This is a genomic window from Pseudomonas sp. KCJK9058 (assembly GCF_046230975.1).
In the GTDB taxonomy this organism is placed as follows: domain Bacteria; phylum Pseudomonadota; class Gammaproteobacteria; order Pseudomonadales; family Pseudomonadaceae; genus Aquipseudomonas; species Aquipseudomonas alloputida.
Genome location: NZ_JBJJLR010000001.1, coordinates 1 through 55717, shown reverse-complemented (window position 1 = coordinate 55717; position 55717 = coordinate 1). Strand labels below are relative to the sequence as shown.

Annotated in this window: 51 protein-coding genes (1 of these 51 cut by a window edge); 39 read left to right on the top strand and 12 right to left on the bottom strand. The window is 62.5% G+C overall.

Annotation, left to right across the window (positions count from 1 at the left end; all coding sequences use genetic code 11):
* The 6 genes from ACK59Z_RS00255 to ACK59Z_RS00230 form a co-directional block, all read left to right on the top strand.
* Positions 1-667, top strand: the 3' end of a protein-coding gene (locus tag ACK59Z_RS00255; RefSeq protein WP_019437291.1) for an aspartate aminotransferase family protein. The gene continues 695 nt to the left of window position 1, outside the view; only the last 667 of its 1362 coding nucleotides appear in the window; its start codon lies beyond the left edge, outside the window; the stop codon is at positions 665-667.
* A gap of 168 nt (positions 668-835) precedes the next feature.
* A complete protein-coding gene (locus tag ACK59Z_RS00250; protein ID WP_409292048.1) occupies positions 836-1933 on the top strand; it encodes a polyamine ABC transporter substrate-binding protein in 1098 nt (365 codons plus the stop codon).
* Positions 1934-2089: 156 nt separating this feature from the next.
* Positions 2090-3184 carry a polyamine ABC transporter substrate-binding protein gene (locus ACK59Z_RS00245; protein WP_010955707.1) on the top strand — a complete coding sequence of 365 codons (1095 nt, stop codon included), beginning with the start codon at positions 2090-2092 and terminating at the stop codon, positions 3182-3184.
* 70 nt (positions 3185-3254) lie between these two features.
* Positions 3255-4397, top strand: coding sequence for a polyamine ABC transporter ATP-binding protein (gene potA, locus ACK59Z_RS00240; RefSeq protein ID WP_003253733.1), 1143 nt, complete (start codon positions 3255-3257; stop codon positions 4395-4397).
* Positions 4394-5314, top strand: a complete 921-nt coding sequence (locus ACK59Z_RS00235) for an ABC transporter permease subunit (protein ID WP_003253736.1) — start codon at positions 4394-4396, stop codon at positions 5312-5314. Before potA ends, ACK59Z_RS00235 begins: the two co-directional genes overlap by 4 nt.
* Positions 5311-6204 (top strand): ABC transporter permease subunit, encoded by an 894-nt coding sequence (locus ACK59Z_RS00230; protein WP_016712586.1) that lies wholly within the window; start codon positions 5311-5313, stop codon positions 6202-6204. Before ACK59Z_RS00235 ends, ACK59Z_RS00230 begins: the two co-directional genes overlap by 4 nt.
* Positions 6205-6652: 448 nt before the next feature.
* Here ACK59Z_RS00230 and ACK59Z_RS00225 read toward each other — a convergent pair whose 3' ends face one another.
* Positions 6653-7108, bottom strand: coding sequence for an REP-associated tyrosine transposase (locus tag ACK59Z_RS00225; RefSeq protein WP_108191120.1), 456 nt, complete (start codon positions 7106-7108; stop codon positions 6653-6655).
* 315 nt (positions 7109-7423) lie between these two features.
* Here ACK59Z_RS00225 and ACK59Z_RS00220 point away from each other — a divergent pair, with 315 nt between their 5' ends.
* The 11 genes from ACK59Z_RS00220 (at position 7424) to ACK59Z_RS00170 (ending at position 19628) form a co-directional block, all read left to right on the top strand.
* Positions 7424-8512, top strand: coding sequence for an efflux RND transporter periplasmic adaptor subunit (locus tag ACK59Z_RS00220; protein ID WP_012054040.1), 1089 nt, complete (start codon positions 7424-7426; stop codon positions 8510-8512).
* Positions 8509-9576 (top strand): efflux RND transporter periplasmic adaptor subunit, encoded by a 1068-nt coding sequence (locus ACK59Z_RS00215; RefSeq protein WP_003248943.1) that lies wholly within the window; start codon positions 8509-8511, stop codon positions 9574-9576. The genes ACK59Z_RS00220 and ACK59Z_RS00215 overlap by 4 nt, the downstream gene beginning before the upstream one ends.
* Positions 9573-12626: an efflux RND transporter permease subunit gene (locus ACK59Z_RS00210; RefSeq protein ID WP_003248945.1), complete on the top strand. Its 3054-nt coding sequence runs from the start codon at positions 9573-9575 to the stop codon at positions 12624-12626. Before ACK59Z_RS00215 ends, ACK59Z_RS00210 begins: the two co-directional genes overlap by 4 nt.
* A 233-nt stretch (positions 12627-12859) precedes the next feature.
* Positions 12860-13042, top strand: coding sequence for a sulfur starvation response protein OscA (oscA, locus tag ACK59Z_RS00205; protein ID WP_003248957.1), 183 nt, complete (start codon positions 12860-12862; stop codon positions 13040-13042).
* A gap of 50 nt (positions 13043-13092) precedes the next feature.
* Positions 13093-14100: a sulfate ABC transporter substrate-binding protein gene (locus ACK59Z_RS00200; protein ID WP_003248959.1), complete on the top strand. Its 1008-nt coding sequence runs from the start codon at positions 13093-13095 to the stop codon at positions 14098-14100.
* 185 nt (positions 14101-14285) lie between these two features.
* Entirely contained in the window at positions 14286-15104 is an 819-nt protein-coding gene (cysT, locus tag ACK59Z_RS00195; protein ID WP_108191121.1) for a sulfate ABC transporter permease subunit CysT, read from the top strand.
* Positions 15105-15115: 11 nt separating this feature from the next.
* Positions 15116-15988 (top strand): sulfate ABC transporter permease subunit CysW, encoded by an 873-nt coding sequence (cysW, locus tag ACK59Z_RS00190; RefSeq protein WP_012054036.1) that lies wholly within the window; start codon positions 15116-15118, stop codon positions 15986-15988.
* 3 nt (positions 15989-15991) lie between these two features.
* Positions 15992-16981 carry a sulfate/molybdate ABC transporter ATP-binding protein gene (locus tag ACK59Z_RS00185; protein ID WP_003248965.1) on the top strand — a complete coding sequence of 330 codons (990 nt, stop codon included), beginning with the start codon at positions 15992-15994 and terminating at the stop codon, positions 16979-16981.
* 210 nt (positions 16982-17191) lie between these two features.
* Positions 17192-17773 carry an alpha/beta hydrolase gene (locus tag ACK59Z_RS00180; protein WP_010955697.1) on the top strand — a complete coding sequence of 194 codons (582 nt, stop codon included), beginning with the start codon at positions 17192-17194 and terminating at the stop codon, positions 17771-17773.
* 64 nt (positions 17774-17837) lie between these two features.
* Positions 17838-18668: a sigma 54-interacting transcriptional regulator gene (locus ACK59Z_RS00175; RefSeq protein ID WP_004575844.1), complete on the top strand. Its 831-nt coding sequence runs from the start codon at positions 17838-17840 to the stop codon at positions 18666-18668.
* Between the two features lie 174 nt (positions 18669-18842).
* The gene (locus tag ACK59Z_RS00170) at positions 18843-19628 is read left to right on the top strand and encodes a MetQ/NlpA family ABC transporter substrate-binding protein (RefSeq protein WP_016502129.1); all 786 of its coding nucleotides are present in this window, start codon (positions 18843-18845) and stop codon (positions 19626-19628) included.
* Positions 19629-19837: 209 nt separating this feature from the next.
* On the opposite strand, the gene ACK59Z_RS00165 is transcribed toward ACK59Z_RS00170, so the two are convergent.
* Complete coding sequence (locus ACK59Z_RS00165; RefSeq protein WP_108191122.1) at positions 19838-22204, bottom strand: penicillin acylase family protein; 2367 nt, start codon at positions 22202-22204, stop codon at positions 19838-19840.
* A gap of 86 nt (positions 22205-22290) precedes the next feature.
* On the opposite strand from ACK59Z_RS00165, the gene ACK59Z_RS00160 reads away from it, so the two are divergent.
* The gene (locus tag ACK59Z_RS00160; protein WP_004575846.1) at positions 22291-22857 is read left to right on the top strand and encodes a sugar O-acetyltransferase; all 567 of its coding nucleotides are present in this window, start codon (positions 22291-22293) and stop codon (positions 22855-22857) included.
* Here ACK59Z_RS00160 and ACK59Z_RS00155 read toward each other — a convergent pair.
* Entirely contained in the window at positions 22836-23405 is a 570-nt protein-coding gene (locus tag ACK59Z_RS00155) for a DUF6436 domain-containing protein (protein WP_108191123.1), read from the bottom strand. The genes ACK59Z_RS00160 and ACK59Z_RS00155 overlap by 22 nt on opposite strands.
* A 280-nt stretch (positions 23406-23685) precedes the next feature.
* Between ACK59Z_RS00155 and ACK59Z_RS00150 the strand changes: the two genes are divergently transcribed.
* Positions 23686-24612: an alpha/beta hydrolase gene (locus ACK59Z_RS00150; protein ID WP_003248982.1), complete on the top strand. Its 927-nt coding sequence runs from the start codon at positions 23686-23688 to the stop codon at positions 24610-24612.
* Here ACK59Z_RS00150 and ACK59Z_RS00145 read toward each other — a convergent pair whose 3' ends face one another.
* The gene (locus ACK59Z_RS00145; RefSeq protein WP_047603666.1) at positions 24613-25365 is read right to left on the bottom strand and encodes a DUF2059 domain-containing protein; all 753 of its coding nucleotides are present in this window, start codon (positions 25363-25365) and stop codon (positions 24613-24615) included.
* A gap of 113 nt (positions 25366-25478) precedes the next feature.
* Here ACK59Z_RS00145 and ACK59Z_RS00140 point away from each other — a divergent pair, with 113 nt between their 5' ends.
* Positions 25479-26111: a 2OG-Fe(II) oxygenase gene (locus tag ACK59Z_RS00140; RefSeq protein WP_014861370.1), complete on the top strand. Its 633-nt coding sequence runs from the start codon at positions 25479-25481 to the stop codon at positions 26109-26111.
* Entirely contained in the window at positions 26098-26601 is a 504-nt protein-coding gene (locus tag ACK59Z_RS00135) for a DUF523 domain-containing protein (protein WP_267825386.1), read from the top strand. The genes ACK59Z_RS00140 and ACK59Z_RS00135 overlap by 14 nt, the downstream gene beginning before the upstream one ends.
* Before the next feature lie 190 nt (positions 26602-26791).
* Here ACK59Z_RS00135 and ACK59Z_RS00130 read toward each other — a convergent pair whose 3' ends face one another.
* Positions 26792-27280: an ABC transporter substrate-binding protein gene (locus ACK59Z_RS00130; RefSeq protein ID WP_003248991.1), complete on the bottom strand. Its 489-nt coding sequence runs from the start codon at positions 27278-27280 to the stop codon at positions 26792-26794.
* 223 nt (positions 27281-27503) lie between these two features.
* On the opposite strand from ACK59Z_RS00130, the gene ACK59Z_RS00125 reads away from it, so the two are divergent.
* The gene (locus ACK59Z_RS00125; RefSeq protein ID WP_014861373.1) at positions 27504-27980 is read left to right on the top strand and encodes a DUF4399 domain-containing protein; all 477 of its coding nucleotides are present in this window, start codon (positions 27504-27506) and stop codon (positions 27978-27980) included.
* Positions 27981-28026: 46 nt separating this feature from the next.
* On the opposite strand, the gene serA is transcribed toward ACK59Z_RS00125, so the two are convergent.
* Positions 28027-29256 carry a phosphoglycerate dehydrogenase gene (gene serA / locus ACK59Z_RS00120; protein WP_003248995.1) on the bottom strand — a complete coding sequence of 410 codons (1230 nt, stop codon included), beginning with the start codon at positions 29254-29256 and terminating at the stop codon, positions 28027-28029.
* Positions 29257-29427: 171 nt separating this feature from the next.
* Here serA and ACK59Z_RS00115 point away from each other — a divergent pair, with 171 nt between their 5' ends.
* From ACK59Z_RS00115 to ACK59Z_RS00100, 4 genes are all read left to right on the top strand, one after another.
* The gene (locus ACK59Z_RS00115; protein ID WP_003248997.1) at positions 29428-30825 is read left to right on the top strand and encodes an FAD-binding oxidoreductase; all 1398 of its coding nucleotides are present in this window, start codon (positions 29428-29430) and stop codon (positions 30823-30825) included.
* Between the two features lie 26 nt (positions 30826-30851).
* A complete protein-coding gene (locus tag ACK59Z_RS00110; protein WP_003248999.1) occupies positions 30852-31517 on the top strand; it encodes a fumarylacetoacetate hydrolase family protein in 666 nt (221 codons plus the stop codon).
* Positions 31518-31698: 181 nt separating this feature from the next.
* Positions 31699-32619: an SdiA-regulated domain-containing protein gene (locus ACK59Z_RS00105; RefSeq protein ID WP_108191126.1), complete on the top strand. Its 921-nt coding sequence runs from the start codon at positions 31699-31701 to the stop codon at positions 32617-32619.
* Between the two features lie 90 nt (positions 32620-32709).
* On the top strand, positions 32710-33612 hold the full coding sequence (locus ACK59Z_RS00100) for an SdiA-regulated domain-containing protein (RefSeq protein ID WP_014754759.1): 903 nt from the start codon (positions 32710-32712) through the stop codon (positions 33610-33612).
* A 104-nt stretch (positions 33613-33716) separates the two neighbouring features.
* Here ACK59Z_RS00100 and rpiA read toward each other — a convergent pair whose 3' ends face one another.
* Positions 33717-34391: a ribose-5-phosphate isomerase RpiA gene (gene rpiA, locus ACK59Z_RS00095; RefSeq protein WP_003249004.1), complete on the bottom strand. Its 675-nt coding sequence runs from the start codon at positions 34389-34391 to the stop codon at positions 33717-33719.
* 133 nt (positions 34392-34524) lie between these two features.
* On the opposite strand from rpiA, the gene ilvA reads away from it, so the two are divergent.
* Positions 34525-36039 (top strand): threonine ammonia-lyase, biosynthetic, encoded by a 1515-nt coding sequence (ilvA, locus tag ACK59Z_RS00090; RefSeq protein WP_003249006.1) that lies wholly within the window; start codon positions 34525-34527, stop codon positions 36037-36039.
* Between the two features lie 69 nt (positions 36040-36108).
* Entirely contained in the window at positions 36109-36534 is a 426-nt protein-coding gene (locus ACK59Z_RS00085) for a DUF2269 domain-containing protein (RefSeq protein ID WP_003249008.1), read from the top strand.
* Between the two features lie 130 nt (positions 36535-36664).
* Here ACK59Z_RS00085 and ACK59Z_RS00080 read toward each other — a convergent pair whose 3' ends face one another.
* The gene (locus tag ACK59Z_RS00080; RefSeq protein WP_012054017.1) at positions 36665-37321 is read right to left on the bottom strand and encodes an HAD family phosphatase; all 657 of its coding nucleotides are present in this window, start codon (positions 37319-37321) and stop codon (positions 36665-36667) included.
* Between the two features lie 141 nt (positions 37322-37462).
* Here ACK59Z_RS00080 and ACK59Z_RS00075 point away from each other — a divergent pair, with 141 nt between their 5' ends.
* Both ACK59Z_RS00075 and ptsP read left to right on the top strand, forming a co-directional pair.
* On the top strand, positions 37463-37942 hold the full coding sequence (locus ACK59Z_RS00075) for an RNA pyrophosphohydrolase (protein WP_003249017.1): 480 nt from the start codon (positions 37463-37465) through the stop codon (positions 37940-37942).
* A gap of 22 nt (positions 37943-37964) precedes the next feature.
* A complete protein-coding gene (gene ptsP, locus ACK59Z_RS00070; RefSeq protein WP_003249020.1) occupies positions 37965-40244 on the top strand; it encodes a phosphoenolpyruvate--protein phosphotransferase in 2280 nt (759 codons plus the stop codon).
* Between the two features lie 281 nt (positions 40245-40525).
* Here ptsP and ACK59Z_RS00065 read toward each other — a convergent pair whose 3' ends face one another.
* Complete coding sequence (locus tag ACK59Z_RS00065; protein ID WP_108191127.1) at positions 40526-41272, bottom strand: NRDE family protein; 747 nt, start codon at positions 41270-41272, stop codon at positions 40526-40528.
* Positions 41273-41402: 130 nt separating this feature from the next.
* On the opposite strand from ACK59Z_RS00065, the gene ACK59Z_RS00060 reads away from it, so the two are divergent.
* Genes ACK59Z_RS00060 through ACK59Z_RS00050 form a run of 3 tightly spaced genes read left to right on the top strand, consistent with a single transcriptional unit; the run spans position 41403 to position 44031 of the window.
* Entirely contained in the window at positions 41403-42185 is a 783-nt protein-coding gene (locus ACK59Z_RS00060) for a sulfite exporter TauE/SafE family protein (RefSeq protein ID WP_003249024.1), read from the top strand.
* A gap of 16 nt (positions 42186-42201) precedes the next feature.
* Positions 42202-43008, top strand: a complete 807-nt coding sequence (gene lgt, locus ACK59Z_RS00055) for a prolipoprotein diacylglyceryl transferase (protein WP_003249027.1) — start codon at positions 42202-42204, stop codon at positions 43006-43008.
* A gap of 51 nt (positions 43009-43059) precedes the next feature.
* Positions 43060-44031, top strand: a complete 972-nt coding sequence (locus ACK59Z_RS00050) for a thymidylate synthase (RefSeq protein ID WP_003249029.1) — start codon at positions 43060-43062, stop codon at positions 44029-44031.
* Positions 44032-44149: 118 nt separating this feature from the next.
* Here the strand turns inward: ACK59Z_RS00050 and cadR are convergent, their stop codons facing one another.
* Positions 44150-44593 (bottom strand): cadmium resistance transcriptional regulator CadR, encoded by a 444-nt coding sequence (gene cadR, locus ACK59Z_RS00045; RefSeq protein ID WP_003249034.1) that lies wholly within the window; start codon positions 44591-44593, stop codon positions 44150-44152.
* 83 nt (positions 44594-44676) lie between these two features.
* Between cadR and ACK59Z_RS00040 the strand changes: the two genes are divergently transcribed.
* The 5 genes from ACK59Z_RS00040 to ACK59Z_RS00020 all read left to right on the top strand — a co-directional run bounded on the left by ACK59Z_RS00040 (position 44677) and on the right by ACK59Z_RS00020 (position 51868).
* A complete protein-coding gene (locus ACK59Z_RS00040; protein ID WP_409292041.1) occupies positions 44677-46929 on the top strand; it encodes a heavy metal translocating P-type ATPase in 2253 nt (750 codons plus the stop codon).
* A gap of 9 nt (positions 46930-46938) precedes the next feature.
* The gene (locus ACK59Z_RS00035; RefSeq protein WP_003249038.1) at positions 46939-47808 is read left to right on the top strand and encodes a LysR family transcriptional regulator; all 870 of its coding nucleotides are present in this window, start codon (positions 46939-46941) and stop codon (positions 47806-47808) included.
* A 231-nt stretch (positions 47809-48039) separates the two neighbouring features.
* Complete coding sequence (locus ACK59Z_RS00030; RefSeq protein WP_108191129.1) at positions 48040-49098, top strand: putative 2-aminoethylphosphonate ABC transporter ATP-binding protein; 1059 nt, start codon at positions 48040-48042, stop codon at positions 49096-49098.
* 1 nt (position 49099) lies between these two features.
* Entirely contained in the window at positions 49100-50824 is a 1725-nt protein-coding gene (locus ACK59Z_RS00025; RefSeq protein WP_409292039.1) for a putative 2-aminoethylphosphonate ABC transporter permease subunit, read from the top strand.
* Positions 50825-50842: 18 nt separating this feature from the next.
* Positions 50843-51868: a putative 2-aminoethylphosphonate ABC transporter substrate-binding protein gene (locus ACK59Z_RS00020; protein ID WP_108191131.1), complete on the top strand. Its 1026-nt coding sequence runs from the start codon at positions 50843-50845 to the stop codon at positions 51866-51868.
* A gap of 275 nt (positions 51869-52143) precedes the next feature.
* On the opposite strand, the gene ACK59Z_RS00015 is transcribed toward ACK59Z_RS00020, so the two are convergent.
* Together ACK59Z_RS00015 and ACK59Z_RS00010 are read right to left on the bottom strand one after the other, a co-directional pair.
* Entirely contained in the window at positions 52144-53508 is a 1365-nt protein-coding gene (locus ACK59Z_RS00015; RefSeq protein WP_409292036.1) for a GTPase/DUF3482 domain-containing protein, read from the bottom strand.
* Entirely contained in the window at positions 53501-54892 is a 1392-nt protein-coding gene (locus ACK59Z_RS00010) for a DUF2868 domain-containing protein (RefSeq protein ID WP_409292034.1), read from the bottom strand. Before ACK59Z_RS00010 ends, ACK59Z_RS00015 begins: the two co-directional genes overlap by 8 nt.
* A 54-nt stretch (positions 54893-54946) precedes the next feature.
* On the opposite strand from ACK59Z_RS00010, the gene ACK59Z_RS00005 reads away from it, so the two are divergent.
* Positions 54947-55462, top strand: a complete 516-nt coding sequence (locus ACK59Z_RS00005) for a dihydrofolate reductase (RefSeq protein ID WP_003249048.1) — start codon at positions 54947-54949, stop codon at positions 55460-55462.
* Positions 55463-55717: the final 255 nt, after the last annotated feature.

Below are 55717 nucleotides of genomic sequence, written 5' to 3'. Positions count from 1 at the left end.
TGGCGGCGTGATCATCCCGCCGGAAACCTACTGGCCGAAGGTGAAGGAGATCCTCGCCAGGTACGACATCCTGTTCGTCGCCGACGAGGTGATCTGCGGCTTCGGCCGTACCGGCGAGTGGTTCGGCTCGGACTACTACGACCTCAAGCCCGACCTGATGACCATCGCGAAAGGCCTGACCTCCGGTTACATCCCCATGGGCGGTGTGATTGTGCGTGACACCGTGGCCAAGGTGATCAGCGAAGGCGGCGACTTCAACCACGGTTTCACCTACTCCGGTCACCCGGTGGCGGCTGCGGTGGGCCTGGAAAACCTGCGCATCCTGCGTGACGAGAAAATTGTCGAGAAGGCGCGCACGGAAGCGGCACCGTATTTGCAAAAGCGTTTGCGTGAGCTGCAGGACCATCCACTGGTGGGTGAAGTGCGCGGCCTGGGCATGCTGGGTGCGATCGAGCTGGTTAAGGACAAGGCCACCCGCAGCCGTTACGAGGGCAAGGGCGTGGGCATGATCTGCCGCACCTTCTGCTTTGAGAACGGGCTCATCATGCGTGCGGTGGGTGACACCATGATCATCGCGCCGCCGCTGGTAATCAGCCATGCGGAGATCGACGAACTGGTGGAAAAGGCGCGCAAGTGCCTGGACCTGACCCTTGAGGCGATTCGATAAGCGTTTGCTAGGCTAGCGTTGTGACATTAAGTCGTTACATGGCCCTGCTTTCCTTGATACAGGGCCTTGTAACTTGCCAGACTAGCGACTGTTTCAGTCGCCGCGCGCTCTGCACCGTGGGTTCTGGCTGCTGGACAGTTGCTAAATAAAAATTCTGGAGCATTACGCATGAATAAAATGGGCAAGACGTTGCTGGCCGCCGCCCTGATGGGTGCCATGGCCTCCGCTGTTCAGGCTGAAGACAAAGTGTTGAACGTCTATAACTGGTCGGACTACATCGCTCCGGACACCATCGCCAAGTTCGAGAAGCAGACGGGGATCAAGGTCAAGTACGACGTCTTCGACAGCAACGAAACCCTGGAAGCCAAGCTGCTGGCAGGCAAGTCGGGCTACGACATCGTCGTGCCTTCGAACAATTTCCTGGCCAAGCAGATCAAGGCGGGCGTGTACGAGGAGCTGGACCGGTCCAAGCTGCCGAACTGGAAGAACCTCGACCCCGACCTGCTCAAGGCCGTTGGCGATGCCAGCGACAAGGACAACAAGCATGCCTTCCCTTACATGTGGGGCTCGATCGGCATTGGCTACAACCCGGAAAAGGTCAAGGCTGTGCTGGGCGTGGACAAGATCGATTCGTGGGACGTGGTGTTCAAGCCTGAGAACATCGCCAAGCTCAAGAGCTGCGGCGTGAGCTTCCTCGACGCCCCGACCGAAATGCTCCCGGCTGCGCTGCACTACCTCGGCAAGCCGACCGACAGCACCAAGAAAGAAGACCTGAAGGCCGCCGAGGACCTGTTCCTCAAGATCCGTCCTTCGATCACCTATTTCCACTCGTCCAAGTACATCGGCGACATGGCCAACGGCAACATCTGTGTAGCCGTCGGTTACTCGGGTGACCTGGAGCAGTCCAAGGCCCGTGCCCATGAAGCGGGCGACAAGGTCAAAGTGGACTACGTCATTCCGAAGGAAGGTGCCGGTACTTTCTACGACATGGTCGCCATCCCGAAAGATGCCGAGCATAAAGACGCGGCCTACGAGTTCATGAACTTCCTGATGCAGCCGGAAATCATGGCTGAAATCACCAACGCCGTACGCTTCCCGAACGGTAACGCTGCTGCCACCCCGTTCGTGGACAAAGACATCACCAGCGACCCAAGCATCTACCCGCCTGCCGAAGTGAAGAAGCAGCTGTACGCGATCGCTGCGCCTGACGCTTCTGTGCAGCGAGTGATCACCCGCAGCTGGACGAAGATCAAGTCGGGCAAGTAAGCCCGATGCGACAGCTCTGGGCCGGGTTTTTCGGCCCAGAGCCATTGAAAGGTAATTGATGATTGCGGCATCGAAGCTGCGAAGTTAAGTTGCGCGCCGGTTTTGCGTGTGCGGCAGCATTGTCGCTACCCAGGCACTGATTGTGAGGACCCCCACTTGTCTATTTCTGTATTCCGCAAGGCCTTGATGGCTGGCGCGGGCCTGACGCTGGCATGCAGCGTCCAAGCGGCGCCGACGGTGCACTTCTATAACTGGTCCGACTACATCGGCCCGACCACACTCGCGGACTTCGAGAAAGCCACGGGCATCAAGCCTGTGCAAGACGTGTTCGACTCCAACGAAACCCTGGAAGGCAAGCTGCTGGCCGGTAACACCGGCTATGACGTGGTGGTGCCGTCCAACCATTTCCTCGGCAAGCAGATCAAGGCGGGCGCCTTCCAGAAGCTCGACAAGAACCTGCTGCCCAACTATTCCAATCTCGACCCGGCGTTGATGAAGCGCCTGGAAAAGAACGACCCGGGCAACCAATACGCGGTGCCTTACCTGTGGGGTACCAACGGCATCGGTTACAACGTCGACAAGGTCAAGGCCGCGCTGGGCGTGGACACCATCGACTCCTGGGCCGTGCTGTTCGAACCCGAAAACATGAAGAAGCTCTCCAAGTGCGGTGTGGCCTTCCTCGACTCGGCGGACGAAATGCTGCCAGCGGTGCTCAACTACATGGGCCTCAACCCGAACAGCACCGACCCCAAGGATTACGCCAAGGCCGAGCAGAAGCTGCTGGCGGTGCGCCCGTACGTGACCTACTTCCACTCGTCCAAGTACATCACCGACCTGGCCAACGGCGACATCTGCGTCGCGGCAGGTTTTTCGGGTGATGTGTTCCAGGCCAAGGCCCGTGCTGAAGAAGCGAAGAAGGGCGTGAACCTGGCCTACGCCATTCCCAAGGAAGGCGGCAACCTCTGGTTCGACGTGCTGGCGATCCCCAAGGACGCCAAGAACGTCAAAGAGGCGCATGCCTTCATCAACTATTTGCTGAAACCTGAGGTTATCGCCCAGGTCAGTGATTACGTCGGTTACGCCAACCCGAACCCCAAGGCTGGCGCCCTGATGGACCAGGCCGTAAGGACTGACGCCGCGGTTTACCCACCGCAGGAAGTGCTGGACAAGATGTTCGTGAACTCAGAGTTGCCCCCCAAGGTGCAACGGCTGATGACCCGCAGCTGGACCAAGGTCAAGTCGGGCAAGTAAAAATCCAGACCCGCGACGGCACCGTAGAACAGGCCACGCGGGCACAAAAATCTTGTTGGGAGTTTCACTCATGGCAGTTGCCTCCGGTGCCTATAAAAAAGCCCTCGAGGGTGGCCAGCAACCCAAGCAGGTGCTGGTCAAGATCGACCGGGTCACGAAAAAGTTCGACGAAACGGTAGCCGTGGACGATGTGTCCCTGGAAATCCGCAAGGGCGAGATCTTCGCCCTGCTGGGCGGCTCCGGTTCCGGCAAGTCCACCTTGCTGCGTATGCTGGCCGGCTTCGAGCGCCCGTCCGAAGGGCGGATCTTCCTCGATGGCGTCGACATCACCGACATGCCGCCGTACGAGCGGCCGATCAACATGATGTTCCAGTCCTACGCGCTGTTCCCGCACATGACCGTGGCGCAGAACATCGCCTTCGGCCTGCAGCAGGACAAGATGCCCAAGGCCGAGATCGATGCCCGCGTAGCCGAGATGCTCAAGCTGGTGCACATGACTCAGTACGCCAAGCGCAAGCCGCACCAGTTGTCGGGCGGCCAGCGTCAGCGTGTGGCGTTGGCCCGCTCGCTGGCCAAGCGCCCCAAACTGCTGCTGCTCGACGAGCCGATGGGTGCACTGGACAAGAAACTGCGTTCGCAGATGCAGCTGGAACTGGTCGAGATCATCGAGCGCGTGGGTGTAACCTGCGTGATGGTGACCCACGATCAGGAAGAGGCCATGACCATGGCCCAGCGCATCGCCATCATGCACCTGGGCTGGATCGCCCAGATCGGCTCGCCAGTGGACATCTACGAGACACCTACCAGCCGACTGGTGTGCGAGTTCATCGGTAACGTCAACCTGTTCGAAGGTGACGTGGTCGACGACGCCGAAGGTTACGCGATCATTGCCAGCCCGGAGCTGGAGCGCAAGATCTACGTGGGCCACGGCATCACCACCTCGGTGGAAGACAAGCACATCACCTACGCCCTGCGCCCGGAAAAGATGCTGGTCACCACCCAGCAGCCAACCTGCGAGCACAACTGGTCGCGCGGCAAGATCCACGACATCGCCTACCTGGGCGGCCACTCGGTGTTCTATGTGGAGCTGCCGAGCGGCAAGATCGTCCAGTCGTTCGTTGCCAACGCCGAGCGCCAAGGTACCCGTCCTACCTGGGGCGATGAAGTGTACGTATGGTGGGAAGACGACAGCGGCGTGGTACTGCGGTCATGAAACTGCGCAAGCTCAAGCGAGCCTTCCAGCGTCTGGTCCCGGAGGGGCGGCACTTGGTGATCGGCGTGCCGTTCATCTGGCTGTTCCTGTTCTTCATGCTGCCGTTCTTCATCGTCCTGAAGATCAGTTTTGCCGAAGCTGATGTGGCAATCCCGCCGTATACCGAGATCTACACCTACGTCGAAGACAAGATCCAGCTGGTCCTCAACCTGGCCAACTACGGGCTGTTGACCGAGGATGAGCTGTACCTCTCGGCCTACCTGGGTTCGTTGAAGATGGCGTTCTTCAGCACCCTGCTGTGCCTGCTGATCGGCTTCCCGATGGCCTACGCCATTGCCAACGCCAAGAAGGAGACCCAGACGGTCCTGCTGTTGCTGATCATGATGCCAACCTGGACCGCGATCCTGATCCGCGTCTATGCCTGGATGGGTATCCTCAGCAACAACGGCCTGCTCAACGGTTTCCTCCTGTGGACCGGGTTGATCGACCAGCCGTTGCAGATCCTCAACACCAACCTGGCGGTCTACATCGGCGTGGTCTATTCGTACCTGCCGTTCATGATCCTGCCGCTGTTCGCCAACCTGGTGAAGCATGATCCGAGCCTGCTCGAAGCTGCCTCCGACCTGGGTTCGAGCACCTTCAACAGCTTCTGGAAGATCACGGTACCGCTGTCGAAAAACGGCATCATCGCCGGCTGCATGCTGGTGTTCATCCCGGTGGTGGGCGAGTTCGTGATCCCGGAACTGCTCGGCGGCCCGGAAACCCTGATGATCGGTAAAGTGCTGTGGCAGGAGTTCTTCAACAACCGTGACTGGCCGGTGGCATCCGCCCTGGCAGTGGTGATGCTGGCGATCCTGATCGTGCCGATCCTGCTGTTCAACCGTAGCCAGGCCAAAGAGATGGAGGGCCGCGCATGAAACGCTTCAGTTTCTCCAAGCTGATGCTGGTGCTCGGCTTGCTGTTCATCTACCTGCCGATGCTGATCCTGGTGATCTACTCGTTCAACGCCTCCAAGCTGGTGACGGTGTGGGGCGGCTGGTCGATCAAATGGTACGTCGGCCTGCTCGACAACACCCAGCTGATGGGTTCGGTGATGCGCTCGCTGGAAATCGCCTGCTACACGGCGGTGGCGGCAGTGGCGCTGGGTACCCTGGCGGCCTTCGTGCTGACCCGCGTCACCCGCTTCAAGGGCCGCACGCTGTTCGGTGGCCTGGTCACTGCGCCGCTGGTAATGCCCGAAGTGATCACCGGTCTGTCGCTGTTGCTGCTGTTCGTGGCCATGGCGCAGATGATCGGCTGGCCGCAGGAGCGGGGTATCGTCACCATCTGGATCGCCCACACAACGTTCTGTGCGGCGTATGTGGCGGTGGTGGTGTCGGCTCGCCTGCGTGAGCTGGACCTGTCGATCGAGGAAGCGGCGATGGACCTGGGTGCCAAGCCGTGGAAGGTGTTCTTCCTGATCACCATCCCGATGATCGCGCCATCGCTGGCGGCGGGCGGCATGATGTCGTTCGCCCTGTCGCTGGACGACCTGGTACTGGCCAGCTTCGTCTCCGGGCCTGGCTCGACCACCTTGCCGATGGAAGTGTTCTCGGCGGTGCGTCTGGGTGTGAAACCGGAGATCAACGCCGTGGCCAGCCTGATCTTGCTGTCGGTATCGCTGGTGACCTTCTTCGTCTGGTACTTCAGCCGCCAGGCCGAAGAGCGTCGTCGCAAGGCGATTCAGCAGGCGATCGAAGAGGGTGCTGCAGCCAACGCTTCGCAGCCGCAGGTCAAGCGCCCGGCGCAGGTGGCTGCGTCGGCCTGACATGGCCCTTTCGCGGGCACGCCCGCTCCCACAGGGACCTCACAGCCTTCAGGGTTGTGGTGAGCCCTGTGGGGCAGGGGTATCACAGCCTTCAGGGTTGTGGTGAGCCCTTTGGGGCAGGGGTATCACAGCCTTCAGGGTTGTGCTGAGCCCTGTGGGGCAGGGGTATCACAGCCTTCAGGGTTGTGATGAGCCCTGTGGGGCAGGGGTATCACAGCCTTCAGGGTTGTGGTGAGCCCTTTGGGGCAGGGGTATCACAGCCTTCAGGGTTGTGGTGAGCCCTTTGGGGCAGGGGTATCACAGCCTTCAGGGTTGTGCTGAGCCCTGGGGCAGGGGCATCACGATCTTCAGGGTTGTGGTGAGCCCTGTGGGGTAGGGGTGTCATAGCTTTCAGGGTTGTGGTGAGCTCTGTGGGAGCGGGCATGCCCGCGAAGGCTCCAGCACCGATTCAAAGCCATACCGCATCCCAATGTGGATAGTCCCTGATACTTCTGACCAATCCAGCCCTCAAGGGATTGGCAACAATGTACCGGGCTACATGAACCACACACTCTTCCCGCCGCAGCGCATGGTTCTGGTAACCCGATTGCCATATCGGCTTGTGCCCGACACCGGCCTTGCGCAAGGCAATCGCTGTGCGTGATTTGAACTTGCGCATCAGCGTTCCCAATGTCACTTCTTTCAGCTCAATTAGCCAATGCAGATGGTCCGGCATCACTACCCAGGCCAACGATTGGCAGTCCTGAATGTCATCTGAGACCCGAAGGTGTTTGACCACCAGACGGGCATGGTGGAAGTCGCGGAACAGTGGTTTGCGTTGATGCGTGATGGTGGTCAGCATGTAGAGCCTGCCAGGCTCGGAGAAGCGCCCGCGGCGCAGTCGGTGGGATTCGGCTAACGGCATTTTGATCTTCCTTGAATGTGAACCTCCCTGTGAAAGGTAGCGGTTGGAGCGGGGATGGCAGAAGACCGATGGTTTCTGGATATGGCAGATACTGATACCTGGCTGTGGAGGCCTCTTCGCGGGCTCGCCCGCTCCCACAGGTACCGCGCAGGTCTCGAATAGTGCGCTCTCTCTGTGGGAGCGGGCGTGCCCGCGAAGAGGCCCCCACAGGCACCAAAAATGCCAGCATGGCCCCCGCCAGTGATGTTTATCGAACCCTGAACTACGCTCACAGTCGCATCCCACAAATCATTTGTGCGCAAGCAAGGAGCCAGCATGGCGTTGATGCGTCCGCTGTCGGTCATCTGTCTGGGGTTGTTGTACATGCTCACCGGCTGTAGCAAGGAAGAGGTCCCCAAGACGCTGCCTCGGGTGGGGGTGCAGCAGGTACAACCCACCGATTTCGCTGCCAGGGTCACCCTGACCGGCGACGTACAGGCAAGGGTGCAGACCGATTTGTCATTCCGCGTCGGCGGCAAGATCATTTCGCGTAGCGTCGACGTAGGCGATCACGTCAAGGCCAACCAGGTGCTGGCCCGGCTTGACCCGAAAGACCTGCAGAACAATGTCGACTCGGCCAAGGCCGAAGTATTCGCCGCGCAGGCGCGCGTTACCCAGACCAGTGCGGCCTTCGTGCGCCAGCAAAAACTGCTGCCCAAGGGCTACACCAGCCAGAGCGAATACGATGCTGCCGAAGCCGCGCTGCGCAGCAATCAGAGCGCACTCAAGGCCGCCCAGGCGCAACTGGCCAATGCCAACGAGCAACTCAGCTACACCGCACTGGTCTCCGAGGCCGCCGGGGTCATCACCGAGCGTCAGGCCGAGGTCGGCCAGGTGGTGCAGGCGACCATGCCGATCTTCAGCCTGGCCGTCGATGGCGACCGCGATGCGGTGTTCAACGTCTACGAGTCGCTGCTGGTGGCACCGCCCAGCGATGCCGGGGTAGTCGTGAGCCTGCTGGACGATCCCAAGGTCCAGGCCCGTGGCTTCGTGCGCGAAATAACCCCCACCGTGTCGGCGCAAAGCGGCACCGTGCAGGTCAAGGTGGGGCTCAAGGACGTGCCGCCCGGGATGCAATTGGGGGCACCGGTTACTGCCACCACCAATGCCCAGGGCCGGCCCAGCATCGAGCTGCCGTGGTCGGCGCTGACCAAGGCCTTGCATGAGCCTGCCGTGTGGGTGGTGGGCGAGGGCGACAAGGTGGAACTGCGCAAAGTCAAAATCCGCCGTTACCTCACCGGCAAGATCGTGGTCGCCAGCGGCCTGAAAGCCGGCGAGACCGTAGTGGTCAATGGCGGCCAGTTGCTGCACCCCGGCATGCAGGTACAGAAGGTCGACGCCAAGGGCCCAGGGGGTGAGCTATGAAGCGTCTGCTGCTGATGCTGTCGGCCGGGGTGCTGCTGGTCGGTTGCAGTAGCGAAGAAGAGGCACCAGAGGCGATCCGGCCAGTGCTGTCGGTCAAGGTCGAACCCCAGGTGCAGTCGCAGCTGGGCCGCTTCGCCGGCAGTATCCAGGCGCGCTTCGAAAGCACCTTGGGCTTCCGGGTTTCCGGGCGCATTGCCCGGCGCTGGCTGGACGTGGGCGCCCAGGTGAAACCGGGCGACACCTTGGCCACCCTGGACCCCACCGACCAGCAGAACCAGCTGCGCGCCGCCGAAGGCGATCTGGCCAAGGTGCAGGCACAGTGGATCAACGCCCAGGCCGATGCCCGTCGCCAGCAGCAGTTGTATGACCGTGGGGTAGGCGCCCAGGCACAGCTGGATATTGCCCAGACCAACCTGAAAACCACCAGCGCGGCGTTGGAGCAGGCGCGCTCCGCCGTCAGCCAGGCCCGCGACCAGCTCGACTACAGCACCCTGCGTACCGACCACGCTGCCGTGATTACCGCGTGGCAGGCCGAAGCCGGGCAAACCGTTACCGCCGGGCAAGCCGTGGTGACCCTGGCCCGGCCGGACGTGAAGGAAGCGGTAATCGACCTGCCGATCGATCTGGCCGAGCAGTTGAGCAAAGGCCTGACCTTCACCGTTGCTTCGCAACTGGACCCGACCATCAACACCACGGCCAGCCTGCGCGAACTGGAGCCCCAGGCCGATGCCACCACCCGGACCCGCCGTGCTCGCCTGACCCTGGCCAGCACACCGGCGGCCTTTCACCTTGGCACCGCCATCAGTGTGACCCTTAGCTCGGAAGTGTCCCCGCGCAGCGAACTGCCCTTGAGTGCCTTGCTCGAGCGCGACGGCAAGACCCAGGTGTGGGTGATCGATACGCAGCACAAGACCGTGGCCACCCGTGACGTGGCGCTGATCGACCGCACCGATGACAGCATCGTACTGAGCGCCGGCGTGCAGCCCGGTGAGCGCGTGGTCACTGCCGGCGTCAACAGTCTCAAGCCTGGCCAGAAGGTCACCTTCGACGAGGATGCGCAATGAAAGGAAGCTTCAACCTGTCCGACTGGGCGCTCAAGCATCAATCGTTCGTCTGGTACCTGATGTTCGTTGGCCTGTTGATGGGGATTTTCTCCTACTTCAACCTGGGCCGTGAGGAAGACCCGTCGTTCACCATCAAAACCATGGTCATCCAGACCCGCTGGCCCGGTGCGACCCAGGACGAAACCCTCTACCAGGTCACCGACCGTATCGAGAAAAAGCTCGAGGAACTCGATTCACTCGACTACACCAAAAGCTACACCCGCCCCGGCGAATCCACGGTCTACGTGTACCTTCGCGACACCACCAAGGCCAAGGACATCCCGGAAATCTGGTACCAGGTGCGCAAGAAGATCCAGGACATTCGTGGCGAATTTCCCGCCGGTATCCAGGGGCCGGGCTTCAACGACGAATTCGGTGATGTATTCGGTTCGATCTATGCCTTTACCGCCGACGGCCTGACCCTGCGCCAACTGCGGGACTACGTGGAACAGGCAAGGGCCGAGGTCCGCGATGTACCCAACATCGGCAAGATCGAGCTGGTCGGCACCCAGGACGAAGTGCTGTACCTGAACTTCTCCACCCGCAAGCTGGCTGCCCTGGGCATTGACCAGCGCCAGGTAATGCAGGCACTTCAAGCGCAGAATGCGGTGACGCCGGCCGGCATGATCGAGGCCGGCCCGGAGCGCATCTCGGTGCGCACGTCCGGGCAGTTTGCCTCGGAGAAAGACCTGCAATCCGTCAACTTGAGGATCAACGACCGCTTCTTCCGCCTGGCTGATATCGCCGACATCGAGCGCGGCTATGTCGACCCGCCCTCGCCAATGTTCCGTTACAACGGCCAGACAGCCCTTGGCCTGGCCATCGGCATGAAGGCCGGCGGCAACATCCAGGTGTTCGGTGCGGCGTTGAAAAAGCGCATGGACCAGGTGGTCCAGGACCTGCCGGTGGGTGTCGGTGTACACACCGTTTCTGACCAGGCCGTGGTGGTCAAGCAGGCGGTCGGCGGTTTCACCAGCGCGCTGTTCGAGGCGGTGGTGATCGTGCTGGCCGTGAGCTTTGTCAGTCTTGGCGTGCGCGCCGGGCTGGTGGTGGCCTGCTCGATCCCGCTGGTGCTGGCCATGGTGTTCGTGTTCATGGAGTACAGCGGCATCACCATGCAGCGGATTTCGCTGGGGGCGCTGATCATTGCGCTTGGCCTGCTGGTGGACGATGCGATGATTACCGTGGAGGTGATGGTCACGCGGCTGGAAATGGGTGAAAGCAAGGAGCAGGCGGCGACGTTCGCCTACACCTCCACAGCCTTCCCCATGCTTACCGGCACCTTGGTGACCGTGGCCGGGTTCGTGCCTATCGGCCTCAACGCCAGCTCTGCGGGTGAATACACCTTCACCCTGTTCGCGGTGATTGCCGTGGCCCTGATCGTGTCGTGGGTGGTGGCTGTGTTCTTCGCGCCGGTGCTTGGCGTGCATATTCTCAAAGGCGACAAGCTCAAGGCTCACGAGGCTGAGCCTGGCCGGGTCGGGCGGGCATTTGAAGGCGGGTTGCTGTGGTGCATGCGCAACCGCTGGTTGACCATCATCGGCACCGTGGTGCTGTTTGCCCTGGCGATCTTCTGCATGCGTTTTGTGCAGAACCAGTTTTTCCCGTCCTCGGACCGCCCGGAAATTCTCGTCGACCTCAACCTGCCGCAGAACGCCTCGATCGAGGAGACGCGCAAGGTGGTCGACCGCTTCGAGGCACGGATCAAGGACGACCCGGACCTGGTGCACTGGAGTACCTACATCGGCCAGGGCGCGATCCGCTTCTACCTGCCCCTCGATCAGCAGTTGCAGAACCCTTACTACGCGCAGCTGGTGATTGTCAGCAAGGGCTTCGAAGAGCGTGAGGCCATGATGGACCGCCTGCAGAAGATCCTGCACGAAGAGTTCGTCGGCGTCGGCACCAACGTGCAATCGCTGGAGATGGGCCCGCCGGTAGGCCGGCCGATCCAGTACCGGGTCAGCGGTGCCGACATCGACCAGGTGCGCAAACACGCCATCGAGCTGGCCACCTTGCTCGACCAGAACGAGCACATCGGCGAGATGATCTACGACTGGAACGAGCCGGGTAAGGTGCTGCGCGTGGAAATTGCCCAGGACAAGGCACGCCAGCTGGGGCTGTCGTCCGAAGATGTTGCCAATGTGATGAACAGCATCGTCAGTGGCGTGCAGATCACCCAGGTCAACGACAACATCTACTTGGTCGATGTGGTCGCGCGCGCCGAAGACAGCGAGCGTGGCTCGCCTGATACCCTGCAGAACCTGCAAATTCTCACCCCTAACGGCACGTCGATCCCGCTGCTGTCGTTCGCCACCGTGCGCTACGAACTGGAACAGCCGCTGGTGTGGCGCCGCGACCGCAAGCCGACCATCACCATCAAGGCCTCAGTCAATGGCGAGATCCAGCCCACTGACCTGGTGGCCCAGCTGAAGCCAAAAATTGACGAGTTCGCCAGCAAGCTGCCGGTCGGTTACGAAGTGGCCACGGGGGGTACGGTTGAAGAAAGCAGCAAGGCCCAGGGGCCGATCGCCAAGGTCATCCCACTGATGCTGTTCCTCATGGCGACCTTCCTGATGATCCAGTTGCACAGCGTGCAGAAGCTGTTCCTGGTGGTCAGCGTGGCGCCGCTGGGGCTGATTGGCGTGGTGTTGGCGCTGGTGCCTACGGGTACGCCGATGGGCTTTGTGGCGATCCTCGGCATCCTTGCGCTGGCGGGCATCATCATTCGTAACTCGGTGATCCTGGTGACCCAGATCGACGAGTTCGAAGCCCAGGGCCTGTCGCCGTGGGATGCGGTGGTGGAGGCCACCAACCATCGGCGCCGGCCGATCCTGCTGACCGCGGCGGCGGCGAGCCTGGGCATGATCCCGATTGCACGCGAGGTGTTCTGGGGCCCCATGGCCTACGCCATGATTGGCGGGATCATCGTGGCGACCTTGCTGACGCTGCTGTTCCTGCCGGCGCTGTACGTGGCCTGGTACAAGATCCGCGAGCCGCAGAAACACGCCTGAAGGCCCATATGGCCCCTTGTAGGAGCGGGTTTACCCGCGAATGCGATGGGGCATCGACCACCGTATTCGCGGGTAAACCCGCTCCTACCAGGGGCGCGTGCTTTTAAATGGTTATATAAAAATTCTTAAACAGTATTTTTAAGAATAATCCCGCCTCACTACTATTGCCCTCAAGCCAGGCGCAAATCCCCTTCAAACCTCTGCCCGGCGCCCTCACTCCAAGGAGAACGAGCATGAGTGCATCTCTGCGTAGCATCGACGGTCAGGACGAAGCCACCATCTTGCGTGAAATCCAGAGCGCCTTGCGCGACCTGCGTTTCGGTGCGGTGGAGATCACCGTGCACAACGCTCAGGTCGTACAGATCGAGCGCAAGGAGAAGTTCCGCCTGCAACAGCCCGGCAACAAGCCCGGCTGATCGGCGCCACAACATTCAAAACTAGAAAAATGCCAATCGGGAGCTTCACCATGTCCATCCGCCGTTATGCGCTCGCCGCCCTGGCCAGTGCTGTTTTTGCCGGTTCCGCCATCGCCAAGGACTACGAACTGCTCAACGTGTCCTACGACCCGACCCGTGAGCTGTACCAGCAGTACAACGCTGAGTTCATCAAACACTGGCAACAGGCCCATCCGGGTGACAAGGTGAAAATCCAGCAATCCCATGGAGGGTCGGGCAAGCAGGCCCGTGCGGTGATCGACGGCCTGCGCGCTGACGTGGTGACCCTGGCCCTGGCCGGTGACATCGACGAAGTGGCCAAGCTTGGCAAGACACTGCCCGAGAACTGGCAGACCCGCCTGCCTGACGCCAGCACCCCGTACACCTCGACCATCGTGTTCCTGGTGCGCAAGGGCAACCCGAAAGGCATCAAGGACTGGGGCGACCTGATCAAGAAGGACGTGTCGGTCATCACCCCGAACCCGAAAACCTCCGGCGGTGCGCGCTGGAACTTCCTCGCAGCATGGGCGTACGGCCTGAAGGCCGGCGGTAGCGAAGAGAAGGCCAAGGCCTATGTGCAGGAGCTGTTCAAGCATGTACCGGTGCTGGATACCGGCGCCCGTGGTTCGACCATCACCTTCGTCAACAATGGCCAGGGCGACGTGTTGCTGGCCTGGGAAAACGAGGCCTTCCTGGCCCTGAAGGAAGACGGGGGTGCCGACAAGTTCGACATCGTCGTGCCGTCGCTGTCGATCCTGGCCGAGCCGCCAGTGGCCGTGGTCGACAAGAACGCCGAGAAGAAGGGCAATACCGAGATTGCCACCGAATACCTCAAGCACCTGTACAGCCCGGCCGGGCAGAAGATTGCCGCCGAGAACTTCTACCGCCCGCGTGACGAGAAGGTCGCTGCGGAGTTCGGCAAGCAGTTCCCGAAACTGGACCTGGTGACCATCGACAAGGACTTTGGTGGGTGGAAGACTGCACAACCGAAATTCTTCAATGATGGCGGTGTGTTCGACCAGATCTATCAGGCACAGTAAGGGCCAAAGGAACGCGGGGCCGCGTTGCGGCCCATTCGCGGCACAAGGCCGCTCCCACAAGGAACCATAGTCCCCTGTGGGAGCGGCCTTGTGTCGCGAATGGGCTGCCAAGCAGCCCCAGGATACAAAAGCTTGCACCGGCCCGGGATTGTTTCCGGGCTTAGTGCGTTCAACCAGGGATATTTATGTCGCGTCGCATCTCCCCCGTCATACCCGGCTTCGGGCTGACGCTGGGCTACACCTTGGTGTACCTCAGCCTGATCGTGCTGATACCGCTGGCGGCCATGTTCGTCCATGCCTCGCAGCTGACCTTCGAGCAGTTCTGGACCATCATCAGTGCGCCGCGGGTGATCGCTGCGCTCAAGCTGAGCTTCGGCACCGCCCTGTTCGCCGCCATCATCAACGGTGTGATCGGTACCCTGCTGGCTTGGGTGCTGGTGCGTTACACCTTCCCTGGGCGCAAGATCATCGATGCGATGATCGACCTGCCGTTCGCCTTGCCGACCGCGGTTGCCGGTATCGCCCTGACTGCCCTGTACGCGCCGCAGGGCTGGGTCGGCCAGTTCGCCACCGACCTGGGCTTCAAGATCGCCTACACCCCGCTGGGCATCACCCTGGCACTGACCTTCGTGACCCTGCCGTTCGTGGTGCGCACGGTGCAGCCGGTACTGGCCGACATCCCGCGTGAAGTGGAAGAGGCCGCAGCCTGCCTGGGGGCCAAGCCATTGCAGGTGTTCCGCCACATCCTGGCGCCGGCCCTGCTACCGGCATGGCTCACCGGCTTTGCCCTGGCCTTCGCCCGTGGCGTGGGCGAGTATGGTTCGGTGATCTTCATTGCTGGCAACATGCCGATGAAGACCGAAATCCTGCCGCTGCTGATCATGGTCAAGCTCGACCAGTACGACTACACCGGCGCGACCGCCATCGGCGTGTTGATGCTGGTGGTTTCCTTCATCCTGCTGCTGCTGATCAACCTGCTGCAGCGCCGCATCGAAACCCCTTGAAGGAGGCCGGCATGTCCAGTTCATCCCTGAGTGCAAGTGCCGCAGCCAACGCCGCCCGCCGTGGCAGCGCCACGTCACGGCGTATCCTGATCGGCCTTGGCTGGCTGGTGTTCGCCCTGTTCCTGCTGCTGCCGCTGGTGATCGTGGTATCGCAGGCACTGAAGAACGGTTTTGGCACCTTCTTCGAGGCGATCTTCGAACCCGATGCGTTGTCGGCGCTGAAACTGACCCTGCTCGCCGTGGTTATCTCGGTGCCGCTGAACCTGGTATTTGGCGTAAGCGCTGCCTGGTGCGTGAGCAAGTACACCTTCCGTGGCAAGAGCATCCTGGTCACCCTGATCGACCTGCCGTTCTCGGTGTCACCCGTGATCGCCGGCCTGGTCTACGTGCTGATGTTCGGCGCGCAAGGCCTGTTCGGTCCGTGGCTGCAGGACCACGATATCCAGATCGTGTTCGCCCTGCCGGGCATTGTCCTTGCGACCATTTTCGTTACCGTACCGTTCGTGGCCCGTGAGCTGATCCCGCTGATGCAGGAGCAAGGCACGCAGGAGGAGGAGGCTGCACGGCTGCTCGGTGCCAACGGCTTGCAGATGTTCTGGCACGTGACCCTGCCGAACATCAAATGGGGGCTGATCTACGGCGTGGTGCTGTGTACCGCGCGGGCCATGGGCGAGTTCGGTGCGGTGTCGGTGGTGTCGGGCCACATCCGTGGCGTGACCAACACCTTGCCGCTGCATGTGGAGATTCTCTACAACGAGTACAACCACGTCGCAGCCTTCAGCGTGGCCAGCCTGTTGCTGATCCTGGCGCTCTTCATCCTGCTGCTCAAGCAGTGGAGCGAGAACCGTATTAACCGCCTGCGCCATAGCGCCGCGGAGGAATGATTCATGTCGATCGAAGTTCGTAACGTCAGCAAGCGCTTCAACAGCTTCCAGGCCCTGAACGCAATCAACCTGGACATCAACAGCGGCGAGCTGGTGGCTCTGCTCGGCCCGTCCGGCTGTGGCAAGACCACCCTGCTGCGCATCATTGCCGGCCTGGAAACCCCGGACCAGGGCAACATCGTGTTCCATGGCGAGGACGTTTCCGGCCATGACGTGCGTGACCGTAACGTCGGGTTCGTGTTCCAGCACTACGCGCTGTTCCGCCACATGAGCGTGTTCGACAACGTTGCTTTCGGCCTGCGCATGAAGCCCAAGGGCGAGCGCCCAAGCGAGAGCAAGATTGCCGAGAAGGTGCATGAGCTGCTGAACATGGTGCAACTGGACTGGCTGTCCGACCGCTACCCCGAGCAGCTTTCCGGTGGCCAGCGTCAGCGTATCGCCCTGGCCCGTGCCCTGGCGGTGGAGCCGAAGGTGCTGCTGCTGGACGAGCCATTCGGTGCGCTGGATGCCAAGGTGCGAAAAGAGCTGCGGCGCTGGCTGGCGCGGCTGCACGAGGATATCAACCTGACGTCGGTGTTCGTTACCCACGACCAGGAAGAAGCCATGGAAGTAGCCGACCGCATCGTGGTCATGAACAAGGGCGTGATCGAGCAGATCGGCTCGCCGGGTGAGGTGTACGATCAGCCGGCCAACGATTTCGTCTACCACTTCCTCGGTGACTCCAACCGCCTGGCCTTGAGCGAAGGGCATCACGTGCTGTTTCGCCCGCACGAGGTGTCGCTGTCGCGGCATGAGACCGAAGGGCACCATGCGGCAGAGGTGCGTGACATTCGGCCGTTGGGCGCGACCACGCGGGTGACCTTGAAGGTGGAAGGGCAGAGCGAGCTGATCGAGGCCGAGGTGGTGAAAGACCATGACAGCCTGACCGGGCTGGCGCGGGGAGAGACGTTGTTCTTCCGGCCGAAGGTATGGCAGAAGGTGGCGGATATCTGAGTCGCACAAGGAAAAGAGAGCCCGGGCATGGTCCCGGGTTTTTCTTGCCTGAACGTTTGACAGGGCAGCTTTACAGCCTTTTACAAGCGAGTGGCGGTAGCGCACTTGTTATGCACTATGGGTATTAATAAATATCTTCTTATTCCTTTACGAATATTTCGCCCTCCCTATACTTGTCTCCAAGCACGCAAACTTACTGGAGGCGTCCCCATGCGCAATGAGTCGATTCGCTACCTGATTGTGCCGGGTTGGCAAGGATCGCCAGACAACCATTGGCAGAGTCACTGGCAGCGCACCCTGCCCAACAGTGCTCGGGTTGAACAGCAAGACTGGCTCACCCCGCAGCGGCAGGACTGGGTGCACGCGCTGGAGCAGGCGATTGCCGCCGAGCGCTCGCCGGTGATCCTGATTGCCCACAGCCTTGGTTGCATCACTGTCGCCCATTGGGCAGCGCAGGCAAGCCCAGCCTTGCTGCGGCAGGTGCGTGGTGCACTGCTGGTGGCGCCGGCAGATGTCGAACGGCCCACTTGTGCACCCGTGCTGCGCAACTTTGCGCCGATTCCTACCGAGGTGCTGCCGTTCCCTAGCCAGGTCGTCAGCTCGGACAACGACCCGGCCGTGAACGTGCCACGGGCGCTGTACCTGGCCCAGGCATGGGGCGCCGAAGCGGGTTTGCTGAGCAATGCCGGGCACATCAACGTCAAGTCCGGTCATGAGCGCTGGGAACAAGGCTTCGCCTACCTGTATCGCTTGCAGAGCCGGATCGAGCAGCGCGCACTGCGCCGCGCCTGATCGCCCTTACTGTTCACCCTTTGCCTGACGCCTGGCCATTACGGGCCTGGGGCGGGAGTTCGTCATGACGTTTCAAAACCCGTTCGGCCAGCCGCTGCTGACCTTCCCCGAGCTGGACAAGAGCCCGCTGAGCATTCGTGCCAAGGCGCTGGTGTTCATCGACCCGCGCTCGCAGCAGCTGCGCGAGGACCTTGAGCGCCTGGCGCCACAACCTTTGCCGGTGCTGATCCGAGGCGAGACCGGCACCGGCAAGGAGCTGCTGGCTCGGCAGATCCACCGTACCAGCGACCGTGGAGGGTTGTTCGTTTCGGTCAACTGCGCGGCCATCAGCCCCACCTACGCCGATGCCGAGCTGTTTGGCTATAGCGCGGGCACCCATGGCGGTACGGCCAGCAGCCGCGCCGGCTGGTTCGGTTCGGCCAGCGGCGGCACCTTGTACCTGGACGAGATTGCCGACTTGCCGTTGGCCATCCAGGGTAAGCTGCTGGCGGCCCTGGAAAACCGCGAGGTCACTCGGGTGGGCGCGCAGCAGCCACAGCCGGTGGATGTGCGTCTGGTAGCCGCCACCAGCATCGACCTGGCCCGTGTAGTACGTGCAGGGCGCTTCAACGAGCGCCTGTACCAGTATCTGCGCGAGGGCGCGCTGGAACTGCCGCCGCTGCGCGAGCGGCCGGGCGATATCCTGCCGCTGGCCGAGTACTTCGTGGGCATCTACAGCGTGCGCCTGCAACGGCCTGTGCCCTTGGTGAGCGAGGCGGCGCAGCGGGTTCTGGAGGCGCATTTCTGGCCGGGCAATACCCGCGAACTGGAGAACGTCATCCACTTTGCCTTGCTGGTCAATGACGGCGAAGAGATCCTGCCGGAGGATCTCGAACTGCCTGACCCCGCGCGTTAGACATCGCTCATGGGAAAGAGGCTGATGGTATTGTGTTTTTGGAATAAGCAGCTAAGTAAAAGATATTGTTGCGGAATAAAAAATTTGGGTATCGTCCGCCTCAAGCCCACTGGTGAACCGGTTGGGCACCCGATTTGCCATCGTCGATGGCCCAGATTCAGAACAAGGACCACCATGAAGAAGACCCTGCTGACCACTGCCCTGGCTGCTGCCCTGTCGTTCTCCGGCCTGGCCGCCGCTGCCGAGAAACTGGTGGTTGCCGCTACCCCGGTACCGCACGCCGAAATTCTCGAACTGATCAAGCCGACCCTGGCAAAAGAAGGCGTGGACCTTCAGATCAAGGTCTTCACCGATTACGTACAGCCGAACGTGCAGGTGGACCAGAAGCGCCTGGACGCCAACTACTTCCAGACCCTGCCGTACTTGAAGAGCTTCAACGAAGGCAAGGGCACCCACCTGGAAACCGTGATCGGTGTGCACGTCGAGCCGTTCGGTGGTTACTCGAAGAAGATCAAGAACCTGTCCGAGCTGAAGGAGGGCGCCACCGTTGCCATCCCTAACGAAGGCAGCAACAGCGGCCGCGCCCTGATCCTGCTGCAGAAGGCTGGCCTGATCACCCTGAAAGACCCGAAAAACGCCCTGGCCACGCCAAAGGACATTGCCGAGAACCCGAAGAAGCTGAAGTTCCGCGAGCTTGAATCGGCCATGCTGCCGCGTGTGCTGGACCAGGTCGACCTGGACATGATTAACACCAACTACGCCCTGGAAGCCGGCCTGAACCCGGCCAAGGACGCGCTGGTGATCGAAGGTGCCGACTCGCCGTACGTGAACTTCCTGGTTGCCCGCCCGGACAACAAGGACAGCGAAGCCATCCAGAAACTGGCCAAGGCCCTGACCAGCCCTGAAGTGAAGGAATTCATTGCCAAGAAGTACCAGGGTGCGGTGCTGCCGGCGTTCTGATGCGCTTGCTTCACCTTGCATGACCCAACGCCGACACCTTTGTGTCGGCGTTTTCATTGCTGGGATTTCTGAAAGCTGGTGCGATCCCTGTGGGAGCGGGTTTACCCGCGAAGAATCCAACGCGGAGCATGGCACCGGCTGCGCCGGTGTTCGCGGCTAAATCCCCACAGTGCTCGCGCAAACTTTTGGGTTTTGAGCAAGGCAGCCCCTTACGGCCCTGGCACCAATCGCAAGGTACTCTGCGCCGGTATTACCCCCATCTGTGCCTTCTGATACTGCCCCTGCACATACCCCTCAGCCTGGTCCGCGTAATGCCGGTCAAACGGCACGCCACTCTGCCCGACCGGGTTGATGGTCAGCGCCTGCCCGGCATCGGCAAAGTCGATCAGCCGCCGCGTCGACGGCCCGTACGTCACCGGCCATGGCGCCGGGCCGATCTTCGCCGAAAGGTTGTTCGGTACTTCATGAGTACCCGGTGCGGCAAACGGTCCAACGTTGAACAGCAGGTTCAGCGGCTTTTTCACCCCCAGCGGATGGTTGTGGGTCAGGGTATGGGCCTTGCCCCATTGCCAGCTGGCCGGATCACTGCCCAGGGTGTCGCGCAGGTGCTTCAAGCTGCTTTGCCACGCTGTGCGCACGACGGTGGTACGGTCCGTTCGCTGGCTGCCACCACGGGTGTTCCACCAGGGTGAATCGGCTTGCGCTGCCAGGCGTGGCAGGGCGGCGTCGATGGCGCGGGTGCTGATCAGCACCGGGAACCAGGTATCGCCCAGCTCGTCATGCAGGGCCGCGAATGCCAGTTCATAAAGGAATTGGTTGAACAGCGTGGCGCTGGTCGAGTCGAGCGGGTAGTCCCCAGCCCAAGCCGCCAGTTGCTCGACCAGCTCTTGCTCTTCATCACCTTCTGCCACCGCCCGCAGGGTTGCCAGAAGCGGGGCAAGCGTGCGCGGGCCATAGTCACTGGCGGTGTCCAACTGCAGTGCCTGGCTGTTTTGGGTGTCCCATTTCACCTCTGGGTTGGTCAGGTGGCGATCAAGCTGGCGGCCACGGTCGGGCAGGTTGTAGTAACCCGGTATCGGCACCGCCGCCGGTGGCTGGTAGTTGGCCGAGACGATATAGCCGAGGGCCGGGTTTTCCTGTTGTGGGTTGACGCTGAAGGGGTAGAAACCGAGCTTGTCGGCCTGGGCGCTGGTGCCGTCGAGGATGAACGCCGGGTCGACCCCGTCGGGGCGGATTGGCAGCTTTGCCGCCGCCCACCAGCCGATGTCGCCACGGGCATTGGCCCAGACAAAGTTGAGCCCGGGCGCGTGAACCTTGGCGGCAGCCTCGCGCATCTTGCTCAGTGTGTCGGCGCGGTTGAGCTGGTAGAAGCCGTCGAGGATCGGGTTTTCGGTTTCCAGGAATGCCCACCACATGGCGATTGGCGTGGGGCCAGTGGTGCTGCCCAGTACGTCGTTGACGATCGGGCCATGGGGCGAGCGGCGCAGGCTGATGGTGAGCGGCTGCTCGCCTTTGACGGCAATCGTCTGCTCGGTCTTTTCCAGTGTGCGCCACTGGCCATCGACCATCACCTGATCGGCGTTGGCGGGGTTGGTCTTTTCGGCGATCAGGTCGACGTCATCGTTCTGGAACATGGTCAGGCTCCAGCCAAAATCACGGTTGTGGCCGAGCAGAGCGAACGGGTTGAGTGCCTGGAAATAGCCGTAGAGATTGAAACCGGGCGCTGACAGTTCGGCCTCGTACCACACCGCAGGTACGGCGAAGCTGATGTGCGGGTCGCCAGCCAGCAACGGCTTGCCACTGCGGGTGCGGCTACCCGCGACCGCCCAGGCGTTGCTGCCTTCGAACTGCGGGATGCCGGCGTCGCCCAGTGCCTCATTGCTTAAGCGCGCAAGTGCTTCCAGGCTTTGCCAGTCGGCAGCGGCCAGTGGCGTGCCCAGTGCGCCCTCGGGTTGCCAGCCAAGGTCGAATATTTTCAGGTAGTCAGGCCCCAGCTGGTCGCGGATGTAGGTCAGCGCTGGCTCGGTGCGGAACGCGGCGGCAAAACTGTAGGCCAGGTAGCCGGCGATGCTCAGCGTGTCCTCGGCGGTGAACGGGCGCGGGGTGATGCCGAGCAGGTCGAATTCCGTGGGCTTGGGGTGGCTGGCCTGCCAACTGTTGACCCCCTCGAGGTAGGCTTGCAGGGCCTGCCATGCCGGCGCCTGCGGATCCTGCCGCTTGGCCATCAGCGCGGCCTGCTCGCGTATGCGCAGGCTGCGGAACAGGGTGTCGGTGGGCAGCAGCTTGTCGCCGAGCACCTCAGCCAGTTCGCCACGGGCCAGGCGGCGCAAAATCTCCATCTGGAACAGCCGGTCCTGGGCATGCACGTAGCCCAGTGCACGGTAAAGGTCCGGCTCGCTCTGTGCCTGCAGGTGTGGCACGCCGCGGGTGTCGTAGCGCACGCTGACCGGCGCTTGCAGGCCGGTAATGGCGACCTCGCCCTCGCGCTGCGGCAGCTTCCCCTGCACGTACCAGTAACCGGCGGCGCCAGCGGAAACGGTGACTACCACCGCCAGCAGGGTCATGCTGCGCTTCATTCAGACTCCTTGTGCATTCAAACGAAAAATGTGGTCCGATCATCGGCGGATTCGCGAACAGAGCATAGCCCCAGGAAGGAGTTTCCATGTCCCTCAGCGAAAAACACAAAATGCTCACCGGCCAGCTCTACCATGCTGGCTGCCCTGAACTGCAGGCCGAGCAGATCGCCAACAAGCACTGGATGCACCGCTACAACAACAGTGTCGAACTGCTCAACGACGCACGCCACGGGCTGCTTGTGGAGCACTTTGGCCAGGTTGGCGAAGGCGCGGTGATTCGCCCGCCGTTCTATTGCGACTACGGCTACAACATCAGCGTTGGCCGTAATACGTTCATGAACTTCAACTGCGTGATCCTCGACGTGGTACCGGTGCGTATCGGCGAGGACTGCCAGATCGGCCCCAACGTGCAGATCTATACCGCCGACCATCCCCTTGATCCTGAAGTGCGGCGCAGCGGGCTGGAGAGTGGGCGGCCGGTGACCATCGGCGACAACGTGTGGATTGGCGGTGCGGCGATCATCCTGCCGGGGGTGACCATCGGTGATAACGCCATCGTCGGCGCCGGCAGTGTGGTGACCCGGGATGTGCCCGCGGGCGCGACGGTGGTGGGTAACCCGGCGAGGGTCCGTCAGCCCGACCAAGGGCAGTAGCAGCCTACCGCCAGGGTATTGGAGGCGTTGACCTGGCGGCCGTCGAGCAAAGCCTTGAGGATTGGCTCGATGAAGCTGTTGCTGGCGTTGCACACGGCACCTTCGCTGTAGGGGCCAAAATAAGCCAGGCGGCCTTGCCGGTCCCAGATGGCCACGGCCGGGGACGCAGGCAGGTGCTCGCTGCCGGGCAGGTGGGTGATGGGTTGCAAGCTACCGATATTGGCCGGTAGCTGGCCGTGGCTGCCGGGCTTTTGCAGCACATGGAAGGTAACGTCGTAGCCAGCGAACTGGCTGATAAGGTCGCCCAGGTGCTGTTGGTTGCCAACGTTGCATGGGCAGGCCGGGTCCCAGAAATGCACGACGCGGATCGGGCCAGCACCGGCCAGCTCGGCAGGTAGCTGTAATTGGCTGCCGTCGAACAGCGTGGCCTGGTTGTCGAACGGGCGCAGGTAGAGAGCCTGAAAGGCGCTGTAGGCCTGCCAGAGAATTACGGCGCCGACCAACAAGGCGATGACCGTGCACAGCGGTTTGATGATTCGGCTATTCATGAAGAGTCGGTGGCCCTTGTGGGAGCAACTGTCTTGCTCAATTTCTAAAAGCTGGCGCGATCCCTGTGGGAGCGGCCTTGCGTCGCGAAAGGGCCGCGCAGCGGCCCCAGGATCTCGGCATCATGCATAGATCGCTGGGGCCGCTTTGCGGCCCGTTCGCGACACAAGGTCGCTCCCACAACTTGATCGATGCTGGTTGTTGGAGGTGAGCAAGCTTGCCATGGCGCCGGCCAGAGCTGAAGATTCCAGATCAATACTTGCATCAATGTGGATGTACCCGATGCCCCCTGCCTTTCACCCCGACCGCCTGCGCACCAGCCTGGCGCCGTTCACCACTCGCCAGCCACTGTCGGCACAAGCGCAGGACTACCAGCGCTTCTATGGCCTGAACCTGCCGGCACACAGCTGGCTGGGCAGCTTTCAGGCAGCGGGGTTCGACCTGGTCGGGCAGGCATGGCTGCCCGAGCAGCCAAGCGCGACGCTGTTCCTGCTGCACGGCTATTACGACCACATGGGCCTCTACCGACATGTGATCGAGTGGGCACTCAAGCAGGGTTTCGCCGTGATCAGCTGTGACCTGCCCGGCCACGGCCTGTCCAGCGGTGAGCGGGCCAGCATCAATGATTTTGCGGTGTACCAGCAGGTGCTGGAGGCCTTGTTCGAACAGGCGCACACGCTGCAACTGCCGCACCCGTGGCACCTTTGTGGGCAGAGCACGGGGGGGGCGATTGCCGTGGACCATCTGCTGTACCACGGCGCACGCAGCCCCGTCGATGGCCAGGTCATCCTGCTGGCCCCGCTGGTGCGGCCATGTTCCTGGCGCTGGTCGAAGTTCAGTTATTGCGTGCTGCGCCACTTCGTCAATGGCATCGAACGGCGCTTCAGTGAGAACACCAACGACCCGGCCTTCCTGCCGTTCCTGGAGGCCGACCCGCTGCAACCGCGTCGCCTGCCAACGGCCTGGGTGGGCGCACTGATCGCCTGGGTCAAACGCATCGAGGCCGCGCCGCGCAGTGCGCGTCGGCCATTGATCGTGCAGGGGGAGGCGGATGGCACGGTGGACTGGCCCTACAACCTCGAAGTGCTCAAGGCCAAGTTTGCCGAGCCGCAGATCCTGATGCTGCCCGAGGCCCGTCACCACCTGGCCAACGAGTTGCCGGGTATCCGCCAGCGCTACTTCGACTTCATCGACCAGCGCCTGGGCTGATCACTTCAGGTCGTTGGTGCTTTGGCCAACCGCCAGGCCGGCGCGTACAGCGGCCAGGGCCGCCTGGTAGTAAGCCTTGCCCTCGGGCGACTCGGCAAAGGTGGCGAACGCTTCCAGCTCGGCATCGGACAGGTCGCGGTAGACGTACAGCAGGGTGTTGTTCAGGTCTTCGCCAATCTGCCCCATCAACCGCTGGCGCTGGCCATCCAGCAGGCTCTGGGCCTGGCCGCCGCCGAACAGGCCGGGGATCATCGAGCTGAGGCTGTCGGCGGCTACACCGGCGATGGCAAGGCTGACTTCGGCGCCGGCTTCACGCGCAGGCAGGGCTTGGGCCAGGTGGCCGATGACCAGCAGGCGATCGTCGCTGGCCTGGATCTTGGGCAGGCCTTTGGCGTTCTTGGCCAGTTCGTCCTTGCGGGTGGCCTTGAGCTCGGCCGCCACCACTTTGCGCCCTAGCGGTGACTGGAAGAAGGCCAGGGCCGGTGCCGGGTTGGCCAGGGTGGCGCGCAGCTTTGCCTGGGCGCGACGGTCCACCGCCTGGGCCTGGAAGCGCTGGTTGCTGTTGTTGACCAGCGCCTGGTAGACGGCGGGTGGCAAACTGTTGCGGTAGCGCTCCTGGGCAGCGGTCAGGGCATCGTTGAAGTGGGCGCGCTGGTCGGGCCAGCCGGCGGCCTTGTACAGTTGATCCAGGTTGTCTGCCCAGACAGGCATGGTGCAGATCATCAGCAGAATCAGGGAAAACAGACGGCGCATTCAGGACTCCTGTCGGCAGGTGGCTATTGTCCTTGGCCCGGCGCCGGTTTGTCGAGATACCCGCGTGTTTCTCGGCCAAGTGGCGCTGTGCGGCGACAGGGCGAATGGATATGATGCGCGCCATGCACATATCCCCTGAACACCCGATGCTTGCGGCCGTCGTCGACGATCTGGCCACCCATGGCTGGTCCCAGCAGGCGCACTTTCTGCCTGCCGACTTGGTGCGCGCGCTGGCAGCCGAGTGCCGGCGGCGTGATGCCGAAGGCGAACTGAACCCCGCAGGGGTTGGGCGGGGTGCTACCCAGGAGGTGCGCGAAGCCATTCGCGGTGACCAGATCCAGTGGATCGACCCGGGGCAGGCCGAGGCCTGCGACCAGTACCTGGCGGCGATGGATCAGCTGCGCCTGGCAATCAACCAAGGCCTTTTCCTGGGCCTGGAAGACTTTGAGTGCCACTTTGCCCTGTACCCACCGGGGGCGTTCTATCGCCGGCACCTGGACCGCTTCCGCGACGATGACCGTCGCATGGTCTCGGCGGTGCTTTACCTCAATGAAGGTTGGCAATCGCATGACGGTGGCCAGTTGCGTATGTTCCTGGCCGACGGTGTCGAGCACGATGTCGAGCCAGTGGCCGGTTGCCTGGTGGTATTCCTGTCGGGCGAAGTGCCTCACGAAGTCCTGCCGGCTGGGCGTGAGCGGTTGTCGTTGACCGGCTGGTTCAGGCGGCGTGGCAATGACCCGTTCTGAGAGGCCCAAGGTGCTGGTGAGCGCCTGCCTGTTGGGGCAGCCAGTACGCTATGACGGCCGGGCAAGCGGTCATCCTGATTTGTTGCAGCAGTGGCAGGCCGAAGGGCGCGTGGTGCCGTTGTGCCCGGAGGTAGCCGGCGGCTTGCCGACGCCGCGGCCACCAGCGGAGATCCCGGGAGGGCAGGGCAGCGCAGTGCTCGATGGCGACACGCAGGTGCTGACGGTGACGGGTGAAGATGTCAGTGCCGCGTTTCTGGCGGGTGCGCGGTTGGCGCTGGAGCTGGTACGGCGGCATGGCATTCGTGTAGCGGTGCTGAAGTCTGGCAGCCCTTCGTGTGGCAACCGGTTGACCTATGATGGCACCTTCAGGGGTGTGAAAGTGGCGGGGGAAGGGGTAACCACGGCGCTGCTGCGGCGGGCGGGCGTGCAGGTGTTCAGCGAGCTGGAGCTGGACCAGGCGCAGCGGGCTTTGGCTGATAGATCTGCTTGAACCTGTGCCGGCCCTTTCGCGGGTGAACCCGGTCCTACCACGGTGGTGGACACCCATCGGGGGTTGGACACAGGCCGTCGTGTAGGAGCGGGTTCACCCGCGAAGAGGCCGGCCATGCTGGCCAATCTCCACCCGCCGTTCACCATTGCCGCCGCGAACGTATTCGCGGCTACAGGTTGCAAAGAAGACCTCACTGCCCGGCTGCAGTCTCCTGCACACCCTTGAACCACTTCTGCTCAAGCTCGGCAGTCCGGCCACTCTCTTTCAAACGCTGCAACGCATTGTTTACGGCACTTTCAAACGCCGGGTTGTCCTTCTGGAACGGGATTACCAGCTTCTTCTCACCAATCGGCAGGCTTACATCGAGCGGGCCGTCGTCTGTGAGCGATTCACTCGACGGAGCGAATGCGATGTCGTACTTGCCACTCTCGACACCCGCCAGTACTTCGGCAGAGGGGGCTTCGACGAACTCGGCGCGCAAGTCCAGTTCCTTGGCCAGGGCCTGGCCAAATTCGATGTCGAAACCTGTCAGGTGGTCGTCTTGTTTGAAGGCGTATGGCGAGTTCTCGGCCTGTACGGCAATGCGCAGTTCGCCCCGGTCGGCGATTTCGTCGATCAGCTCTGCCTGAGCCAATGGACTGATCAGTACTGCCAGCAGTACCCCTATGGTCGAACGCATGTATGCCCCTTTTCATTTAGCAGTTTGAAATCGATCGTCACGGCTTTCTTCCTCGCCGTGATCGAGCGCAGCCTATGACCTTCAAGCCTCGGCATTGTTTAACCCTGACTGAAATATTTCTGCCAGGCAATGTGAACACCTTGGCGGATATTTCAACTAAGGTGAACTACCGCCGCCTTTGGATTACAGGCTGCGGTCAATAAGTGAATCACAGGAGAAGTGAATGAACAGCCTATTTTCGCGTGCTGCCGTTGCCGGTCTGCTGATGGGAGCGTCGGTGTTCGCCAGTGCCACTGACGCCCTGAAGAGCCAGGAGCCGCCCAAGGAGGCGAAGGTCTTCATCGTTTCCCCCGCCGATGGTGCAACGGTCGACAAGACCTTCACCGTCAAGTTCGGTATCGAGGGTATGGGCCTCAAGCCTGCGGGTGACCAAACCCCGCACACCGGGCACCACCATCTGCTGGTGGATGTCGACAAAGAGCCGGTGGCTGACATGCCGCTGCCAACCAGCCTGATGCCAGAGGCCGGCGTCGCACTGCCGAAGGGGCCGCAAGTGCTGCACTTCGGCAAGGCACAGACCGAAACCAGCATTACCCTGACCCCGGGCAAGCACACCCTGCAACTGATTCTGGGTGACCAGTATCATGTGCCGTTCAAGCCTAGCGTCGAGTCGAAGAAGATCACGGTTGAAGTGAAATAAAAAAGGGAGGCCACCAGGGCCTCCCTTTTTCATACCGCCAGCGACCTTAGAACAGGACGCGCGAACGGATGGTGCCTTTGACCTGTTGCAGTTTTTCCTGCGCCAGGTCCGAGTACTCGGCGTCAACGTCGATTACCACGTAACCGACTTTCTCGTTGGTCTGCAGGAACTGACCGGAGATGTTGATACCGTTCTCGGCGAAGACCTTGTTGATCTCGCTGAGCACGCCCGGGATGTTTTCGTGGATGTGCAGCAGACGGTGCTTGCCTGGGTGAGCCGGCAGGGCCACTTCTGGGAAGTTGACCGAGGACACCGAAGTACCGTTGTCGCTGTACTTGACCAGTTTCTCGGCCACTTCCAGGCCGATGTTGGCCTGGGCTTCGGCGGTGGAACCACCGATGTGCGGGGTCAGGATCACGTTGTCGAGGCCGCGCAGCGGGCTCTCGAACTCTTCGTCGTTGGAGCGTGGCTCGACCGGGAACACGTCGATGGCGGCGCCGATCAGGTGCTTGTCCTTGATGGCAGCGGCCAGGTGGTCCAGTTCGACCACGGTGCCACGGGCGGCGTTGATCAGGATCGCGCCCTTCTTCATCGAGCGGATTTCCTTCTCGCCGATCATCCACTGGGTGGAGGGCAGCTCAGGCACGTGCAGCGAGACGATGTCAGCCAGGCCCAGCAGCTCGTTCAGGCTGGTGACCTGCACGGCGTTGCCCAGTGGCAGCTTGGTCAGCGGGTCGAAGAAGTACACCTGCATGCCCATGTTCTCAGCCAGTACCGAAAGCTGGGTACCAATCGAGCCGTAGCCGACGATGCCCAGTTTCTTGCCGCGGATTTCGAACGAGTTGGCCGCGCTCTTGATCCAGCCACCACGGTGGCAGGAGGCGTTCTTCTCAGGGATGCCGCGCAGCAGCAGGATGGCTTCGGCCAGCACCAACTCGGCCACCGAACGGGTGTTGGAGTACGGTGCGTTGAACACGGCGATACCGCGCGCGCGGGCAGCTTCCAGGTCAACCTGGTTGGTACCGATGCAGAAGCAGCCAACAGCGACCAGTTTCTTGGCGCAGTCGAAGATCTCTTCAGTGAGCTGGGTACGCGAACGGATGCCGATGAAGTGGGCATCAGCGATCTTTTCCTTCAGCTCGGCTTCCGGCAACGAACCAGTGAGGTATTCGATGTTGGTGTAGCCGGCGGCCTTGAGGGTATCGACCGCGTTCTGGTGCACACCTTCAAGAAGAAGGAACCGGATCTTGCTCTTGTCGAGAGAAGTCTTGCTCATCTGCGTAAACCTGTATCCCGGAGATAAATTGGCGAGGGGTGATGCCAGGCGCGAGGGCAGCCTTAGCATGAACAGCGGGAGGGCTATGCTAGCATACGCGACACAATCTGAGCTTATCCCGACAGGTGAAGAGTGCTCAGGGTGACCATGAATAAGTCGAGAGTTCCAGCGATGACCCACCCCGCTGTTATTGAAGAACTGATGACCCTTGTCGACCCTGGCAAGGTCCTGACTGACCCGGTTTCCCTCGAAGCGTATGGCAAGGACTGGACCAAGCATTACCCGCCAGCGCCCAGCGCCATCGTCTTTCCCAAAACGATAGAACAGGTGCAAGCCATTGTGCACTGGGCCAATGCGCACAAGGTGGCGCTGGTGCCCTCTGGCGGGCGCACCGGGCTTTCTGCCGGCGCCGTGGCGGCCAATGGCGAGGTTGTCGTCGCCTTCGACTACATGAACCAGATCCTTGGCTTCAATGCTTTCGACCGTACTGTGGTTTGCCAGCCAGGGGTCGTCACCCGGCAGCTGCAAACCTATGCCGAAGAGCAAGGCCTGTATTACCCGGTGGACTTCGCTTCCAGCGGTTCCAGCCAGATTGGCGGCAATATCGGCACCAATGCCGGCGGGATCAAGGTGATTCGTTACGGTATGACCCGCAACTGGGTGGCCGGGCTGAAAGTGGTCACCGGCAAGGGCGAGTTGCTGGAGCTGAACAAAGACCTGATCAAGAACGCCACCGGCTACGACCTGCGCCAGCTGTTCATTGGTGCCGAGGGTACGCTGGGCTTCGTGGTCGAGGCCACCATGCGCCTGGACCGCGCACCGCGCAACCTCACCGCCATGGTGCTGGGCACACCGGACTTCGACGCTATCATGCCGGTGCTGCACGCCTTCCAGGGCAAGCTGGACCTGACCGCTTTCGAGTTCTTCTCCGACAAGGGGTTGGCCAAGATCCTCGCCCGCGGCGATGTGCCTGCGCCATTCGCGACGGATTGCCCGTTCTATGCGCTGCTGGAGTTCGAGGCCAGCACTGAAGAGGTTGCCAATGAAGCATTGGCTACCTTCGAGCACTGCGTCGAGCAGGGTTGGGTGCTGGATGGGGTGATGAGCCAGAGCGAAAGCCAGCTGAGAAACCTGTGGAAGCTGCGCGAGTACCTGTCGGAAACCATCTCGCACTGGACACCGTACAAGAACGACATTTCCGTCACCGTCTCGAAAGTGCCTGCGTTCCTGCGCGATATCGACGCCATCGTCTCAGCGCATTACCCGGACTATGAAGTGGTGTGGTACGGCCATATTGGTGACGGCAACCTGCACCTGAACATCCTCAAGCCCGAGCATATGAGCAAGGACGACTTCTTCGCTTCGTGTGCCAAGGTCAACAAGTGGGTGTTCGAGATCGTCGAGCGTTACAACGGGTCGATTTCTGCCGAGCATGGCGTGGGCATGACCAAACGTGACTACCTGGGCTACAGCCGCTCCCCCGAAGAAATCGCCTGCATGAAGGCAATAAAGGCCGTGTTCGACCCTAACGGCATCATGAATCCGGGTAAGATCTTCGCACCTGAATAAAAAGCAGTATCCAGAAGGAGTCGGCCATGAGTTACCAGCACCAGTACGTAGACGGCACGCGCATTCACTTCCCGCTGGGCAAGGTGGTGTGCATCGGCCGTAACTATGCCGAGCACGCCAAGGAACTGGACAACCCGATCCCCACCGAGCCGCTGCTGTTCATCAAGCCAGGCAGCTGCGTGGTGCCGGCCGAAGGTGGCTTCAAGATCCCGGCCGAGCGTGGGTCGGTGCACTATGAAGTTGAAATTGCCGTGCTGCTGGGCAAGCCGCTGTCGACTCACCCGAGCGAGGAAGAGGTGCTGGACGCCATTTCCGGTTATGCACCGGCGCTGGACCTGACCCTGCGCGACGTGCAGGCCAAACTGAAGGAAAAGGGCCTGCCTTGGGAGCTGGCCAAGTGCTTTGACGGCGCTTGCGTGCTGCCACCGTTCGTCTCGGCCGCCAGCTTTGAGGACGTGACAGACATCCCGGTGCGCCTGACCGTGAACGGCGAAGTGCGCCAGGAGGGTAGCAGCGCGATGATGCTGAACCCGATCGTGCCGATGATCCAGTACATGGCAGCGCATTTCTCGCTACAAGCGGGGGATGTAATCCTCACCGGTACCCCGGCGGGTGTTGGGCCGTTCAATGTCGGTGACGAGCTGGTGCTGGAACTGCCGGGTGTGAGCCGCTTCGAAAGCCGGGTGCTTTAACTCGAAACCGTGTCGCCTTCTTCGCGGGTAAACCCGCTCCTACAGGGATTGCACAGGCCTTGAATACTGCGCTGCCCCTTGAGAGCGGGCATGCCCGCGAAGAGGCAGGCACTGTTTACCGATTTTTCACACCCAATCCGGATAATGCGCGTACCTACGCCCATTTCCCCAGGATCACCGCATGCCGTCTTCCTCCAGCGCCCCGGTAACCCCCAAGCGTCGTTTCTACCTGCGCTGGCCCTTCGGCCTGGCCGTGGCGGCGGTGATCGGCTATGGCGTGGCCGTGGCCATGCACTGGGATGACCGCGGTGCACTGTGGGTAAAAGAAGGCTTCGAAAGCACCGCCGAGCGCAGCGAAAGCGTGTGGCTGCCGGATTACCAGGTGGACATCGACGCCAAGCCTTTGCCAGGCATGGAGGATGACGAAGCCTCGGACGTTGCCTTCAACCCGCAAACCCGTACCCTGTTCGCGGTCATGGGCAAGAACCCGATCCTGGTCGAGCTGAGCCTGGAGGGCGATGTACTGCGCAAGATCCCGCTCAACGGCTGGAACAACCCCGAAGGTATCGCGGTGCTGGAAGACGGCAACCTGGCCATCACCGACGAGCGCCTGCATGACCTGACCGTGGTCAAGGTGAACGCGCAGACCACCGCGCTGAACCACGATGACTTCCCGAGCCATGACCTGGGCCCTTCGGCCAAGAGCAACAAGGGCTTCGAGGCCGTCGCCTGGGACCCGCTGCGCCAGCGCCTGATCATTGGTGAGGAGCGCCCGCCCAAGCTGTACACCTGGAACACCGATGGCCGCAGCCCGCTCAAGGGTGAGAAGCAGCCGTTGCCTAGCGATGAGCTCGACTTGCGCAACCTGTCTGCGCTGGGTGTCGACCCGCGTACTGGCCACCTGCTGGTGCTTTCGGCCGACTCCAACATGCTGCTGGAGCTGGACGAGCAGGGCCAGCAAGTCAGCTTCATGACGCTGCTGGGCGGCTTCAACGGGCTTGAAGGCACCATTCCGCGGGCTGAAGGGGTGGCCATGGACGACAAGGGCACCTTGTACATGGTCAGCGAGCCGGCGCTTTTCTACCGATTCAAAAAGAACTGACAACATCATCAGAATTGCCTGACGCTTGCATTAAGCTTTGCTTCAGCCATTCATGATTAGATTCGCCACCCCTGTGTCGAGTCTGTCCCTATGCGTCGTTTTGTTCGCCTGTTCCTTGTTCTGGCTGCCCTTGGTCTGCTCCTGCTTGGCTGGGCAGGGCAGGAGTTTCGCCTGTTCGAGCGTGGCTGGTTCAATCTGAAGACCTGGTGGCAGCCTGTGGAGCGCAGCATTGGTCTGGATCGCTACCGGGTGGTGCTGGAGGCGCAGCCGATCGAAGGGCTGGATGATGACATTTCGGCGCTGACCTACGACCCCGACCGCAAAACCCTCTTCACGGTCACCAACGCCCGTTCGGAGCTGATCGAGCTGTCGCTGGATGGCCGTATCCTGCGGCGTGTGCCGCTGACTGGCTTCGGCGACCCGGAGGCTGTGGAGTACGTTGGGCCTAACAGCTATGTGATCACCGACGAGCGTCAGCAACGGCTGATTCGCGTACGGCTGGAAGACGACACGATGTTTCTCGATGCCGGTGATGCCGAACAGCTGACATTGGGTATTGGCCTCAATGGCAACAAAGGCTTCGAGGGCCTTGCCTACGATTCGGCGGGCAAGCGCCTGTTCGTGGCGAAAGAGCGTGACCCGATGCTGATCTATGAGGTGCATGGCTTCCCGCATGACAATCCGGAAAAGCCCTACGCCGTGCATGTGGTGCAGGACCGCAAGCGCGATTCACGGTTGTTTGTACGGGATTTGTCGAGTTTGCAGTTCGATGAACGCAGCGGGCATTTGCTGGCATTGTCGGACGAGTCGCGGTTGGTGCTGGAGCTGGATGTACAGGGCCAGCCGCTGAGTACCCTGTCGTTGCGCAAGGGCTTCCAGGGGTTGCAGGCGACGGTGCCGCAGGCGGAGGGCATTGCGATGGATGAAGCGGGGACCATTTACCTGGTCAGTGAGCCGAACCTGTTCTATGTGTTCAAGCAGCCGACTGATTGATCGCCTGTCAGGGCCTGTTCGCGGGTAAACCCGCTCCTACAGGGATCGCCACGGTTCCAGGCCGGTGGGGTACCTTGTAGGAGCGGGTTTACCCGCGAAGATTTTTACTCGGCTTTGAGGCTCTTAACGCCCTCAGCAGTGCCCAATAACAGCAGATCCGCCGGCCGCGCCGCGAACAGGCCGTTGGTCACCACGCCGACGATGGCGTTGATCTGCGCTTCCAGTTCCACCGGGTTGGTGATCTGCAGGTTGTACACATCCAGGATCACGTTGCCGTTGTCGGTGACCACGCCTTCACGGTACACCGGATCGCCACCCAGCTTCACCAGCTGCCGTGCCACGTGGCTGCGGGCCATGGGGATCACTTCGACCGGCAGCGGGAAGGCCCCCAGTACCGGCACCAGCTTGCTGCCGTCGGCGATGCAGATGAAGGTCTTGGCCACGGCCGCGACGATCTTTTCGCGGGTCAGGGCTGCGCCGCCGCCCTTGATCAGGTGCAGGTGTGCGTCGCTCTCGTCAGCACCGTCCACGTAAAACTCAAGCTCGCTGACGCTGTTCAGTTCGTAGACCGGGATGCCATGGCCCTTCAGGCGCTGGGCAGTGGCTTCGGAGCTGGCGACTGCGCCGTCGAACGCGGTCTTGTGCTGAGCCAGGGCATCGATGAAGAAGTTGGCGGTCGAACCGGTACCGACGCCTACGACGCTCTTTTCATCCAGCTTGGGCAGAATGAAGTCGACAGCGGCCTGGGCGACGGCCTGTTTGAGTTGGTCCTGGGTCATGCGGGCTCCGGAAGGGGCAGGGCGGTTTCAAAGTCACCTAGTATAACGGCTCGCACGGCTTTGCTGTGGTCGCCCGACGTAGCGCTAGGGTAGACTCCCAGCCCTCGTCCCGCGGCCCAGTGATGCTTTCCCGATGCTCGAACAGTACGTCAAGAAGATCCTCACCTCGCGCGTCTATGACGTTGCCGTCGAAACCCCGTTGCAGAGCGCCGGGCAGCTGAGCAAGCGCCTGGGCAACCAGATTCTGCTCAAGCGCGAAGACCTGCAGCCAGTGTTCTCGTTCAAGATCCGCGGCGCGTATAACAAGCTGGCCCAGCTGAGCCCGGAAGAACTGGCCCGTGGCGTGGTCACCGCCTCGGCCGGTAACCACGCCCAAGGCTTGGCCCTGGCCGCGCGCGAAATGGGCATCAAGGCCACCATCGTGATGCCCAAGACTACTCCGGAGATCAAGGTTGAAGGCGTGCGCTCGCGCGGTGGCAAGGTGGTGCTGCATGGCGATTCGTTCCCTGAAGCGCTGGCCTATTCGTTGAAACTGGTCGATGAAAAGGGCTTCGTCTACGTTCACCCTTACGACGATCCGCACACCATCGCCGGGCAGGGCACCGTCGCCATGGAAATCCTGCGCCAACACCCTGGCCAGCTGGATGCGATCTTCGTGCCGGTGGGCGGTGGCGGCCTAATCGCTGGCATTGCTGCCTACGTGAAGTACCTGCGCCCGGAAATCAAGGTAATCGGTGTCGAGCCGGACGATTCCAATTGCCTGCAGGCGGCCATGGCTGCCGGTGAGCGCGTGGTGCTGCCGCAGGTCGGGCTGTTCGCCGATGGCGTGGCGGTGGCGCAGATTGGCCAGCACACCTTCGATATCTGCCGCCACCATGTGGACGAAGTCGTCACTGTCAGTACCGATGAGATCTGTGCAGCAATCAAGGATATCTACGACGATACCCGCTCGATCACCGAGCCTGCTGGCGCGCTGGGTGTGGCGGGCATCAAGAAGTACGTCGAGCTATATGGCGTCAGCGGCCAGACCCTGGTGGCCATCGACTCCGGTGCCAACGTCAATTTCGATCGCTTGCGCCATGTGGCCGAACGTGCCGAGCTGGGTGAAAAGCGCGAGGCGATCATCGCCGTGACCATCCCTGAGCGCCCGGGTAGCTTCAAGGCCTTCTGCGAGGCTATCGGCAAGCGTCAGATCACTGAGTTCAACTACCGCAAGCACACCTCTGACGAAGCGCATATCTTCGTTGGGGTGCAGACCCACCCGGAAAACGACCCGCGTGCGGCGCTGGTGCAGCAACTGACCGAGCAGGGCTTCCCGGTTACCGATCTGACCGACAACGAACTGGCCAAGCTGCATATTCGTCATATGGTCGGCGGCCACTCGGCCGGTGCCAGCGACGAAATGGTGCTGCGCTTCGAATTCCCCGAGCGGCCGGGGGCGCTGTTCAACTTCCTCAACAAGCTGGGCGGGCGCTGGAACATCTCGATGTTCCACTACCGCAACCATGGCGCGGCTGATGGGCGCGTGGTGGCGGGGCTGCAGGTACCGGAGGACGAACGTCACCTGGTGCCGGCAGCGCTGGCCAAGATCGGTTACCCGTACTGGGACGAGACCGAAAACCCGGCCTACAAACTGTTCCTGGGCTGAGCGGCTAAGCTAGGGCTGATGGCCCGCGAAGAAGCGACCGCAAAATGCCCGTTTAAGGACGACCGAAACATGGAACACCTGACCACGCTCAAGACCCTGCACATCATCGCCACCGCGCTGCTGCTTCTGGGCGCCCTGGGCCTGGCGATCTGGACCTGGCGCGCCCGCCGCCAGGGCGATGCCGAGGCCTACGCCAAGCTGCTGCGCCGGCCATTGGTGTTCGTCTGGTTGGTGATGGGCCTGAGCCTGGTGAGCATGCCGTTCACCGGCTGGTGGCTGGTACACCTGGTGGGCTGGCCACTGGGGCAGACCTGGGTGTTGGCATCCAGTGTCATCTATACATTTGGCGCGTTTGCCGTGTGGTGGCTGCTGGTGCGGCTGAACCGGCTGCGCAAGGCCGAGGTGGTAGGGTTGCGGTTTACCCTGGCGCTGGCGGTATTCAGTGGGGTTTGCTTCCTGTCCATTGCCGGGCTGATGGGGGCCAAGCCGGTCTGACAGCCTTGTGCTGATTGTGCCGGCCTATTCGCGGGTGAACCCGCTCCTACAGGTACAGCGCAGCCCTCAAGGCCTGTGGTGATTCCTGTGGGAGCGGGCGTGCCCGCGAAAAGACCGGCACGGGAAAACCTCAATCCCGCAGCGAGATCACCGGCCACCCACGCTTATCCGCCTCGGCCCGCAGGTCCGGGGCCGGGTCCACTGCCACTGCATGCGTCACCCGCTGCAACAACGGCAGGTCATTCATCGAGTCGCTGTAGAAGTAGCTGTCCTCAAGATCAAAGCCGTTCTCCAGCATCCAGCGCTCCAGCCGCGTCACTTTGCCTTCACGGAAACACGGTATATCGGTACTACGCCCGGTGTAGCGGCCGTCGCGTACCTCGCATTCGGTTGCCAGCAACACCCGCACCCCCAGGCGCCGGGCGATTGGTGCGGTGACGAAGCGGTTGGTAGCGGTGATGATCACCAGCTGGTCGCCCGCCTCGCGGTGCTGCTGCAGCAAGGCCAGGGCCTTGGGCAGGACGATGGGCTCGATGCAGTCGCGCATGAAGTCGCGGTGCCATTCGTCGAGCTGGGGCATGGGTGTTGCCGCCAGGATTTCCATTGAAAAGGCCAGGTAGGCCTGCAGGTCCAGGGTGCCATTGAGGTAATCCTGGTAGAAGCTGTCGTTGCGTTGCTTGTAGGCGACCGGGTCGAGAATGCCGCGCTCGCAAAGATAGTCACCCCAGGCATGGTCGCTGTCGCCACCGAGGAGGGTATTGTCCAGGTCGAATAAAGCCAGGCGCATCGCGGTCACTCGCATCAGCCGCAGGGTAGGCCCGCAGAATACGGAGTTTTCACGCAGCTGCACATAAGCTTGGCGGGCGCGTTGCTGCGCTCGCAAGCTTTGTGGAACAATGCGTTGACATGCGTTTGCGAGGTTGCTGCCGTGATCGACCCGGATGGTTTTCGCCCCAATGTCGGGATCATTCTCACGAATGATGCCGGGCAGGTGCTATGGGCTCGACGGATCAACCAGGATGCCTGGCAATTCCCCCAGGGTGGTATCAACCCTGACGAGACGCCGGAAGACGCCCTGTACCGCGAGCTGAACGAAGAAGTTGGCCTTGAACGCGACGATGTAGAAATTCTTGCCTGCACCCGTGGCTGGTTGCGTTATCGTTTACCCCAGCGATTGGTACGTACCCACAGCCAGCCGCTGTGCATCGGCCAGAAGCAGAAGTGGTTCCTGCTGCGCCTGGTGAGCAACGAACAACGGGTGCGGATGGACCTGACCGGCAAGCCAGAATTCGACGGTTGGCGCTGGGTGAGCTATTGGTATCCGCTGGGCCAGGTTGTGACATTCAAGCGCGAGGTGTACCGGCGCGCCCTGAAAGAGCTAGCACCGCGTCTGTTGACGCGCGACTGACGACGGAGTTCGACCCCGAGCCATGCTCAATACGCTGCGCAAGATCGTCCAGGAAGTAAACTCCGCCAAAGATCTCAAGTCGGCGTTGGGGATCATTGTCTTGCGCGTCAAGGAAGCCATGGGCAGCCAGGTCTGCTCGGTCTACCTGCTCGACCCGGAAACCAACCGCTTCGTGCTGATGGCGACCGAAGGCCTGAACAAGCGCTCCATCGGCAAGGTCAGCATGGCCCCCAACGAAGGCCTGGTTGGCCTGGTCGGTACCCGGGAAGAGCCGCTGAACCTGGAAAACGCCGCCGACCACCCGCGTTACCGCTACTTTGCCGAAACCGGCGAAGAGAAATTCGCCTCCTTCCTGGGGGCGCCGATCATCCACCACCGCCGTGTGGTCGGGGTATTGGTCATCCAGCAAAAGGAGCGCCGTCAGTTCGACGAGGGCGAGGAAGCCTTCCTGGTCACCATGAGCGCCCAGCTTGCCGGGGTTATCGCCCACGCCGAGGCTACCGGCTCGATCCGTGGCCTGGGCCGTCAGGGCAAAGGTATTCAGGAAGCGCGCTTCGTGGGTGTGCCGGGTTCGCCTGGTGCCGCGGTGGGGCGTGCGGTGGTGATGTTGCCGCCGGCCGACCTGGAAGTGGTCCCGGACAAGACCGTCGATGACATCGACGCCGAACTCAAGCTGTTCCAGAACGCCCTGGAAGGTGTGCGCGACGACATGCGCAAGCTGTCGGCCAAACTGGCCACCCAGCTGCGCCCGGAAGAGCGTGCGCTGTTCGACGTCTATCTGATGATGCTAGAAGACGCAGCCCTGGGCGGTGAGGTGACCGAGGTCATCAAGACCGGCCAGTGGGCCCAGGGCGCCCTGCGCCAGGTGGTTGGTGAGCACGTCAACCGCTTCGAGCTGATGGACGACGACTACCTGCGTGAGCGTGCCTCCGACGTCAAGGACCTGGGGCGCCGCCTTTTGGCCTACCTGCAGGAAGCGCGCTCGCAGTCGTTGGTGTATGCCGACAACACCATCCTGGTCAGTGAGGAACTGACACCGGCCATGCTCGGTGAAGTGCCGGAAGGCAAGCTGGTCGGCCTGGTCTCGGTACTCGGCTCGGGCAACTCCCACGTCGCCATCCTCGCGCGGGCCATGGGCATCCCCACGGTGATGGGCCTGGTCGACCTGCCATACTCCAAAGTCGACGGTATTGAACTGATCGTCGACGGCTACAAGGGCGAGGTGTTCACCAACCCCAGCGAAGTGCTGCGCAAGCAGTACAGCGAAGTGGTCGAGGAGGAACGCCAGCTGGCCCAAGGGCTGGATGCACTGCGCGAACTTCCGTGCGTCACCCCCGACGGCCACCGCATGCCCCTGTGGGTCAACACTGGCCTGCTCGCTGACGTGGCCCGTGCCCAGCAGCGCGGTGCCGAAGGGGTAGGCCTGTACCGCACCGAAGTGCCGTTCATGATCAACCAGCGCTTCCCCAGTGAGAAAGAGCAGCTGGCCATCTACCGTGAGCAGCTGGCGGCCTTCCACCCGCTGCCGGTGACCATGCGTACCCTCGACATCGGTGGCGACAAGGCTCTGTCGTACTTCCCCATCAAGGAAGAAAACCCGTTCCTCGGCTGGCGCGGCATTCGCGTCACCCTCGACCACCCGGAAATCTTCCTGGTACAGACCCGCGCCATGCTCAAGGCCAGCGAGGGCCTGAACAACCTGCGCATCCTGCTGCCGATGATTTCCGGCATTCACGAGCTGGAAGAGGCGCTGCACCTTATCCACCGTGCCTGGGGTGAAGTGCGTGACGAAGGTACCGATGTACCGATGCCGCCCGTGGGTGTGATGGTGGAAATCCCGGCGGCGGTGTACCAGACCAAGGAGCTGGCGCGGCAGGTGGACTTCCTGTCGGTAGGCTCCAACGACCTGACCCAGTACCTGTTGGCGGTGGACCGCAACAACCCGCGGGTCGCCGACCTGTACGATTACCTGCACCCGGCGGTACTGCAGGCGCTGAACACGGTGGTGCGCGACGCCCATGGCGAAGGCAAGCCGGTGAGCATCTGCGGCGAGATGGCCGGTGACCCGGCGGCAGCGGTCCTGTTGATGGCCATGGGCTTCGACAGCCTGTCGATGAACGCCACCAACCTGCCGAAGGTCAAGTGGATGCTGCGCCAGATCAATATGGGCAAGGCCAAGGAACTGCTGGCCGAGGCCTTGAGCCATGACAACCCGCAGGTTATCCACAGCTCGCTGCAGCTGGCTCTGAAGAACCTTGGGTTGGCGCGGATGATTGGGCCTGGGGCTAATAAAACCTTGTGAGGGTGATGTGGCCTGTCCCGGCCTCTTCGCGGGTGAACCCGCTCCTACAACCGGCCTGCGCCTAAACCCCCGATGTGTGTCACCCGATTATTGTAGGAGCGGGTTTACCCGCGAATACGATGGCGGCGGCAACGGTGAACGGGTGGTGGAGATTGGCCAGCAGGTCCGGCCTCTTCGCGGGTAAACCCGCTCCTACAACGGCCTGGGTCCAACCCCAGATGTGTGTACGTGGTAGGAGCGGGTTTACCCGCGAAGAGGCCCGAACAGACAACATCAAATGTTCAGGCCAACAACTCAATTTCCCCCAAATGCCCGCCAAAAGGCCCGAAACTGCGCTCAACCAGCCGTCTTTGCCCCTGATCATCCACAATGAGCACTGTGCTCGCCCGGGTCCCGTAATTTTGGCTGGCGATGAAGACGCTCGATAGCAACTTCTCGGTTGCCAACCCCACGCCTGTCTCGGGTAGGTCGCCATCAGCCGCGGGCTCGTTATCCGCGAGTAAAGCCAGCAGCCTGTGCGGCTCCGGCGTGTCCAGCAGGTTTTCCAGCCCGTCACGTGCCTTCACCAGCTTCGGCCACGGTGTATCCAGCCCGGCGTTCGAAAGCCCGTAAACCCCAGCCTTCAGCAGGCGCGGCGTGGCCTCACGGGCATGCAGATAACCCAGTTGCTGCCCATTACCCACCAGCAGGTTGAACCCCGAGTACTGCCCGCTACGGCTGGCCACCTGGTCCAGGTAAGCCTCAACCCCTAGCTCGCCCTGCAGAAACGCCGCCACCAGCTCACCCCGCGAGCGGGACCCCTGCGCCTGGCCCGGGTCGCGGATGTTGGTCAGCGCGGCAAAGCGCCCCTGTGGGCCTACGCCCAGCCAGGTACCGCCTGCCTCCAGGTCGCGCCCGGCATGCACCCCAGGTGCATCCTCCCAGGCCGCCAGGGGCTGAGTGGGGCGGGCATAGAATTCGTCGCGGTTGGCCGCCACGATCAGCGGCAGGGCGTGCCCCGGCCGCCAGGCAAATACGATCAGGCACATAGGTTGGACCTCTGTGTTTTTTTGCCACTGTACCCACAGGAACGAAGCGGATCCATCCTGACACAGAGTTCACTAGAGCCCCGAGCCCGGCTTCCGTTACCATGCCGGATTGATTTCTAGGGGACGCCGAATGGAATTCGTGCTCTATCTGTTGTTGGGCGCCTGTGCCGGTGTGCTGGCCGGGCTGTTCGGCGTGGGCGGCGGCATCATCATCGTGCCGGTGCTGGTGTTCAGCTTTACCCTGCAGGGTTTCGACGCTTCGGTGCTGACCCACCTGGCCGTCGGCACGTCATTGGCCACCATCGTCTTCACTTCGATCAACGCTGTGCGGGAGCACCACCGCAAGCGCGCGGTGCAATGGCCTATCTTCATCTGGATGACCATCGGCATCCTCCTGGGTGCCGGTGTCGGTGCCAAGACCGCTTCGCTGATCCAGGGGCCACTGCTGCAAAAGATCATCGGTGTGTTCGCCCTGGTCATCGCCGCGCAGATGGCCCTTGACCTCAAACCCAAGGCCAGCCGTGGCGTCCCCGGCAAACCTGGGCTGATCGGTGCAGGTGGCGTGATTGGCTGGGCCTCGGCCATTTTTGGCATTGGCGGTGGTTCGCTGACGGTGCCGTTCCTCACCTGGCGTAGCCTGCCCATGCAGCAGGCAGTGGCCACGTCATCGGCCTGTGGCCTGCCGATTGCTGTAGCCAGTGCCCTGAGCTTCATGCTGTTGGGTTGGCACGAGGAGCACCTGCCGCCCCACAGCCTGGGGTACGTGTACCTGCCCGCCCTGGTCGGCATTGCCGTGACCAGCATGTTTTTCGCCCGCTTCGGCGCGCGCCTGGCGCACAAGCTGTCGCCACGTTTGTTGAAACGCCTGTTCGCAGCCCTGCTGTTCTGTGTCGGCCTCAGCTTTTTGATTTGAATCGAGAGGAAGTTCCATGCTGCCTTACCCGCAGATAGACCCCGTGGCCTTGGCCATCGGGCCGTTGAAAATCCATTGGTACGGCCTGATGTACCTGATCGGCATCGGCGGTGCCTGGTTGCTGGCCTCACGCCGGCTCAACCGCTTCGACCCCACCTGGAGCCGCGAGAAGCTGTCCGACCTGGTGTTCTGGCTGTCGATGGGGGTGATTGTCGGCGGGCGCCTGGGCTATGTGCTGTTCTACGACTTGCACGCCTACCTGGCCAACCCGACGCTGATCTTCGAGGTGTGGAAAGGCGGTATGTCGTTCCACGGCGGCTTCATCGGCGTGATGCTGGCGGCCTTGTGGTTCGGCAAGCGCAACAACAAGTCGTTCTTCGAGCTGATGGACTTCGTCGCCCCGCTGGTGCCGATTGGCCTGGGTGCCGGGCGTATCGGCAACTTCATCAACGCCGAACTGTGGGGCAAACCCACCGACGTGCCATGGGCGATGATCTTCCCGCCGTTCAGCGACCCGGCCCAGTTGCCGCGCCACCCGTCGCAGCTGTACCAGTTCGCCCTTGAGGGCGTGGCGCTGTTCGTCATCCTGTGGCTGTTCTCGCGCAAGCCACGGCCGACCATGGCGGTGTCAGGCATGTTCGCGCTGTTCTACGGTATCTTCCGCTTCATCGTCGAATTCGTGCGGGTGCCGGATGCTCAGCTGGGTTACATCGCCTGGGGCTGGCTGACCATGGGTCAGATTCTCTGTGTGCCGATGATCCTGGCTGGCCTCGGTCTGATCTGGTGGGCTTATAATCGCAAGCCCACGGCGAAACCCGCCTGATTAATCCCACGGCAGGGGCGATCCCCCTGCCGTTTTTGCTACAGGTAAGCCATGAAACAGTATCTGGACCTGGTCCGCGACGTCATTGATAACGGCACGTTGCAGGGAAACCGCACCGGCATCCGCACCATCAGCCTGCCGGGCGCGATGCTGCGTTTCGACCTGCAGAAGGGCTTTCCGGCCATTACCACGCGCAAGCTGGCGTTCAAGTCGGCGATCGGTGAAATGGTCGGTTTCCTGCGTGGCGTGAAGAACGCCGGTGAGTTCCGCGAGCTGGGCTGCAAGGTCTGGGACCAGAACGCCAACGAAAACGCCCAGTGGCTGGCCAACCCATTCCGTCAGGGCCATGACGACCTGGGCGAGATCTATGGCGTGCAATGGCGCCAGTGGCCGGGCTACAAGCGCATCCCGCTGAGCAACCCGGCGGCCATCGAAATGGCCGAGCAAGCCGGTTTCCGCCGTATTGCCCAGGACGAAGAGGACGGCGTCGCGTTCGTCATCCTGTACAAGGCAATCGACCAGGTGCGCCAGTGCCTGGACACCATCGCCAACGACCCGGGTAGCCGCCGCATCCTGTTCCACGGCTGGAACTGCGCGCAACTGGACGAAATGGCACTGCCACCGTGTCACTTGCTGTACCAGTTCCACCCGAATGTCGAGACCAGGGAAATTTCCCTGACCCTCTACATCCGCTCCAACGACCTGGGGCTGGGCACGCCGTTCAACCTCACCGAAGGCGCGGCGCTGCTGTCGCTGTTTGGCCGCCTGACCGGCTATACACCGCGCTGGTTCACCTACTTCATCGGCGATGCCCATGTGTATGAAAACCACCTGGACATGCTCAACGAGCAGCTCAAGCGCGAGCCGCTGGAAGCGCCGAAGCTGGTCATCAGCGACCGTGTGCCGTCGTTTGCCGAGACTGGTAAATACGAGCCGGAGTGGCTGGAGAAGATCGAACCGAGTGATTTCTGGCTGGAAGGCTATGAGCACCATGCGCCGATGACAGCGCCGATGGCGGTCTGATAGATCTCCATTGTGTGAACTGGCCTCTTCGCGGGTGAACCCGCTCCCACAGGGTACTGCACAGGCGCTAAGTCGTGCGCGGTCCCTGGGGAGCGGGTTCACCCGCGAAGCTTTTGGCTCAATGCCCGTGACTCCGCCCCACATGCGAATGTTCGGTATCCGGCACCGATACCGCCCCGTTTGTCTCCAGTTGCTGCAAGATCGCGCATTCACTCCCCTGCGTGTTGCAGCGCCGCCGCAGCTCCACCAGCTGCTCTTGCAATGCCACCAAGCCATCGATCCGCGCCTGAACATGCTCGATATGTTCGTCGATCAGCGCATTGACGCTGCCGCACGCGTCGTCGGGGCTGTCGCGCAGGCGTAGCAGGCTGCGAATTTCGTCCAGGGTCATGTCCAGCGTGCGGCAGTTGCGGATGAAGGTCAGCCGCTCCACATGGGCCTGGGTGTACAACCGGTAGTTGCCCTCGCTGCGCGCCGGCTCTGGCAGCAGGTTTTCACGCTCGTAGTAGCGGATGGTTTCCACCGCGCAGTCGGTGGCTTTGGCCAGTTCTCCGATCTTCATCACGAAATCTCCAGCAAGTGGCTTGACCCTATAGTGGCTACAGGGTGTTCACTTGGCAACAGGCTCAATTTAAGGATGACCCCATGAACCAGCCTGTCAGCCACGAACACAAGCATCCGCACGATCACGCTCATGGTGATGACGACCATGGCCATGCTGCCCACGGCCACAGCTGCTGCGGCGCCAAAGCTGTGCCGCCGCTGGTGCAACTGAGCGAAACGGCCAGTGCCCAGGCACAACTCAGTCGTTTCCGCATCGATGCCATGGACTGCCCCACCGAGCAGACCCTGATTCAGGACAAACTGAGCAAGCTGGCCGGTATCGAACAGCTGGAATTCAACCTGATCAACCGCGTGCTTGGCGTGCGCCATACCTTGGACGGCACCGCCGATATCGAGCGGGCGATCGACAGCCTGGGCATGAAGGCCGAGCCGATTGCCGCCCAGGAAGACGGCAGCGCCAGCGTGCCAAAACCGGCCAAGGCCCGTTGGTGGCCACTGGCATTGTCGGGCGTCGCCGCGATCGCCGCCGAAATCGTGCACTTTGCTGCACTGGCCCCTGAGTGGGTGGTAGCGGGACTGGCGCTTGCCGCGATCCTCGGTTGCGGCCTGGGTACCTACAAGAAGGGCTGGATTGCCCTGAAAAACCGTAACCTCAACATCAATGCGCTGATGAGTATCGCCGTGACGGGGGCCATATTGATCGGCCAGTGGCCGGAGGCGGCGATGGTCATGGTGCTGTTCACCGTTGCCGAACTGATCGAAGCGCGTTCGCTGGACCGTGCGCGCAATGCCATCGGCGGGTTGATGCAGCTGACCCCGGACATGGCTACGGTGCAGCAGGCCGATGGCCAATGGCGCGAGCTGGAAGTGCGTGAGGTGGCCATCGGCGCACTGGTGCGGGTGCGCCCCGGTGAGCGCATCGGCCTGGACGGTGAAGTGACCAGCGGGCAATCCAGCGTCGATCAGGCGCCGATTACCGGTGAAAGCCTGCCTGTGGAGAAGGGGGTGGGTGACAAGCTGTTCGCTGGCACCATCAACCAGGCGGGGGCGCTGGAGTTTCGCGTCACCGCCGCTGCCGGGCAGTCGACCCTGGCGCGGATCATCAAGGCTGTGGAGGAAGCGCAGGGCGCGCGGGCGCCTACCCAACGCTTCGTCGACCGTTTCTCGCGTATCTACACCCCGGTGGTATTCGCCATTGCCCTGGCCGTGGCGCTGTTACCCCCGCTGTTCATGGCTGGCGCCTGGTTCGACTGGGTTTACCGCGCCTTGGTGCTGCTGGTGGTGGCCTGCCCCTGCGCGCTGGTGATCTCGACTCCGGTGACCATCGTCAGTGGCCTGGCCGCCGCTGCGCGCAAAGGCATCCTGATCAAGGGTGGCGTGTACCTGGAGGGTGGCCGCCACCTGGATTTCCTGGCCCTGGACAAGACCGGCACCATCACCCATGGCAAGCCGGTGCAGACCGACGCCAAGGTGCTGGCGCCGCTGTTCGAAGACCGTGCGCAAGCCTTGGCGGCCAGCCTGGGCGAGCGTTCGGACCACCCGGTGTCCCGCGCCATTGCCGAGTTCGGCAAGCAGCAAGGCCTGGCCTTGAGCGAGGTCAGTGACTTCGCCGCCCTGGCCGGGCGTGGCGTGCGTGGTGTCATCGCCGGTGAGGTCTACCACTTGGGCAACCACCGCCTGGTCGAGGAACTGGGGCTGTGTTCGCCAGCGCTGGAGGCCCAACTGGATGCGCTGGAGCGCCAGGGCAAGACCGTGGTCCTGCTGCTCGACCGATCCGGCCCTCTGGCACTGTTCGCCGTGGCCGACACGGTCAAGGACAGCAGCCGTCAGGCGATCGCCGAATTGCATCAACTGGGTATCAAGACTGTCATGCTGACCGGTGACAATCCGCATACTGCGCAGGCCATTGCCGCCGTGGTGGGGATCGACCGCGCCGAGGGCAACCTGTTGCCGGCCGACAAGCTGAAAACCATTGAGGCGTTGTACGCCCAAGGCCATCGGGTAGGCATGGTCGGTGACGGCATCAACGACGCCCCGGCGCTGGCCCGCGCCGAAATCGGTTTTGCCATGGCTGCTGCCGGCACCGACACCGCCATCGAGACAGCTGATGTGGCGCTGATGGACGATGACTTGCGCAAAATCCCGGCCTTCGTCAGGCTGTCGCGCCAAAGTGCGGCGATCCTCATGCAGAACATCGTTCTGGCGTTGGGCATCAAGGCGATATTTCTGGCGATCACCTTTGCCGGCATGGCCACGATGTGGATGGCGGTGTTCGCTGATATGGGCGTGAGCTTGCTGGTGGTGTTCAACGGCTTGCGCCTTTTGCGCAAATAGAGGACGTGCATGCTGAGTTCCGAGCTGAAGGCCTTCTACATGGTGGCCCGTCTGGGCAGCATTACCCAGGCGGCGAAGAAGCTAGGCCTCAGCCAGCCCACGGTGACCACGCAGATCCGCAGCCTGGAAGGCCAGTACGCCGTGGAGTTGTTCTACCGCGGCGGGCGGCGCCTGGTGTTGAGCGAGGAGGGCTTACGCCTGCTGCCGATGGTCAAGGCGCTGCTGCAGCAGGAAGCCGACATCGAGTTCGAGCTGCGCAACAGTGGTCAGGCCCAGGGCAGCCTGCGCATTGCGGCCACTGCGCCTTACTACATCCTCGACCTGGTCAAGATCTATCGCGAACGCTTGCCGCAGGTTGAAGTGGCGGTGGAGATCGGCAACTCGCAGCAGGTGCTGGAAATGCTCGAGGATTACCGGGTGGATATTGCCGCGTCGTCGCAATGGGTGGAGGACGCGCGGTTGGTGCGGCGGATACTGGGCACTGACCCTTTGGTGGTGGCGGTGCACCGCAACCACCCTCTGGCCCAACGCCAGACGGTGTCGATCGAGGTGGTGTCGGGGCATTGCCTGCTGATGCGCGAGAAGGGCTCGACCACACGCAAGCTGACCGAGCAGATGATGCAGGAGGCCGGGGTCAAGGCCGGCGCCCTGATGGAAATCGGCAGCCGAGAGTCGATCCGCGAAGCGGTGCTGCGCAATATCGGCATCAGCGTGATTGCCCGTCATGAGGTGCCGCACAACCCCGAACTCCGGGTGCTGGCGCTGGAGAATGCGCCGGTGATGCACGAGTACCTGTATTGCCTGAAGGAGCGGCGCCAGGCCCGGTTGCCGGCGGCATTCCTGGGGGTGGCGCAGGAAGTGGCCGGTTCGCAGTTCTAGATTTTTGCTGGCTTCTTCGCGGGTAAACCCGCTCCTACATTTCAGCGTACCCGCGTGCCTGCATTTTCCGCGAACATGCATGCCGTTGTAGGAGCGGGTTTACCCGCGAAGAGGCCGGCACAGGCCACTACTAAATCTGCCTATACCACTATCACCGGCTTTTGCCTTAAAGCCACAGAACCTTCGCACAGCCTGCCTAGCATGGCCCCATCTCTTCGATGAGGCCATGCCATGAACCACACCACCTCCGGCGCACAGATAAAAGTGTGCAATATCCACAAGCGCTTCGGTGCCTTTACGGCGCTCAACGATGTCTCGCTGGACATCGCCGCGGGCGAACTGGTGTGCCTGCTCGGCCCGTCCGGTTGTGGCAAGACCACGCTGCTGCGCTGCATTGCCGGCCTGGAGCGCCAGGACCGCGGTACGCTGTACATCGGCGAACGCGATATCTCCAAGCTGTCACCCCAGGCGCGGGACTACGGCATCCTGTTCCAGTCCTATGCGCTGTTTCCCAACCTTACCGTCGAAGCCAATATCGCCTATGGCCTGACGGGCAGTGGTCGCGAGCAGGCCCGTCAGCGGGTGGCCGAAATGCTCGAACTGGTTGGCCTGTCTGGCAGCGAGAAGAAGTACCCAGGCCAGCTCTCCGGTGGCCAGCAGCAACGTGTGGCCCTGGCCCGCGCGCTGGCACCGTCGCCATCGCTGCTGCTGCTCGATGAGCCGATGTCGGCGCTGGACGCCCGGGTGCGCGAGCACTTGTGCACCGAACTGCGTCAGCTGCAGCGCCAACTGGGCATCACCACGTTGATGGTTACCCACAACCAGGACGAGGCCATGTTGATGGCCGACCGCATTGCGGTGATGAACAACGGTCAGGTCGAGCAGTACGCCACCCCGCAGGAAATCTACGACCACCCGGCCACGCCGTTCGTGGCCGAGTTCGTTGGCCAGGGCAACTGGCTGCCGTTCCAGCGCCGCAGCGACAGCCATGCCCTGGTCGGCGACATGAACATGCGCCTGGCGCCGGGTTCAGCCCAGGCCAGCAGTGGCCGGCTGTTCTGCCGCCCGGAGGCGATCACGGTCAACCCGGTGGTGCACGAAGAGAACCTGTTCCCGGCCATGGTCCGCGAAATCACCTTCCTCGGTAACCGCTGCCGCATGAGCTTTGAACTCAAGGCCCTGCCAGGCCATGCCCTGCTGGCCGAACTGGCACCCGAGGCCATGCCGCGCCTGGGTTCGCAGGACATCTGGGTGGCATTGCCGCCGCAGAGCCTGCAGGTGTTTGCCTGAGATGGCCGCGCCAATGTCCCTGCCGTTGAGCCAGGCCAACGTCGCGCCGCGTGCTGGCATCGCCCTGGGTGACCGGCTGTTCGTCATCGGCGGCAAGAGCCTGCTGCTGATTCTGTTGGTGCTGGCCGTGCTGATGCCGTTGCTGGCGATCTTCTGGCGTGGTTTCAGCGGTGAAGCGGGCCAGGGCGGTGGCTTGCTGGCGGCCCGTGAATTGTTCACCAGCGCCAGCTTCCATTGGTTGCTTGGCAACAGCCTGTCGGTGGCCTTCACTGTCGCGGCCATTGTGGTACCGCTGGCCTATTTGTTCGCCTTTGCCCTGCAACGCACGTTGATCCCGGCCAAGGGCCTGTGGCGGGGGATTTCGCTGCTGCCATTGCTGGCACCGTCGATGCTGCCGGCGATCGCCCTGGTCTACCTGTTTGGCAACCAGGGCCTGCTGCGTGGGTTGCTCAGCGACAATATCTACGGCTTCTGGGGCATCGTGCTGGGCGAGGCCATCTATACCTTCCCGCATGCGCTGATGATTCTGCTGTCGGCACTGTCACTGGCCGATGCTCGCCTGTTCGATGCGGCCTCCAGCATGGGGGCAGGCTCGTGGCGGGCGTTCACCAGCATCACCTGGCCGGCCTCGCGCCAGGCGGTATTCGCGGCGTTTTGCCTGGTATTCACGCTGACTATCACAGACTTCGGTGTACCGGTCGTGGTGGGGGGCGACTATCAAGTGCTGGCGCTGGAAGCCTACAAGGCGGTGGTGGGCCAGCAACAGTTCGGCCGTGGCGCGCTGATCGGCATGGTGCTGCTGTTGCCGGCCCTGTTCAGCTTTACCGTCGACGCCTGGCTGCGTAGACGCCAGGGCGAGGCCATGGGTGGCCGTGCCCAGGTGTTCGAACCCAAGCCATCACGCGGCCGCGATGCCTGCTTCCTGACCATTGTGCTGCTGGTGTGCGCGGCGTTGCTGGTGGTGATCGGTATGGCGGTGTACTCCTCGCTGGTCACTTTCTGGCCCTACAACCTGTCGTTGTCGCTGCGCCACTACCTGTTCGAAGACACTGCCGGTGGCGGCTGGCTGGCCTACCGCAATAGCGTGACCATGGCCATTGGCACCGCGCTGATCGGCAGCATCGTGATCTTCACTGGTGCCTACCTGATGGAGAAGACCCAGGGCCAACGTCTGCTCAATCATGCGCTGCGCCTGCTCAGCTTCATTCCCATGGCCGTGCCGGGCCTGGTGCTGGGCCTGGGCTACGTATTCTTCTTCAACCTGAACGGCAACCCGCTGCATGTGCTGTACGGCGGCATGGGGTTGCTGGTGGTGTGCACCATTGCCCATTACCTGACCACCGCGCAGATGACCGCGACCACCGCCCTGCGCCAGCTCGACGGCGAGTTCGAGGCCGCCGCGCTGTCGCTGAAAGCGCCGTTGTACAAGCACTTCCTGCGCGTGACCGTGCCGATTTGCCTGCCGGCGCTGCTGGACATCATCCGCTACCTGTTCGTATCGGCGATGACCACCGTGTCGGCAGCGATCTTTCTGTACAGCCCCGACACCCTCCTGGCTGCCGTTGCCGTGCTGAACATGGACGACGCCGGCAACGTTGGCGGTGCCGCCGCCATGTCCACCTTGATTCTGCTGACCAGTGCCGGCGCTTCACTGTTGCTGGCTGCAGCCTCGCGCGGCCTGCTGCGCCGCTCCCAAGCCTGGCGCCAACGCGCCGCGACCGTCTGACCTGTAAGGAACCTACCCATGCACAAGCACCTTGCTCTTGCCGTTGCCGTTTCCGCCGTGTTCAGCCTGCAGGCTTCGGCCGCCGATACCCAACTGACGGTCTACACCGCCCTGGAAGCCGAGCAGCTGAAAACCTACAAGCAGGCCTTCGAGAAAGCCAACCCGGATATCGAGATCAAGTGGGTGCGTGATTCCACCGGTATCATCACCGCCAAGCTGCTGGCGGAGAAAGAGCGCCCGCAAGCTGACGCTGTGTGGGGGCTGGCGGCATCGAGCCTGGCCATCCTCGATCAGAACGGCATGCTCGAAGCCTATGCGCCAAAGGACCTGGGCAAGATCTCCGGCAATTATCGCGACGCCGCCAACCCGCCAGCCTGGGTCGGCATGGACGTGTGGGCCGCCACCATTTGCTTCAACACCATCGAGGCCGAGAAACAGGGCCTGAGCAAACCGGTGAGCTGGCAGGACCTGACCAAGCCTGAGTACAAAGGCAAGATTGTCATGCCCAACCCGGCCTCGTCCGGCACCGGGTTCCTGGATGTCAGTGCCTGGTTGCAGACCTTTGGCGAGCCGCAGGGCTGGGCCTACATGGATGCGCTGCACCAGAACATCGGCCAGTACGTTCATTCCGGCTCCAAACCGTGCAAGCTGGCGGCGGCGGGCGAGTTCCCGATCGGTATTTCGTTCGAATACCCGGCCGTTCAGCTCAAGCGCCAAGGCGCGCCGTTGGACATCGTGCTGCCAAAGGAGGGTTTGGGCTGGGAGATCGAGGCAACCGCAGTGATCAAAGGCTCGCCCAAGGCCGATGCGGCCAAGCGCCTGGCCGATTTCTCGGCCAGCCCGGCGGCCATGGAACTGTACAAGGAAAACTTCGCCGTACTGGCCGCGCCGGGCATCGCCAAGCCGCAAACCGAGCTGCCGGCGGATTATGAGCAGCGGTTGATCAAGAACGACTTTGTCTGGGCTTCTAAAAACCGTGACCAGATTCTGGCCGAATGGCGCAAGCGCTATGACGGCAAGTCGGAGAAGGTGGCCCAGCAGTAACGCTTCACTATTGCAGGGCCGGCCTCTTCGCGGGTAAACCCGCTCCTACACAGATTGGTGGTGGGCACACATCGGGGGTTGGACACAGGCCGCCGTGTAGGAGCGGGTTCACCCGCGAAGAGGCCGGCCCTGCTGGCCAATCTCCACCCGCCGTTCACCGTTGCCGCCGCCACCGTATTCGCGGGTAAACCCGCTCCTACGCAGATTGGTGGTGGGCACACTACACAGGCCGCCGTAGGAGCGGGTTTACCCGCGAAAGGGCCGGCCCTGCTGGCTCAAATCTGTGAAACCAGCGCCTCCAGCTGTTCCTGCCGCTCAGCCTGATTCAGCTTCGCCCCGGGATTCAGGGTGGACCATTGCGGGTGCGCCCGCGCCTTGACCAGCGCCTCCGGCAACTTGCCCTCACGCCAGGCCTTTTCATCCAGCTCACCCAGCCTGATGCTATCCTGCGCCGCATGCCCGCGGTTATCCAGCGCCACCATCAACTGCTGCTGACGCAAGGCCAGCAAACGCAATACAGTGTCGTCCACGGTCAGCTCGCGCTTGCCCTTGAGCTTGCCCATCAACCGTGCCCCATAGTTGCGCGCCGTCTGCAGCGCGCCACCGGCAATCGCCCCGGCCAGCGCCGCTGCGCCGAGGGTAAGGCCACCAACCAGCAAATCGACCCCGGCACCGGCCGCAGCACCCGCCGCCACACCGCTGCCCAGGTGCACGCCCAGCAGTTTCAATGTCTCTGGATTGAACAAATCATCGCCCCAGCGGCCGTCCAGCAACGGCAGGTCGCTGGCATGGGCATCCTCGCGGCGGAAGGCATACAGCTTGAGCAAGGCTTCGACGCAGCGTTGTTCACGTTGGCGAATGTCCTGGCGCAGCGCCGCGATGGCCCGGGCTTCTGCCGCCGGTTCGGCCTCGACACTGCGCCGGCATGCAGCGCAATCGAGCAGCAGTTCGGCAATCAGGCGCTTGCCGCTGTGCCGGCGTGCCAAGCGCTGCGCCTGCTGGTCGTCGATCAGCCGTTGCAGCGCCGGGCGGGCGTTTTCCAGCAGCAGCGCCAGGCTTTCGTACAAACGGCGCTCGCCATCTTCCGGCGGGGCCACGCTGTCGAACCGCACCAATGCGTGAAGCCCAAGCCGGGCAAGGGCTTCACGCCATTCCGGTTCGCGGTGCTGGCTGCTGGCGACGAAGTTGAGCACCGGCAGCAACGGCTTGCCGCAGTTGGCCAGTACTTCCAGTTCGTCGCGGTACTTGGCCAGCACCGGCTCGCGCGCATCGATCACATACAGCCCGGCATTACTGGCCAGCAGTTGGCGCAATACCTTGGCCTCCTGCTCGAAACGTTGGCGCGCTTCGCTGCCCTGCAGAAAACGCTCCAGCCGGGCCGGGCCGTCCAGGCGCTCGCCCGGGCGTTCCAGACGTTCAAGGTAGTCGAGCAGGGCGATGGCATCTTCCAGGCCGGGCGTGTCGTACAGCTCCAGCAAGGGTTCACCGTCCACAGACAGCCGCGCACCTTCCACATGGCGGGTAGTGCTGGGGCGGTGGGACACTTCGCCAAAACCGACGTCGCGGGTCAGGGTGCGCAGTAGCGAGGTTTTGCCAACATTGGTATGGCCGACTACGGCCAGTTTCAGTGGCTCAGTCATGGCCATGCTCCAGCCAGGTCAGCGGTGAGGTGTCGGCATGTTGCAGGCCAAGGCGATCAAGGGCTTCGTGCCAATCGCCCAGACGCTCGGCATCGAGGGGCTGGCCTGTTGCAGCCTGCAGCAGCCAGATACGGGTTGCGCCGGCATTGCGCGCCAGTTCGGCGAGCAGCGCCAAACTGCCGCGGTCCGGCGAGCGACGTGGGTCGCAGGCGATGGCCAGGCGTGCCGGTGGGAAGCGGCTGAGCTGTTCCAACAGCCGGTTGCGTGATTCGCGGCTGTCGAGCACGCCGGCATCGGTCACGCTTTTGGGCAGGGCGGGTGGCCAGGGGCGCTGGTCGTCCAGCTCCAGGCCCACCAGCAGGGCACCGCTGCTGCCGCTTTCCAGCTGCCCGGCGGCAAACTGCGGCAAGGCTTGCGGGGCAGCATCCTGCACGCCCATGCGTTCGCTGCGCGGCATCAGTGCCTCGCGCAGTTGCGCGTAGCCGGGCAACCCCAGGTCCAGCGTCAGGCGTTCACGGCCCTGGCGCCAGCGCCACAGGCATAACCCGGCCAGCAGCAGGCGGGGCAGCAGGCCGTATACCAGCACCACGCCGAGCAGCCAGCTGGCCCAGGCCTGGCGGGCCACGTCCAGGGCTGGCAGGCTGTCGCCGCTGGCGCGGATCATGGCTTCGTCGGGCACGGCGAAGCCCAGCAACGAGGGGAGGGCGCCCAGCGCTTGGGTCATGTGAATGAACGGCTCGGCGGCGAGCAAGGTGGTTTCCCAGACAAAGCCATAGCGTCGGGTTGCCAGCAAGGCCAGCAGCATGCCCAGCGCGGTGAGCATCGCCAGCAGCCACAGGCCGTGTACCAACAGGCCGAGCAGCCACCGGTTGAGGCGTTGACGTTGCAGCAGCACCAGCAGGGCTGGCGCCAGGTGCGCGGCCTTGGCATCGCGGGCAAAGCGTTCGCTTAGCCATAGCCACAAGCGGCCCAGCCCTGCGCCATGCTCGCCGCTCAGGGCAAAACCCATGGCCCAGCCCAGTAGCATCAGCAGGTTCAGCCCGAGTAGGCTGCCCAGCGCCCAGAACACATTCACCGGGCGCTGCCCGTCACCGAGGGCGGCCAGCCCCAGGCCCGCGCCGCTGAGCACGGCCATCAGCAACAAGGCCAGCAGCGCCAGGCGCGCGCCCTGCTTCCAATGGCGCAGGGCGCCGGTCATGTCATCGCGCTCGGCCAGGAACAGCGCACGTGTTTCGATGCGCGTGGCCAGGTCTCCACCTAGCTGGCGGGCGTAGCGGTTGGCTTCCTGGTCTTCCAGCGGGCCGGCATGTTCTTCGCGCAGGCGTACCGCTTCGGTGAGCCAGCGCTTGTCCAGTGGCGTGGGTGCAGTCACAAGGTCTTCCATTGCACAGGTCAAGGCAGAAGCATAACCCACACGCCCGGTGCTATCCTCGCCGGCATGAATACATCACTCCCCCTCAGCCTGATCGCGGCTTATGCCGAGAACCGCGTGATCGGCATCGACAACTCCATGCCCTGGCATTTGCCGGGGGACTTCAAGTACTTCAAGGCCACCACCCTGGGCAAGCCGATCATCATGGGGCGCAAGACCTGGGACTCGCTGGGGCGGCCGCTGCCTGGGCGGCTGAACATCGTGGTCAGCCGCCAGCCGGGGCTTGAACTGGCAGGTGCCGAAGTGTTCGCCTCGCTTGAAGAGGCGTTGGTGCGGGCCGAGCAGTGGGCGCGCGAGCAGGGCGTCGGTGAGCTGATGCTGATTGGCGGGGCGCAGCTGTATGGGCAGGCGCTGGAGAAGGGGCTGGTCAGCCGCATGTACCTGACGCGGGTTGAGTTGGCGCCAGAGGGGGATGCGTGGTTCCCGGCGTTTGATGAAGGGCAGTGGAGGCTGACTTCTAGCGAGGCACAGGCTGAGGAAGGTAAGCCGGTGTATCACTTCGAGGTTTGGGATAAGGGGTGAGATTGTTGGGGGCTGCTCTGCAGCCCTTCGCGGGTGAACCCGCTCCTACAGCGGCCTGTGTCCAAGCCCAGATGTGTATCCACCACCCAGTAGGAGCGGGTTTACCCGCGAATACGGTAGCGGCGGCAACGGTGAACGGCGGGTGGAAATTGGCCAGCAGGGCCGGCCCCTTCGCGGGTAAACCCGCGCCTACGGGGAGCTCGGCAGGAACAGCGGATAGGCAATCGAGTAGGAGGCGGTTCAAGCTATGCGGCT

Excerpts from the sequence above, each read along its gene's own strand:
- ACK59Z_RS00250 (WP_409292048.1), top strand. The coding sequence starts at position 836 with ATGAATAAAATGGGCAAGACGTTGCTGGCCGCCGCCCTGATGGGTGCC.
- potA (WP_003253733.1), top strand. The coding sequence starts at position 3,255 with ATGGCAGTTGCCTCCGGTGCCTATAAAAAAGCCCTCGAGGGTGGCCAG.
- ACK59Z_RS00235 (WP_003253736.1), top strand. The coding sequence starts at position 4,394 with ATGAAACTGCGCAAGCTCAAGCGAGCCTTCCAGCGTCTGGTCCCGGAG.
- ACK59Z_RS00230 (WP_016712586.1), top strand. The coding sequence starts at position 5,311 with ATGAAACGCTTCAGTTTCTCCAAGCTGATGCTGGTGCTCGGCTTGCTG.
- ACK59Z_RS00225 (WP_108191120.1), bottom strand. The coding sequence starts at position 7,108 with ATGCCGTTAGCCGAATCCCACCGACTGCGCCGCGGGCGCTTCTCCGAG.
- ACK59Z_RS00220 (WP_012054040.1), top strand. The coding sequence starts at position 7,424 with ATGGCGTTGATGCGTCCGCTGTCGGTCATCTGTCTGGGGTTGTTGTAC.
- ACK59Z_RS00215 (WP_003248943.1), top strand. The coding sequence starts at position 8,509 with ATGAAGCGTCTGCTGCTGATGCTGTCGGCCGGGGTGCTGCTGGTCGGT.
- ACK59Z_RS00210 (WP_003248945.1), top strand. The coding sequence starts at position 9,573 with ATGAAAGGAAGCTTCAACCTGTCCGACTGGGCGCTCAAGCATCAATCG.
- oscA (WP_003248957.1), top strand. The coding sequence starts at position 12,860 with ATGAGTGCATCTCTGCGTAGCATCGACGGTCAGGACGAAGCCACCATC.
- ACK59Z_RS00200 (WP_003248959.1), top strand. The coding sequence starts at position 13,093 with ATGTCCATCCGCCGTTATGCGCTCGCCGCCCTGGCCAGTGCTGTTTTT.
- cysT (WP_108191121.1), top strand. The coding sequence starts at position 14,286 with ATGTCGCGTCGCATCTCCCCCGTCATACCCGGCTTCGGGCTGACGCTG.
- cysW (WP_012054036.1), top strand. The coding sequence starts at position 15,116 with ATGTCCAGTTCATCCCTGAGTGCAAGTGCCGCAGCCAACGCCGCCCGC.
- ACK59Z_RS00185 (WP_003248965.1), top strand. The coding sequence starts at position 15,992 with ATGTCGATCGAAGTTCGTAACGTCAGCAAGCGCTTCAACAGCTTCCAG.
- ACK59Z_RS00180 (WP_010955697.1), top strand. The coding sequence starts at position 17,192 with ATGCGCAATGAGTCGATTCGCTACCTGATTGTGCCGGGTTGGCAAGGA.
- ACK59Z_RS00175 (WP_004575844.1), top strand. The coding sequence starts at position 17,838 with ATGACGTTTCAAAACCCGTTCGGCCAGCCGCTGCTGACCTTCCCCGAG.
- ACK59Z_RS00170 (WP_016502129.1), top strand. The coding sequence starts at position 18,843 with ATGAAGAAGACCCTGCTGACCACTGCCCTGGCTGCTGCCCTGTCGTTC.
- ACK59Z_RS00165 (WP_108191122.1), bottom strand. The coding sequence starts at position 22,204 with ATGAAGCGCAGCATGACCCTGCTGGCGGTGGTAGTCACCGTTTCCGCT.
- ACK59Z_RS00160 (WP_004575846.1), top strand. The coding sequence starts at position 22,291 with ATGTCCCTCAGCGAAAAACACAAAATGCTCACCGGCCAGCTCTACCAT.
- ACK59Z_RS00155 (WP_108191123.1), bottom strand. The coding sequence starts at position 23,405 with ATGAATAGCCGAATCATCAAACCGCTGTGCACGGTCATCGCCTTGTTG.
- ACK59Z_RS00150 (WP_003248982.1), top strand. The coding sequence starts at position 23,686 with ATGCCCCCTGCCTTTCACCCCGACCGCCTGCGCACCAGCCTGGCGCCG.
- ACK59Z_RS00145 (WP_047603666.1), bottom strand. The coding sequence starts at position 25,365 with ATGCGCCGTCTGTTTTCCCTGATTCTGCTGATGATCTGCACCATGCCT.
- ACK59Z_RS00140 (WP_014861370.1), top strand. The coding sequence starts at position 25,479 with ATGCGCGCCATGCACATATCCCCTGAACACCCGATGCTTGCGGCCGTC.
- ACK59Z_RS00135 (WP_267825386.1), top strand. The coding sequence starts at position 26,098 with ATGACCCGTTCTGAGAGGCCCAAGGTGCTGGTGAGCGCCTGCCTGTTG.
- ACK59Z_RS00130 (WP_003248991.1), bottom strand. The coding sequence starts at position 27,280 with ATGCGTTCGACCATAGGGGTACTGCTGGCAGTACTGATCAGTCCATTG.
- ACK59Z_RS00125 (WP_014861373.1), top strand. The coding sequence starts at position 27,504 with ATGAACAGCCTATTTTCGCGTGCTGCCGTTGCCGGTCTGCTGATGGGA.
- serA (WP_003248995.1), bottom strand. The coding sequence starts at position 29,256 with ATGAGCAAGACTTCTCTCGACAAGAGCAAGATCCGGTTCCTTCTTCTT.
- ACK59Z_RS00115 (WP_003248997.1), top strand. The coding sequence starts at position 29,428 with ATGACCCACCCCGCTGTTATTGAAGAACTGATGACCCTTGTCGACCCT.
- ACK59Z_RS00110 (WP_003248999.1), top strand. The coding sequence starts at position 30,852 with ATGAGTTACCAGCACCAGTACGTAGACGGCACGCGCATTCACTTCCCG.
- ACK59Z_RS00105 (WP_108191126.1), top strand. The coding sequence starts at position 31,699 with ATGCCGTCTTCCTCCAGCGCCCCGGTAACCCCCAAGCGTCGTTTCTAC.
- ACK59Z_RS00100 (WP_014754759.1), top strand. The coding sequence starts at position 32,710 with ATGCGTCGTTTTGTTCGCCTGTTCCTTGTTCTGGCTGCCCTTGGTCTG.
- rpiA (WP_003249004.1), bottom strand. The coding sequence starts at position 34,391 with ATGACCCAGGACCAACTCAAACAGGCCGTCGCCCAGGCCGCTGTCGAC.
- ilvA (WP_003249006.1), top strand. The coding sequence starts at position 34,525 with ATGCTCGAACAGTACGTCAAGAAGATCCTCACCTCGCGCGTCTATGAC.
- ACK59Z_RS00085 (WP_003249008.1), top strand. The coding sequence starts at position 36,109 with ATGGAACACCTGACCACGCTCAAGACCCTGCACATCATCGCCACCGCG.
- ACK59Z_RS00080 (WP_012054017.1), bottom strand. The coding sequence starts at position 37,321 with ATGCGCCTGGCTTTATTCGACCTGGACAATACCCTCCTCGGTGGCGAC.
- ptsP (WP_003249020.1), top strand. The coding sequence starts at position 37,965 with ATGCTCAATACGCTGCGCAAGATCGTCCAGGAAGTAAACTCCGCCAAA.
- ACK59Z_RS00065 (WP_108191127.1), bottom strand. The coding sequence starts at position 41,272 with ATGTGCCTGATCGTATTTGCCTGGCGGCCGGGGCACGCCCTGCCGCTG.
- ACK59Z_RS00060 (WP_003249024.1), top strand. The coding sequence starts at position 41,403 with ATGGAATTCGTGCTCTATCTGTTGTTGGGCGCCTGTGCCGGTGTGCTG.
- lgt (WP_003249027.1), top strand. The coding sequence starts at position 42,202 with ATGCTGCCTTACCCGCAGATAGACCCCGTGGCCTTGGCCATCGGGCCG.
- ACK59Z_RS00050 (WP_003249029.1), top strand. The coding sequence starts at position 43,060 with ATGAAACAGTATCTGGACCTGGTCCGCGACGTCATTGATAACGGCACG.
- cadR (WP_003249034.1), bottom strand. The coding sequence starts at position 44,593 with ATGAAGATCGGAGAACTGGCCAAAGCCACCGACTGCGCGGTGGAAACC.
- ACK59Z_RS00040 (WP_409292041.1), top strand. The coding sequence starts at position 44,677 with ATGAACCAGCCTGTCAGCCACGAACACAAGCATCCGCACGATCACGCT.
- ACK59Z_RS00035 (WP_003249038.1), top strand. The coding sequence starts at position 46,939 with ATGCTGAGTTCCGAGCTGAAGGCCTTCTACATGGTGGCCCGTCTGGGC.
- ACK59Z_RS00030 (WP_108191129.1), top strand. The coding sequence starts at position 48,040 with ATGAACCACACCACCTCCGGCGCACAGATAAAAGTGTGCAATATCCAC.
- ACK59Z_RS00025 (WP_409292039.1), top strand. The coding sequence starts at position 49,100 with ATGGCCGCGCCAATGTCCCTGCCGTTGAGCCAGGCCAACGTCGCGCCG.
- ACK59Z_RS00020 (WP_108191131.1), top strand. The coding sequence starts at position 50,843 with ATGCACAAGCACCTTGCTCTTGCCGTTGCCGTTTCCGCCGTGTTCAGC.
- ACK59Z_RS00015 (WP_409292036.1), bottom strand. The coding sequence starts at position 53,508 with ATGACTGAGCCACTGAAACTGGCCGTAGTCGGCCATACCAATGTTGGC.
- ACK59Z_RS00010 (WP_409292034.1), bottom strand. The coding sequence starts at position 54,892 with ATGGAAGACCTTGTGACTGCACCCACGCCACTGGACAAGCGCTGGCTC.
- ACK59Z_RS00005 (WP_003249048.1), top strand. The coding sequence starts at position 54,947 with ATGAATACATCACTCCCCCTCAGCCTGATCGCGGCTTATGCCGAGAAC.